Source organism: Erwinia phyllosphaerae (assembly GCF_019132875.1).
GTDB lineage: Bacteria > Pseudomonadota > Gammaproteobacteria > Enterobacterales > Enterobacteriaceae > Erwinia > Erwinia phyllosphaerae.
Genome location: NZ_JAHSPF010000001.1, coordinates 690,921 through 748,206, shown reverse-complemented (window position 1 = coordinate 748,206; position 57,286 = coordinate 690,921). Strand labels below are relative to the sequence as shown.

54 protein-coding genes (2 of these 54 only partly in view) are annotated in these 57,286 nt (G+C 55.0%); 43 read left to right on the top strand and 11 right to left on the bottom strand.

Annotated features, from left to right (window positions below):
- Window positions 1–847, top strand: the 3' portion of a protein-coding gene (ccmI, locus tag KUE00_RS03165) for a c-type cytochrome biogenesis protein CcmI (protein WP_246758029.1). Its footprint begins 365 nt before the window's first position; the window shows 847 of its 1,212 coding nt (coding positions 366–1,212); its start codon lies off the left edge, out of view; the stop codon is at window positions 845–847.
- A 28-nt stretch (window positions 848–875) separates the two neighbouring features.
- Window positions 876–1,637, top strand: coding sequence for a phospholipid-binding lipoprotein MlaA (gene mlaA / locus KUE00_RS03160; RefSeq protein ID WP_246758028.1), 762 nt, complete (start codon window positions 876–878; stop codon window positions 1,635–1,637).
- A 60-nt stretch (window positions 1,638–1,697) separates the two neighbouring features.
- Here mlaA and fadL read toward each other — a convergent pair whose 3' ends face one another.
- Window positions 1,698–2,981, bottom strand: a complete 1,284-nt coding sequence (gene fadL, locus KUE00_RS03155) for a long-chain fatty acid transporter FadL (RefSeq protein WP_246758027.1) — start codon at window positions 2,979–2,981, stop codon at window positions 1,698–1,700.
- A 363-nt stretch (window positions 2,982–3,344) separates the two neighbouring features.
- Here fadL and KUE00_RS03150 point away from each other — a divergent pair, with 363 nt between their 5' ends.
- The 4 genes from KUE00_RS03150 (at window position 3,345) to sixA (ending at window position 7,916) form a co-directional block, all read left to right on the top strand.
- Window positions 3,345–3,641: a YfcZ/YiiS family protein gene (locus KUE00_RS03150; RefSeq protein WP_246758026.1), complete on the top strand. Its 297-nt coding sequence runs from the start codon at window positions 3,345–3,347 to the stop codon at window positions 3,639–3,641.
- Between the two features lie 166 nt (window positions 3,642–3,807).
- Window positions 3,808–5,118: an acetyl-CoA C-acyltransferase FadI gene (gene fadI, locus KUE00_RS03145; RefSeq protein WP_246758025.1), complete on the top strand. Its 1,311-nt coding sequence runs from the start codon at window positions 3,808–3,810 to the stop codon at window positions 5,116–5,118.
- Complete coding sequence (gene fadJ / locus KUE00_RS03140) at window positions 5,115–7,262, top strand: fatty acid oxidation complex subunit alpha FadJ (protein WP_246758024.1); 2,148 nt, start codon at window positions 5,115–5,117, stop codon at window positions 7,260–7,262. Before fadI ends, fadJ begins: the two co-directional genes overlap by 4 nt.
- Before the next feature lie 171 nt (window positions 7,263–7,433).
- Window positions 7,434–7,916 (top strand): phosphohistidine phosphatase SixA, encoded by a 483-nt coding sequence (sixA, locus tag KUE00_RS03135; RefSeq protein WP_246758023.1) that lies wholly within the window; start codon window positions 7,434–7,436, stop codon window positions 7,914–7,916.
- A gap of 29 nt (window positions 7,917–7,945) precedes the next feature.
- Here the strand turns inward: sixA and smrB are convergent, their stop codons facing one another.
- Complete coding sequence (gene smrB / locus KUE00_RS03130; protein ID WP_246758022.1) at window positions 7,946–8,497, bottom strand: endonuclease SmrB; 552 nt, start codon at window positions 8,495–8,497, stop codon at window positions 7,946–7,948.
- A 173-nt stretch (window positions 8,498–8,670) separates the two neighbouring features.
- Here smrB and prmB point away from each other — a divergent pair, with 173 nt between their 5' ends.
- The 6 genes from prmB to KUE00_RS03100 all read left to right on the top strand — a co-directional run bounded on the left by prmB (window position 8,671) and on the right by KUE00_RS03100 (window position 13,255).
- Window positions 8,671–9,603 (top strand): 50S ribosomal protein L3 N(5)-glutamine methyltransferase, encoded by a 933-nt coding sequence (prmB, locus tag KUE00_RS03125; RefSeq protein ID WP_246758021.1) that lies wholly within the window; start codon window positions 8,671–8,673, stop codon window positions 9,601–9,603.
- Window positions 9,604–9,615: 12 nt separating this feature from the next.
- Window positions 9,616–10,701, top strand: coding sequence for a chorismate synthase (gene aroC, locus KUE00_RS03120; protein WP_246758020.1), 1,086 nt, complete (start codon window positions 9,616–9,618; stop codon window positions 10,699–10,701).
- Between the two features lie 4 nt (window positions 10,702–10,705).
- Complete coding sequence (gene mepA / locus KUE00_RS03115) at window positions 10,706–11,527, top strand: penicillin-insensitive murein endopeptidase (RefSeq protein ID WP_246758019.1); 822 nt, start codon at window positions 10,706–10,708, stop codon at window positions 11,525–11,527.
- Window positions 11,528–11,535: 8 nt separating this feature from the next.
- Entirely contained in the window at window positions 11,536–12,342 is an 807-nt protein-coding gene (locus tag KUE00_RS03110; RefSeq protein ID WP_246758018.1) for a sulfite exporter TauE/SafE family protein, read from the top strand.
- Between the two features lie 70 nt (window positions 12,343–12,412).
- Window positions 12,413–12,955 carry an elongation factor P hydroxylase gene (locus KUE00_RS03105; protein ID WP_246758017.1) on the top strand — a complete coding sequence of 181 codons (543 nt, stop codon included), beginning with the start codon at window positions 12,413–12,415 and terminating at the stop codon, window positions 12,953–12,955.
- A gap of 18 nt (window positions 12,956–12,973) precedes the next feature.
- Window positions 12,974–13,255, top strand: a complete 282-nt coding sequence (locus KUE00_RS03100) for a YfcL family protein (protein WP_246758016.1) — start codon at window positions 12,974–12,976, stop codon at window positions 13,253–13,255.
- Window positions 13,256–13,449: 194 nt separating this feature from the next.
- Here KUE00_RS03100 and mnmC read toward each other — a convergent pair whose 3' ends face one another.
- The gene (mnmC, locus tag KUE00_RS03095; protein ID WP_246758015.1) at window positions 13,450–15,459 is read right to left on the bottom strand and encodes a bifunctional tRNA (5-methylaminomethyl-2-thiouridine)(34)-methyltransferase MnmC2/FAD-dependent 5-carboxymethylaminomethyl-2-thiouridine(34) oxidoreductase MnmC1; all 2,010 of its coding nucleotides are present in this window, start codon (window positions 15,457–15,459) and stop codon (window positions 13,450–13,452) included.
- 157 nt (window positions 15,460–15,616) lie between these two features.
- Here mnmC and fabB point away from each other — a divergent pair, with 157 nt between their 5' ends.
- The 6 genes from fabB (at window position 15,617) to KUE00_RS03065 (ending at window position 24,068) form a co-directional block, all read left to right on the top strand.
- Window positions 15,617–16,837, top strand: coding sequence for a beta-ketoacyl-ACP synthase I (gene fabB / locus KUE00_RS03090; RefSeq protein WP_246758014.1), 1,221 nt, complete (start codon window positions 15,617–15,619; stop codon window positions 16,835–16,837).
- A gap of 328 nt (window positions 16,838–17,165) precedes the next feature.
- Window positions 17,166–18,341, top strand: a complete 1,176-nt coding sequence (locus KUE00_RS03085) for an MFS transporter (protein WP_246758013.1) — start codon at window positions 17,166–17,168, stop codon at window positions 18,339–18,341.
- Window positions 18,342–18,456: 115 nt separating this feature from the next.
- On the top strand, window positions 18,457–19,404 hold the full coding sequence (treR, locus tag KUE00_RS03080) for a trehalose operon repressor TreR (protein WP_246758012.1): 948 nt from the start codon (window positions 18,457–18,459) through the stop codon (window positions 19,402–19,404).
- A 250-nt stretch (window positions 19,405–19,654) separates the two neighbouring features.
- Complete coding sequence (gene treB, locus KUE00_RS03075) at window positions 19,655–21,070, top strand: PTS trehalose transporter subunit IIBC (RefSeq protein WP_246758011.1); 1,416 nt, start codon at window positions 19,655–19,657, stop codon at window positions 21,068–21,070.
- A gap of 14 nt (window positions 21,071–21,084) precedes the next feature.
- The gene (treC, locus tag KUE00_RS03070) at window positions 21,085–22,743 is read left to right on the top strand and encodes an alpha,alpha-phosphotrehalase (RefSeq protein WP_246758010.1); all 1,659 of its coding nucleotides are present in this window, start codon (window positions 21,085–21,087) and stop codon (window positions 22,741–22,743) included.
- Between the two features lie 29 nt (window positions 22,744–22,772).
- Window positions 22,773–24,068 (top strand): maltoporin, encoded by a 1,296-nt coding sequence (locus tag KUE00_RS03065; protein ID WP_281434442.1) that lies wholly within the window; start codon window positions 22,773–22,775, stop codon window positions 24,066–24,068.
- An 8-nt stretch (window positions 24,069–24,076) separates the two neighbouring features.
- Here KUE00_RS03065 and pdxR read toward each other — a convergent pair whose 3' ends face one another.
- Complete coding sequence (gene pdxR / locus KUE00_RS03060; protein WP_246758009.1) at window positions 24,077–25,507, bottom strand: MocR-like pyridoxine biosynthesis transcription factor PdxR; 1,431 nt, start codon at window positions 25,505–25,507, stop codon at window positions 24,077–24,079.
- Window positions 25,508–25,597: 90 nt separating this feature from the next.
- Here pdxR and KUE00_RS03055 point away from each other — a divergent pair, with 90 nt between their 5' ends.
- Window positions 25,598–26,044 carry a rhodanese-like domain-containing protein gene (locus tag KUE00_RS03055; RefSeq protein ID WP_246758008.1) on the top strand — a complete coding sequence of 149 codons (447 nt, stop codon included), beginning with the start codon at window positions 25,598–25,600 and terminating at the stop codon, window positions 26,042–26,044.
- A 2-nt stretch (window positions 26,045–26,046) separates the two neighbouring features.
- Here the strand turns inward: KUE00_RS03055 and flk are convergent, their stop codons facing one another.
- Together flk and KUE00_RS03045 are read right to left on the bottom strand one after the other, a co-directional pair.
- On the bottom strand, window positions 26,047–27,081 hold the full coding sequence (gene flk / locus KUE00_RS03050) for a flagella biosynthesis regulator Flk (protein WP_246758007.1): 1,035 nt from the start codon (window positions 27,079–27,081) through the stop codon (window positions 26,047–26,049).
- Between the two features lie 107 nt (window positions 27,082–27,188).
- The gene (locus KUE00_RS03045; protein WP_246758006.1) at window positions 27,189–28,097 is read right to left on the bottom strand and encodes a DMT family transporter; all 909 of its coding nucleotides are present in this window, start codon (window positions 28,095–28,097) and stop codon (window positions 27,189–27,191) included.
- Window positions 28,098–28,498: 401 nt separating this feature from the next.
- On the opposite strand from KUE00_RS03045, the gene KUE00_RS03040 reads away from it, so the two are divergent.
- Together KUE00_RS03040 and KUE00_RS03035 are read left to right on the top strand one after the other, a co-directional pair.
- A complete protein-coding gene (locus KUE00_RS03040; RefSeq protein ID WP_246758005.1) occupies window positions 28,499–29,923 on the top strand; it encodes an amino acid permease in 1,425 nt (474 codons plus the stop codon).
- A 435-nt stretch (window positions 29,924–30,358) separates the two neighbouring features.
- Window positions 30,359–31,111, top strand: coding sequence for a glycosyltransferase family 25 protein (locus KUE00_RS03035; RefSeq protein WP_246758004.1), 753 nt, complete (start codon window positions 30,359–30,361; stop codon window positions 31,109–31,111).
- Window positions 31,112–31,224: 113 nt separating this feature from the next.
- Here the strand turns inward: KUE00_RS03035 and amaA are convergent, their stop codons facing one another.
- Window positions 31,225–32,505, bottom strand: a complete 1,281-nt coding sequence (gene amaA, locus KUE00_RS03030) for an L-pipecolate oxidase (protein WP_246758003.1) — start codon at window positions 32,503–32,505, stop codon at window positions 31,225–31,227.
- Between the two features lie 97 nt (window positions 32,506–32,602).
- The gene (amaB, locus tag KUE00_RS03025) at window positions 32,603–34,096 is read right to left on the bottom strand and encodes an L-piperidine-6-carboxylate dehydrogenase (RefSeq protein WP_246758002.1); all 1,494 of its coding nucleotides are present in this window, start codon (window positions 34,094–34,096) and stop codon (window positions 32,603–32,605) included.
- Between the two features lie 115 nt (window positions 34,097–34,211).
- Here amaB and gcvA point away from each other — a divergent pair, with 115 nt between their 5' ends.
- The 19 genes from gcvA to hisP all read left to right on the top strand — a co-directional run bounded on the left by gcvA (window position 34,212) and on the right by hisP (window position 52,334).
- On the top strand, window positions 34,212–35,120 hold the full coding sequence (gene gcvA / locus KUE00_RS03020; RefSeq protein ID WP_246758001.1) for a transcriptional regulator GcvA: 909 nt from the start codon (window positions 34,212–34,214) through the stop codon (window positions 35,118–35,120).
- Between the two features lie 104 nt (window positions 35,121–35,224).
- Complete coding sequence (locus KUE00_RS03015) at window positions 35,225–36,475, top strand: 2-aminoadipate transaminase (RefSeq protein ID WP_246758000.1); 1,251 nt, start codon at window positions 35,225–35,227, stop codon at window positions 36,473–36,475.
- Between the two features lie 22 nt (window positions 36,476–36,497).
- A complete protein-coding gene (gene hglS, locus KUE00_RS03010; protein WP_246757999.1) occupies window positions 36,498–37,820 on the top strand; it encodes a 2-oxoadipate dioxygenase/decarboxylase HglS in 1,323 nt (440 codons plus the stop codon).
- Window positions 37,821–37,915: 95 nt separating this feature from the next.
- Window positions 37,916–38,359 carry a hypothetical protein gene (locus KUE00_RS03005; protein WP_246757998.1) on the top strand — a complete coding sequence of 148 codons (444 nt, stop codon included), beginning with the start codon at window positions 37,916–37,918 and terminating at the stop codon, window positions 38,357–38,359.
- 46 nt (window positions 38,360–38,405) lie between these two features.
- Complete coding sequence (gene fos, locus KUE00_RS03000; RefSeq protein WP_246757997.1) at window positions 38,406–38,819, top strand: fosfomycin resistance glutathione transferase; 414 nt, start codon at window positions 38,406–38,408, stop codon at window positions 38,817–38,819.
- A gap of 146 nt (window positions 38,820–38,965) precedes the next feature.
- Window positions 38,966–40,102, top strand: a complete 1,137-nt coding sequence (gene pdxB, locus KUE00_RS02995) for a 4-phosphoerythronate dehydrogenase PdxB (RefSeq protein WP_246757996.1) — start codon at window positions 38,966–38,968, stop codon at window positions 40,100–40,102.
- Between the two features lie 112 nt (window positions 40,103–40,214).
- Window positions 40,215–41,225 (top strand): aspartate-semialdehyde dehydrogenase, encoded by a 1,011-nt coding sequence (locus KUE00_RS02990; protein ID WP_246757995.1) that lies wholly within the window; start codon window positions 40,215–40,217, stop codon window positions 41,223–41,225.
- Window positions 41,225–42,040 (top strand): tRNA pseudouridine(38-40) synthase TruA, encoded by an 816-nt coding sequence (truA, locus tag KUE00_RS02985; RefSeq protein WP_246757994.1) that lies wholly within the window; start codon window positions 41,225–41,227, stop codon window positions 42,038–42,040. Before KUE00_RS02990 ends, truA begins: the two co-directional genes overlap by 1 nt.
- Window positions 42,041–42,058: 18 nt before the next feature.
- Window positions 42,059–42,721 (top strand): DedA family protein, encoded by a 663-nt coding sequence (locus KUE00_RS02980; protein WP_246757993.1) that lies wholly within the window; start codon window positions 42,059–42,061, stop codon window positions 42,719–42,721.
- 368 nt (window positions 42,722–43,089) lie between these two features.
- Window positions 43,090–43,995: an acetyl-CoA carboxylase, carboxyltransferase subunit beta gene (accD, locus tag KUE00_RS02975; RefSeq protein WP_246757992.1), complete on the top strand. Its 906-nt coding sequence runs from the start codon at window positions 43,090–43,092 to the stop codon at window positions 43,993–43,995.
- Window positions 43,996–44,059: 64 nt separating this feature from the next.
- Window positions 44,060–45,322, top strand: a complete 1,263-nt coding sequence (gene folC / locus KUE00_RS02970; protein ID WP_246757991.1) for a bifunctional tetrahydrofolate synthase/dihydrofolate synthase — start codon at window positions 44,060–44,062, stop codon at window positions 45,320–45,322.
- A complete protein-coding gene (gene dedD / locus KUE00_RS02965; protein ID WP_246757990.1) occupies window positions 45,312–46,025 on the top strand; it encodes a cell division protein DedD in 714 nt (237 codons plus the stop codon). Before folC ends, dedD begins: the two co-directional genes overlap by 11 nt.
- A 328-nt stretch (window positions 46,026–46,353) precedes the next feature.
- Window positions 46,354–46,839, top strand: a complete 486-nt coding sequence (gene cvpA, locus KUE00_RS02960) for a colicin V production protein (protein WP_246757989.1) — start codon at window positions 46,354–46,356, stop codon at window positions 46,837–46,839.
- Between the two features lie 36 nt (window positions 46,840–46,875).
- Entirely contained in the window at window positions 46,876–48,393 is a 1,518-nt protein-coding gene (gene purF / locus KUE00_RS02955; RefSeq protein ID WP_246757988.1) for an amidophosphoribosyltransferase, read from the top strand.
- 86 nt (window positions 48,394–48,479) lie between these two features.
- Window positions 48,480–49,049, top strand: coding sequence for a UbiX family flavin prenyltransferase (locus KUE00_RS02950; protein ID WP_246757987.1), 570 nt, complete (start codon window positions 48,480–48,482; stop codon window positions 49,047–49,049).
- A 244-nt stretch (window positions 49,050–49,293) separates the two neighbouring features.
- A complete protein-coding gene (argT, locus tag KUE00_RS02945; protein WP_246757986.1) occupies window positions 49,294–50,076 on the top strand; it encodes a lysine/arginine/ornithine ABC transporter substrate-binding protein ArgT in 783 nt (260 codons plus the stop codon).
- An 82-nt stretch (window positions 50,077–50,158) separates the two neighbouring features.
- Window positions 50,159–50,845 (top strand): histidine ABC transporter permease HisQ, encoded by a 687-nt coding sequence (hisQ, locus tag KUE00_RS02940; protein ID WP_246757985.1) that lies wholly within the window; start codon window positions 50,159–50,161, stop codon window positions 50,843–50,845.
- Entirely contained in the window at window positions 50,842–51,558 is a 717-nt protein-coding gene (locus KUE00_RS02935) for an ABC transporter permease (protein WP_246757984.1), read from the top strand. The genes hisQ and KUE00_RS02935 overlap by 4 nt, the downstream gene beginning before the upstream one ends.
- Before the next feature lie 8 nt (window positions 51,559–51,566).
- Entirely contained in the window at window positions 51,567–52,334 is a 768-nt protein-coding gene (gene hisP, locus KUE00_RS02930) for a histidine ABC transporter ATP-binding protein HisP (protein ID WP_246757983.1), read from the top strand.
- A gap of 36 nt (window positions 52,335–52,370) precedes the next feature.
- Here the strand turns inward: hisP and KUE00_RS02925 are convergent, their stop codons facing one another.
- On the bottom strand, window positions 52,371–53,264 hold the full coding sequence (locus KUE00_RS02925) for a TIGR01777 family oxidoreductase (RefSeq protein ID WP_246757982.1): 894 nt from the start codon (window positions 53,262–53,264) through the stop codon (window positions 52,371–52,373).
- Window positions 53,265–53,477: 213 nt separating this feature from the next.
- Here KUE00_RS02925 and yfcF point away from each other — a divergent pair, with 213 nt between their 5' ends.
- The 3 genes from yfcF (at window position 53,478) to KUE00_RS02910 (ending at window position 55,442) form a co-directional block, all read left to right on the top strand.
- The gene (gene yfcF, locus KUE00_RS02920) at window positions 53,478–54,119 is read left to right on the top strand and encodes a glutathione transferase (protein WP_246757981.1); all 642 of its coding nucleotides are present in this window, start codon (window positions 53,478–53,480) and stop codon (window positions 54,117–54,119) included.
- Window positions 54,120–54,211: 92 nt separating this feature from the next.
- Window positions 54,212–54,727, top strand: a complete 516-nt coding sequence (gene yfcD / locus KUE00_RS02915) for an NUDIX hydrolase YfcD (RefSeq protein WP_246757980.1) — start codon at window positions 54,212–54,214, stop codon at window positions 54,725–54,727.
- A 187-nt stretch (window positions 54,728–54,914) separates the two neighbouring features.
- Window positions 54,915–55,442, top strand: a complete 528-nt coding sequence (locus tag KUE00_RS02910; RefSeq protein WP_246757979.1) for a DUF2778 domain-containing protein — start codon at window positions 54,915–54,917, stop codon at window positions 55,440–55,442.
- A 365-nt stretch (window positions 55,443–55,807) separates the two neighbouring features.
- Here KUE00_RS02910 and KUE00_RS02905 read toward each other — a convergent pair whose 3' ends face one another.
- Together KUE00_RS02905 and pta are read right to left on the bottom strand one after the other, a co-directional pair.
- Window positions 55,808–56,806, bottom strand: a complete 999-nt coding sequence (locus KUE00_RS02905; RefSeq protein ID WP_246757978.1) for a hypothetical protein — start codon at window positions 56,804–56,806, stop codon at window positions 55,808–55,810.
- A gap of 295 nt (window positions 56,807–57,101) precedes the next feature.
- Window positions 57,102–57,286, bottom strand: the end of a protein-coding gene (pta, locus tag KUE00_RS02900) for a phosphate acetyltransferase (RefSeq protein ID WP_246757977.1). Its footprint extends 1,960 nt past the window's final position; 185 of the gene's 2,145 nt are visible here — the last part of the coding sequence; the start codon falls outside the window, past its right edge — the gene reads right to left on this strand; its stop codon occupies window positions 57,102–57,104.

Genomic DNA, 57,286 nt, shown 5'->3' with positions numbered 1-57,286 from the left:
CAAAAACGAGCTTCCTGAACTGCGTGCGCAGCTAATGGATCCCAACGCCAAACCGCTCACGATAGAGCAGCTGTCGCGGCTTGGCCTGGGCATTCGTTCATCGCTGCAGGACGATCCGCGTAACGTTAATGACTGGCTGATGCTGGGACGTATCGGCATGGTATTGAACAATGCCTCTACCGCAACACAATCTTTCCGCCGCGCTATGCAGCTGGCGCCAGAAAATCCTGAGGTGAAGCTAAGCTATGCCGATGCGCTAACCCGTTCGCAGGATCCGCAGGATAATCGCCAGGCAACGGCGATGCTTAACGATATGGTGAAGGCCGACGGCAGCAACCTGCGCATCCTCAGCCTGTTGGCATTTAATGCTTTTAGCCAGCAGCGCTATGCAGAAGCCATAACGACCTGGCAAAAGATGTTACAATTGTTACCAGCCGACGATCCGCGCGTAACGATGATCCAGCGCAGCATCGAGCAGGCTAAAACCGAATCGGGCGGGCAAAGCAGTCATCTGACGCTGGCTATTAGCCTGGCCGCCGGGGCAGAAAAAGCGCTGCCTGCAGGCGGTATGCTCTATATTTCCGTCACTGACGGCGTTTCAAAAGTACCGGTAGCGGTAAAACGAGTGCCGCTGAGCCATTTTCCGCTCTCGCTGACGCTTGACGACAGCAACGCTATGATGCCGCAACGTTTGCTTTCGGCGCAGCATCAGGTTCAGGTGCGCGCCCGCATTTCGCGTGATGGCAGCGCCAACCCACAGAGCGGCGACTGGTTCGGCGTCAGCGCGGTCGCGCCTTTTGATGGTAAGGCGCAGCTGGCCGTTGAGATTAACCAACAGCAGCCGTAGCCGGCTTTTATTTAACAGGGAGAAAGAGATGAACTACCGCGTGATGGGCGTTGCGCTGGCCAGCGTACTGCTTTTCGGCTGCGCCAGTTCGCAGACGGCGGACGAACCTCAGGGAAGGTCCGATCCGCTGGAAGGCTTCAACCGTTCAATGTTTAATTTTAATTACAACGTGCTGGATCCTTATGTCGTTCGCCCTGTTGCCGTTGCCTGGCGTGATTATGTGCCGATGCCCGCGCGTAGCGGACTAAGCAATTTTCTGGGGAACCTTAGCGAACCGTCCACCATGGTGAACTACTTCATTGAAGGGAAGCCTTATAAAGCGATGATCCACTTTAACCGCTTTTTCCTGAACACCATTCTGGGGATGGGCGGCTTTATCGACGTGGCCGGCATGGCTAATCCGGCGCTGGCAAAAGAGGAGCCGCGTCGTTTCGGCAGCACGCTGGGTAACTATGGCGTAGGTTATGGTACTTACGTCACGCTTCCGGGCTACGGCAGCTTTACGCCGCGTGAAGACGTTGGCGGCATGGTGGACGATCTCTACGCACCGCTCAGCTGGCTAACCTGGTGGATGACCGCCGGTAAGTGGGCGCTGGAAGGCGTGGAAACCCGCGCCCAGCTGCTGGATTCCGACGCTATCCTGAAAAACTCGAAAGATCCTTACGCCTTTGTGCGTGCGGCCTACTTCCAGCGGCATGATTTCCTTGCCAGCGATGGCAAGCTGCTTCCCCAGGAAAACCCGAACGCCGCCGCGATTCAGGGCGATCTTGACGACATCGACGCGAATTAAGCCGTTAATAAAAAACACCGCCCCGGCGGTGTTTTTTTATAGTCTCAAAATAGCTTACCGTCAGAACTTATAGTTAAAGTTCGCGCCGTAAAGCCAGGCTTTACCGGTTGAATGGAAAGTATAAGGGCCTTCTTCAATAGTCACGTGCTGACCATGCATATAAGAGAGGCCAACGTCCACCGAGGCGTCCTGATTAAAGGCGTAAGAGGCACCGGTGCTTAGCCACAGGCGGTCCTGGTCAGGAATGGAAATCGAGCGTTTATCGGCTGGAACCGGGCTGTCATCAAAGGCGATACCGGCGCGGAAGGTCCAGTTATCGTCATAGAAATAAGAGGTGCCCAGCGCGATACGGTAAGCATCTTTATAGCTTTCGTCTTTGTAAAACAGCGTCTGGCCGCTGCTGCCGGTCGCTTTCAGCTGTTGGAACTGGCTCCAGCTGGTATAGGTCATGCTGTAGTGCACGGCCCACTGCGGCGCGACTTTGTGATAGCCGGAGATTTCCCACATTTCAGGCAGATCCAGCGTCAGCGCGCCCGGAATAGTTGAACCGCCGGTGCCGTACGGTAATCCCAGGTTAAGCGCCTGATTCAGCGGGTTGATATAGCCCGGAATACTGCTCTTATAATCGCCGTCAAAATCAACTTTCACTTCTGAACGATAGGTAAAGCCGAAGCGGTTGTTCTTATCCACTTCATACAGAATGCCGGCGTTCCAGCCGTAGCCCCACTCATCGCCTTTCAGATGGGCAATTTGCGTGTCGGCAGGAAAGCCCAGCGCGCTGCCCGCTTCGCCTGCATAGCGCTCAATTTTCGCGCGCGCGTAGACGGCGTCAAAACCCAGGCCAAAGCTAAAGTTCTGGTTAAGCCGATATGCCGTACTTAAGTTAAAATTAACGGTCTGCAAATCTGTTTTACCGGCATAGGGCCCGGCAGTGTAGTCATCACTAAATTCCGTCGCCAGCCCATAATTGGAGGTAGCAGAAGCGCCAAGCCACCACTGGTCGTTAAGCGGCTGTACATAATGAATATTAGGCACCCACTGGGTCGGCGCAATGTTATTGGCATTCAGGCTCTGGCCCGTGCTGCTGGTGCCGTCAATATTCACGCCGGGATCGATAAACACGGCACCGACGGAAAACATAGGGCGGTCCATCAATGCCATGGTAGCCGGATTGCGGCTGGCTGATGCGGCGGTATCGCCCATCGCGCCTTCGCCGGAATAGGCACGGCCCAGGCCAGCGGCGGAAAATTCATTAAGTTGAAAGCCGGCTGCGAAAGCGTGAGAAGAAACAATGGCCACTGCGACTGCGAGGGAAGACTTCGCAAACAGGTTTTTATGGTTCATGACCACAACCTCTTTATCTGATTTTTATTAAGGCCGTTACCTTGGCAACGGCTCACAAAGGGCTGAAAGACGGCTAACTAATCAGACCAGTGGCCCCAGTATAGGTCCGTCCCGCACTGATGTTGCAATATTGTTTAATAAATATTTCTGAATTGATCTACAAAAAGCGATCTGCTTAACAAAAACCTGACGGTAACGGCAGCGCGCAGTGAGTCTAGCCTGTTTTAGATCAAATTTAACGCCGATTTTCGTTAGTTAAGCGCGCTTATTCACTCAATTGCCAGACAGGGAAAAAAGGCAGCGGTAAAATAAGCCGTCTGATTTTAAGCCAGCGCATAACGCTGAAGCCAACCGGAGAATCTTATGACCCACGCCATAAATAAATGTAGCGCCAGCGAAACCGCGGCCTGCTGCTGTGTTGATGTTGGCACCATTATGGATAACACCGACTGTACGGCTTCCTGGAGCCGGGTATATGAAAATCGCCAGCAGGCGGAAGCCGGTTTACAGCAGCTGAGCGACAAAGCCCGCCAGGTCGAATCAGAGCCGTGCGACATCAGCGCGCGCTTTGAAACATTGCCGGAAGGGGTGCGGCTTGACGCTGATTTTACCTTTAGCTGTCAGGCAGAAACGATGATCTTTCAGCTGGGTTTGCGCTAGCCTGCTGCTAGGCAATGAGTGGGCTAAGGCCCGCTCATTGTTCCCCAAACCGTGGTTCCCCTCGCACTTTTCCCGCCTCTTTTTAGGCAAAATGTAAAAATATGGTTAACAATAAGCAGGTCTGACCTCTTTTGGCAGTGATGCCGCCGATTTTTACAGGTGATCAATGAAAGCGCTCCCTTTGCCAGCGCGTCAGGGCCAACGCATAGCGATAACGCATGGTTTACGCACGCCTTTCGCTCGTCAGGCTACGGCGTTGCAAACTCTTCCCGCCGTCGAACTCGGCCGGATGGTGGTCAATGAACTGCTGATACGCAGCGAGATACCGCCTGAAATCATAGAACAGCTGGTGTTTGGTCAGGTTGTGCAAACGCCAGAAGCGCCGAATATCGCGCGCGAAATCGTGCTGGGCAGCGCTTTAAGCGTGCACACCGACGCCTATAGCGTCAGCCGCGCCTGCGCCACCAGCTTTCAGGCCGTCGCCAACGTCGCCGAAAGCCTGCTGGCGGGTACGATTCAGGCCGGTATCGCTGGCGGTGCCGACTCCTGCTCCATTCTGCCCATTGGCGTCAATAAAAATTTGAGCCGCGTGCTGGTGGATCTTAATAAAGCTAAAAAGTGGCCGCAAAAGCTCAGGTTATTCAGCCAGCTTCGCCCGCGCGACCTGTTGCCCGTGCCGCCTGCCGTGGCGGAGTATTCAACCGGCTTACGAATGGGCGATACGGCGGAGCAGATGGCAAAAAGCCATCATATTACCCGCGAGCAGCAGGATGCGCTGGCGCACCGTTCGCATCTGCGTGCCGCTAAAGCCTGGGAGGAGGGCAAACTGACGCGGGAAGTGATGACCGCTTATGCGCCGCCGTGGCGTAATCCGCTCCAGCAGGATAACAACGTTCGCCTGCATTCCAGCCTGAAAGATTACAGCAGGCTGCGTCCCGCTTTTGACCGCCAACACGGTACGGTCACCGCCGCCAACAGTACGCCGCTGACCGACGGTGCGGCTGCCGTTATCCTGATGACCGAAGCCAGAGCCAAAGAGCTGGGCATCGTGCCGCTTGGCTATCTGCGCAGCTACGCTTTTACCGCTATTGATGTCTGGCAGGACATGCTGCTTGGCCCGGCATGGGCATCGCCGCTGGCGCTCGATCGTGCGGGCATTACCTTACAGGATTTGACGCTTATCGATATGCATGAAGCTTTTGCAGCCCAGACGCTGGCAAACCTGAAAATGTTTGCCGATGAGAGGTTTGCCCGCGAGGTGCTGAACCGGCCACGCGCGCTGGGCGAAGTAGATGACGAGAAATTTAACGTACTGGGTGGTTCTATCGCTTATGGCCATCCTTTTGCTGCTACCGGTGCCCGCATGATTACTCAAACGCTCCATGAACTGCGCCGTCGCGGCGGCGGTCTGGGGCTGGTCACCGCCTGCGCGGCGGGGGGATTAGGCGCGGCTATGGTTCTGGAGGTGGAAGAGTGACGGCATTTACCTTCAGCCTGCGGCCAGACAACGTAGGCGTTATTACCCTGGACGTGCCGGGCGAAAAAGTGAATACGCTGAAGGCGGAATTTGTCGAAGAGATCCGCAAAATTCTCGTCGAGGCCCGTAGTCATACACAACTGCTTGGGCTGGTGTTGATTTCCGGTAAGCCGGACTCTTTTATCGCCGGTGCGGATATTACGATGATTGCCGCCTGCCGCTCGGCCGAAGAGGCGGCAGCGCTGGCGCGCCAGGGACAGAAAGTGATGGCGGAGATTGCCGCGCTGCCGATTCCCGTTATCGCCGCCATTCATGGAGCCTGCCTGGGCGGCGGACTAGAGCTGGCGCTGGCCTGCCATCAGCGCATCTGCTCGCTGGACGACAAAACCCGCCTCGGCCTGCCGGAAGTGCAGCTGGGGCTATTGCCAGGCTCAGGCGGCACGCAGCGGCTGCCTCGTCTGATTGGTGCTTCACGCGCGCTGGATATGATCCTGACCGGCAAAACGCTACGTGCAAAGCAGGCTGTAAAGCTTGGTCTGGTGGAAGCGGCCGTGCCGGAAACCATTTTGCTGGAAACGGCAGTGAAAATGGTGCTGAAAGGCCGGCGACCGCGTAAAACGCTGCCGCTGGGTGAACGTCTGCTTAACGGGCGCGCCGGAAGATCGCTGTTATTTAAGCTGGCGACCAGGCGGACAGAGGCAAAATCCCACGGCAACTATCCCGCTGTCCGTAAGATCCTTTCGGTAATTCATATCGGTTTGCAGCAGGGACGCAGCGCGGGCTATGCCGCAGAGGCGAAAGCCTTTGGCGAACTGGCGATGTCGCCGGAATCCGTGGCGCTGCGCGGCATCTTTTTTGCTACCACCGAAATGAAGAAAGATCGCGGCGCAGAAGCCGAACCGCGTCGGCTAAGCTCTGTAGGCGTACTGGGAGGTGGGCTGATGGGCGGCGGTATCGCTTACGTGACCGCCAGCCGCGCCGGATTGCCGGTGCGTATTAAAGATATCAGGCCGGAGGGGATTAACCATGCGATGAAATACAGCTGGGATCTCCTTAACAGGAAGGTCGTGCGCCGTCATATCACCACAGCGGAACGGCAGCGTAAAATGGCCCTGATTAGCGGCAGCCTGGACTATCAGGGCTTCCGCCGGCGCGACGTTGTCATTGAGGCGGTATTTGAAGATCTTTTCCTCAAGCAAAAGATGGTGGCAGAAGTTGAAGCCAACTGCCTTCCCGAGACGATTTTCGCTTCCAACACCTCTTCTCTGCCGATTAGCGACATCGCAGCGCATGCCCGTCGGCCGGAAAATATTATCGGCCTGCATTTTTTCAGCCCGGTCGATAAAATGCCGCTGGTGGAAGTCATTCCTCATGCAAAAACCAGCGCGCAAACTATCGCCACGACGGTTGAGCTGGCAAAAAAACAGGGTAAAACGCCGATTGTGGTGGCCGACCGCGCCGGATTCTACGTTAACCGCATTCTGACACCTTACATTAACGAAGCGCTACGCTGCCTGCTGGAAGGCGAGCCGATAGAGAATATCGACGGCGCGCTGGTTGGCTTTGGCTTTCCGGTTGGGCCGGTGCAGCTACTGGATGAGGTTGGCATCGATACGGGCGCGCATATTATTCCCGTTCTGGAACAAGCCTGGGGCGAACGCTTTAAAGCACCCGCCGCGCTGGATGCTATCCTGAACGACAACCGCAAAGGACGTAAAAACGAACGGGGCTTTTACCTTTACCGCAAAAAATCAGGGGGTAAAAAGCAGCCAGATGCTACGATCTATAAACTCCTGAACGTTCACCCAAAAGCGCAGCGAAGCGCAGAAATTATCGCTCAGCGCTGCGTGATGATGCTGCTGAACGAAGCGGCGAGAACTTTCGATGAAGGAGTTATTCGTTGCGCGCGCGACGGCGATATTGGCGCGGTATTTGGCATAGGCTTTCCCCCGTTTTTGGGCGGCCCGTTCCGCTATATGGATGCACTGGGCGCAGGGAAAATGGTGGCGCAGCTAGAGCAGCTGGCCCACGTCTGCGGCCCGCGTTTTTTACCTTGCGAACGCTTACAAAAAATGGCGGAAACAGGAGAAACCTTTTACAAATCGGTAGCTAAAGTGGATAACCATCCTGATTCAACGGGTTAGATTGGCAGTAAGTAAAACGGCTATTTAATGTCCGGTCAACGGTCGGTTATTTAGTAAACAATCGGTTGACTTGTCTTCCGGCATTAAGGTACAACACAGCGTTCATTCACAGAGTGAAGAGTCGGAGAAGCTCGTTTTTCCGGCGTTTATCGTTAATAACAGCGGTGCAATATGCAAGTTTTCATTATGCGTCACGGCGATGCGGCACTGGATGCAGCCAGTGATGCGGTACGACCTTTGACCCATTGCGGCTGCGATGAGTCACGCCAGATGGCTGGCTGGCTGAATGGCCAGACGGTAGATATCGAAAGGGTATTGGTCAGTCCTTATTTGCGGGCTGAACAGACGCTGACCACGGTGCGGGAAGCGCTGATCCTGCCTGCGGAGCAGGAAGTGTTGCCGGAGCTAACGCCGGGTGGCGATCCTGGCCTGGTTGCCTGTTATTTGCAGGCGCTGGCGAAGGAAGGGGTGAAATCCGTGCTGGTGATCTCCCATCTGCCTCTGGTGGGGTATCTGGTGTCGGAACTCTGTCCGCAGGAAGCGCCGCCGATGTTTGCCACCTCCGCCATTGCCAGCGTTACGCTGGACAGTGAAAGCGGCTGCGGCAAGCTACAGTGGCAGATCAGTCCTTCACGTCTCGCGAAAGCCATGTAGTGCGCCCGGGCCGGTTTTTCCGGCCTCGTCTATGGCAGCTCAGGCGGCTGCCACTCTTCTACCTCAATCAGCACCAGCAGCGCGGCATCGCCGCCGAATAGCTTTGGTGCCTGATGGAAAGCCATCACCACGGGATGCTGTGCCAGCCACAGCGGCGTCTGCTGCTTTAAAATATGCTTGCCGTGACCGTGCATCACGCTGGCGCAAAAAATATGCTCGCGCCGACAGGCCGCGATCAGCGCGCCCAGCTCCTCTTTCGCCTGCTTTTGCGTCAGGCCGTGCAAATCCAGAAAAATTTCCGGCGTATAGTCGCCTCGTCTGAGTTTTTTCAGCTCGTAGTGGCTGACGTCGCTTCTGACGTAGCGTACCGGGCCATCCTCTGCCAGAAGTGGCTGAAACTCATCGGAAAAATAGTGGCTGTTGTCCATCTGCTCTGACAGCAGGCGTTTTTGCGGCACCTGCGACAGCTTTTTTCTGATCGGCTTATGGACGATAGTATCCTGATTCAGCTGGCGCGTGCCGCTCATCAATCCGCGAAACAGCGCTTCATCTTCGGCGCTCAGGGGCTGTTTTTTACTCATCTGATCCTCAGGCGGCGCGAAACGGCCGGAATTTTTAACAATATTTATGCCAGTTTACCCGGTCTGTTCCCTGCAAATAAACAAATGTCAGCTTTTTCATGCCTGCGCGCTGGATTCTCGTCAGCTTCATGGCAAACTAGCTGCCGAGTTGAGTTTGGCCTGTGGAGGGCACTTTGGACAAAATTTTCGTTGATGAGGCAGTCAGTGAGCTGCACACCATCCAGGATATGCTTCGCTGGTCGGTCAGCCGTTTTGCGGCCGCCGACATCTGGTACGGTCACGGCACCGATAACCCCTGGGACGAAGCCGTTCAGCTGGTGCTGCCGACGCTGTACCTGCCGCTGGATATTCCGGAAGATATGCGCAACGCGCGTCTGACCTCCAGCGAGCGCCATCGCATTGTTGAGCGTGTGATCCGCCGTATCAACGAACGCCTTCCCGTTGCCTATATGACCAATAAAGCCTGGTTCTGCGGCCATGAATTTTACGTGGACGAGCGCGTGCTGGTGCCGCGCTCGCCCGTTGGTGAACTGATTAACGAACGCTTTGCCGGTTTAATCCCGCACGAGCCAAAACATATCCTGGATATGTGCACCGGCAGCGGCTGCATCGCTATCGCCTGCGCTTACGCCTTCCCGGAAGCGGAAGTTGACGCGGTGGATATCTCTACGGATGCGCTGGCCGTTGCCGAACAGAATATTGCCGCGCACGGTATGGAGCACAACGTGACGCCAATCCGCGCTGACCTGTTCCGCGAGCTGCCGGCAACGCCTTACGATCTTATCGTCACCAACCCGCCTTACGTTGATGAAGAGGATATGGGCGACCTGCCTGACGAATATCACCACGAGCCCGAGCTGGGTCTGGCTGCTGGCCGTGATGGCCTGAAGCTGGCGCGCCGCATTCTGGCCTGCGCGCCGGACTACCTGAGCGAAGAGGGCGTGCTGGTGTGCGAAGTAGGCAACAGCATGGTGCACATGATGGAACAGTATCCTGACGTACCTTTTACCTGGCTGGAGTTCGATAACGGCGGCGACGGCGTATTTATGCTGACTCGTCAGCAGATCGTCGACGCGCAGCACCACTTTTCGATTTATAAAGACTAACCAGGAGTTTTGATGGCTGGTAATACTATTGGACAACTGTTTCGCGTCACCACCTTTGGCGAATCGCACGGGCTGGCGTTAGGCTGCATCGTTGACGGCGTGCCGCCGGGCATTCCGCTGACGGAGGCTGATTTGCAGCACGATCTGGATCGCCGCCGCCCGGGCACGTCGCGCTACACCACGCAGCGCCGCGAACCGGATCAGGTAAAAATTCTGTCCGGCGTATTTGAAGGCGTAACGACCGGCACCAGCATTGGTTTGCTGATTGAAAACACCGACCAGCGTTCACAGGATTACGGTGCCATCAAAGATGTGTTCCGCCCTGGCCACGCTGACTACACCTATGAGCAAAAATATGGCCTGCGCGACTATCGTGGTGGCGGCCGTTCTTCCGCGCGCGAAACCGCCATGCGCGTGGCCGCTGGCGCCATCGCCAAAAAGTATCTGGCGTTGAAGCACGGCGTAAAAATTCGCGGCTATCTGGCGCAGATTGGCGACGTGGCCTGCGAACTGAAAGACTGGGATCAGGTTGAGCAGAACCCATTTTTCTGTCCCGATCCCGCAAAAATTGAGGCGCTGGACGAACTGATGCGCGCGCTGAAAAAAGAGGGCGACTCCATCGGCGCGAAGGTTTCCGTCATGGCGGAAAACGTGCCGGTTGGCCTGGGCGAGCCGGTTTTCGATCGTCTGGACGCCGATCTGGCGCATGCTTTAATGAGCATCAATGCGGTGAAAGGCGTGGAAATTGGCGATGGCTTTGCCGTCGTCAACCAGCGCGGCAGTGAACACCGTGATGAAATTCGCGCGGATGGTTTTCAGAGCAACCACGCGGGCGGCATTCTGGGCGGCATCAGCAGCGGCCAGCCGATTCTGGCCACGCTGGCGATGAAGCCAACCTCCAGCATCACCGTGCCGGGCAAAACCATTACCCGTACGGGCGAAGAGACGGAAATGATCACCAAAGGCCGTCACGATCCTTGCGTAGGGATCCGCGCAGTGCCGATCGCGGAAGCGATGATGGCGATCGTTTTAATGGATCATTTACTGCGTCATCGCGGTCAGAACGCGGACGTCAACACGGCTATTCCTCGCTGGTAACGCTATGAAAAAGACGCTGTTCGCATTTTGCGGCCTGCTGCTCAGCTTTTCCTCGCTGGCCGCAACGCCCTGGCAATCCATCCGGCAGCCGGTTAGCGGCGCGCCACAGTCGATCGGTTCTTTCGCCAACGGCTGTATTGTTGGCGCACATGAGCTGCCGCTTAACGATGCCGCTTATCAGGTGATGCGCCAGGATCAGCGTCGTTTTTACGGCCATCCCGATCTCATCCTCTTTATCCAGCGTCTCAGCACTCAGGTACATAATTTACAGCTGGGCGAAGTACTGATTGGCGATATGGGCATGGCGGCGGGCGGACGCTTCAGCAGCGGCCACGCCAGCCATCAAACCGGGCTGGATGTGGATATCTGGCTGCAGTTGCCAAAAACGCGCTGGAGCTCGCAAATGCTGTTAAAGCCGCAGCCGCTGGATCTGGTGGCCGCGGACGGTAAAAGCGTGGTGGCGCGTCACTGGCAGCCGGAAATCGACAGCCTGATTAAGCTGGCGGCGAAAGATGATGACGTCACGCGCATCTTCGTCAATCCGGCAATTAAAAAGCAGCTTTGCGCCGACGCCGGTAGTGATCGCGACTGGTTACGTAAAGTGCGTCCCTGGTTTGGCCATCGCGCGCATATGCATGTTCGCCTGCGCTGTCCTGCTAACAGCATGGAGTGTCAGGATCAGCCTGCGCCACCGCCGGGCGACGGCTGCGGCGCAGAGCTGCAAAGCTGGTTTGCGCCGCCGAAACCTTCCGGCGCGCCGGTTAAACGTGAACCGCCGCCGCTGCCGCCTTCCTGCCAGGCGCTGCTGGATAAACATCTGCTTTAGGGACAAGAATGGACCACTGGTTTGCTGTTAGCCCGCTTCTGCTTGGGGTGCTGTTTTGCGTTGCCGTGCTGGCCGCGTTTATCGACTCTATCGCCGGGGGCGGCGGCCTGTTGACCGTTCCCGCGCTGCTGGCTGCCGGGCTTTCTCCGGCGCAGGTGCTGGCCACGAATAAGCTACAGTCGGTAGGGGGCTCGTTCTCCGCCAGCCTCTATTTTATTCGCCGCAAAGCAGTGGATTTAAAAGCGCAGCGGCTGAATATTGCGATGGCTTTTATCGGCTCGATTACGGGGGCGATAGCTATCCAGCATATCCAGCCCGGCGTGCTGCGTCAGATCCTGCCGCTGCTGATCATCTCCATTGGCCTCTACTTTCTGCTGATGCCAAAGATTGGCGAAGAGGACAGGCATCGCCGCCTTTACGGCCTGCCGTTTGCGCTGGTCGCTGGTGGCTGCGTCGGTTTTTATGACGGCTTTTTTGGCCCGGGGGCCGGTTCGTTTTACGCGCTGGCCTTTGTGACGCTGTGCGGTTTTAACCTGGCGAAATCAACCGCGCATGCCAAGGTACTGAACTTCACCTCAAACCTCGGCGGCCTGCTGTTTTTTATTTTTGGCGGCAAAGTGGTGTGGGGCACGGGCCTGGTTATGCTGATTGGCGCTATCTGCGGCGCACGGCTGGGCGCGCGGCTGGTGCTTAGCCGGGGACAAAAGCTGATTCGTCCGATGGTGGTTACGGTTTCCATCGTGATGAGCGCAAAATTGCTGTATGACAGCCACGGCGCGGAGATCGCCGCGTGGTTTCGCCATCTGCTGGGCTGAGCGGCATAAAGGCTGCTCTTTAGGGAACCTGACGCGCCGTACGGCGTAATATTTTTGCAGAAGATAAACAATGAGTGCTCACGATTACACGCAGCTGATTGAGATTTTCGACCGCTGCTTTTTTGCCGATTTTCAGACGCGCCTGGTCAAGGGAGACGATGAACCGATCTACCTGCCCGCCGATGGCGAAGTGCCTTATCACCGCATCGTCTTCGCCCATGGCTATTACGCCAGCGCGCTGCATGAAATTTCCCACTGGTGCATCGCTGGCGCAGAGCGGCGCAAGCTGGTGGATTTTGGCTACTGGTACTGTCCGGACGGACGGGACGCCATGACGCAAGGCCAGTTTGAAGCGGTGGAGGTCAGGCCGCAGGCGCTGGAATGGATGTTTTGTATGGCGGCGGGCTTTCCCTTCAACGTAAGTTGTGACAATCTCAATGGCGACTTCGAGCCGGATCGCATTGCGTTCCAGCGCAAGGTACACGCGCAGGTCATGGTTCATCTGGAAAAGGGAATTCCGCCACGGCCAGCCCGTTTTATCGCTGAACTGGGCCGTTATTATTCAACACCGCCGCTGACCGCAGCGCAGTTTCCCTGGCCGGACGATCTCTGACCAGCAAAAGAGGATTTTATGATTGACGAATTTGAAGCGCGCATTCTGGCCCTGATCGATAACATGGTAGAGAGCGCCAGCGACGATGAACTTTTTGCCAGCGGCTATTTGCGCGGGCACCTGACGCTGGCCGTGGCGGAAATTGAACAGAAAGGCGAGCACACGCCGGAAGCGCTGCAAATCCAGGTATTAAACAGTCTGGAAACGGCCATTCACGCCGGTGAGCTTTCGCCACGCGATCAGGCGCTGGTGCTGGGCATGTGGGACAACCTTTTTATGACGGCGCGTCATCCTTCCTGATTAAGTGCGGGCTACGGGCTACGGGCTACGGGCTACAGGCTACGGGCTACAGGCTGAAGCGGGTAGACTAAGCTGTTAGCGGTTTGAATGGGCGCATCGCAGGGTGCACCCATTTTCATTACCGGCAATTTAATTACAACATACTAAAAGCGGCAGGGAAGATATCTGGCGGACAGCTATCGTCAACCGGCCGGTTAGTCCGTTTTTTTTACCGCCTTACCCTTCAACAGCTTTCTTACCCAGTAGCGATTAGGGTGCGTGGCCGCCAGCGTTTCCCTGTCCAGCGGAACGGGTTCGCCACACAACTGCGCCGCCAGCGCTTCTGCCGCCAGCGGGCCGCTGCATAATCCTCGGGAGCCTAGCGCCCCCAGCACAAAAAGGCCGTTGTGGAGCGGCGCATCTTTTGCATTGGCTTTGTTCTGCGACAGGGTTGCGTACTGCTCCAGCGTCTGCTGGTAGTCCGGCAGCGGCCCAATCATCGGCAGATGGTCGCGCGTGGCACAGCGTACGCCGCTACGGGCGCTTCCTTCACTGACGTCTACTTCCCGCGGCCAGTCGGCATCGGGCAGACAGCGGATCAGCCGCTCGCGGTTTTCCTGCTGATCTTCTTCGCGATAGGCCGTATTGCTGTCGGTACGATGGTAGCTGGCGCCAATGCAGTGATGCTGGTTTTGCGGATTAACCGGCGTCAGGTAGCCGTCATAGCAAAGCACCTGTTTAAGCTGGCTCAGCGCTGGCGTCGTGGGGATATGGCTGACCTGGCCGCTAACGGCGTACGCGGGTAGCTTTTCACTTTGCGCAAAGTCCGTCAGCGCATGGCCGGTCGCCAGCACCACGTTGCGGTGAGTTTGCGCCGGTTTCTCAACAAAATTCAGCTGCCAGCCCGCTTCTGTGGCAGTCAGTTCCGTTAGCTTATGCTGCCAGTGAACGACCAGCCCTTGCCGCTGCGCCAGCGCAAATAATGCGGGTGTTAGCTGCGCGGGAGAGAGCCAGCCGCCAGCCGGATAAGTTATCCCTGCGCAGCCGGTTTCTACGCCGCACAGTGCTTCCGCTTCCTGAACCTCTACGGCATAAGCAATCTCGTCCGGCAGGTTCATCGTCAGCATTTTAGCGATTTTTTCCGCGCTTTTTTCATCCCAGCCAAGCTGCATAACGCCGCACCAGTCACGATCGAAACTGACCGGCAAGCTGTCATAGACGCGGCGGGCAAAGGTAAAAGCGGCAGGGAAAAAGCGGCCCAGCGCCGGATCGTGATGGTTCAATAGCGGATAAAGCGCGCCCTGACGATTGCCGGATGCGCCCTGAGCCGACTCGGCGTCTGCGCTGTAAAGCGTCACTTTTTTACCGCGCCGCAGAAGGGCGAGCGCCAGCAGCGCGCTGGCGATACCGCCACCGATTAACGCAATATCCTCACCTTGCGCTGGCGGACGGCAATACCATGGCGCGGCGGCGGGTGTGGCGATTGCCTGCTCAAGCACTCCGCAAAGCATGTGGCGTTTAGGGCCAAAACCTTTGCGCTTGCTGACGGTAAATCCCGCTTCCTGTAGACCACGACGGACAAATCCTGCACAGGTAAACGTCGCCAGCGTGCCGCCCTGACGTGCCGTTTTTGCCATACAGGCAAACAGTTCTGGCGTCCACATATCGGGATTCTTAGACGGGGCAAACCCATCCAGAAACCACGCGTCAACCTGCTGGTTAAGGCTGTCGTCAAAGGTATGGATCAGCTGGTTGATATCGCCGAACCACAGGTCGAGGGTGACACGCCCGTTGTCCAGCAGCAGGCGATGGCAGCCGGGCAGGGCGGCGGGCCACTGCTCGCGCAGCGCGACGGCGTAGTCGGCGAGTTCTGGCCAGCGCTGCTGCGCGCTGGCCAGATCTTCCTTGCTGAGCGGATACTTTTCACAGCTGATAAAGTGCAGGCGTTGCAGGCTGGCCTGTGGCTGTTCGGCGCGGAACCGGTCGAAGGTCTGCCAGAGCGTCAAAAAATTCAGGCCGGTGCCAAAACCGGTTTCCGCCGCGATAAACAGCGCCCGGGAATGCTGTGCAAAACGCTCGGGCAGCCGGTTGCCGCCCAGGAAGACGTAACGCGTTTCTTCCAGGCCATTTTCATTGGAAAAATAGACGTCGCCGAAGGTTCGGGATACAGGTGTACCCTGTTCGTTCCAGCTTAGTTTTGCATGCTCAATCGGGGCGTTGTTCAAGGCAAAAGCTCTATTATCTTACGGTGTTGCGATTGTAACCGCCGGGGTGCGACCACGCAAATTTACAAAAGTTAAAAGCAGATCGGACTTGTTCGGCTTACAACTGTACGCTAAAGTGCGTGTCGAATCCTAATATAAGTAGTTAACGAGGTATTGAATGAAACGTGCAGTGATTACTGGCCTGGGTATCGTTTCCAGCATTGGTAATAACCAACAGGAAGTCCTTGCGTCTCTGCGTGAAGGCCGTTCCGGCATTACCTTCTCTCAGGAGCTGAAAGATTCCGGCATGCGTAGTCACGTCTGGGGCAACGTCAAGCTCTCTAAAGACGAGATCGCCGGTCTGATCGACCGTAAATCCCTGCGTTTCATGAGCGATGCGTCCATTTATGCCTATATTTCCATGCTGGAAGCGGTAAAAGATTCCGGTTTGACCGTTGAACAGTACCAGAACAACCCGCGTGTGGGTCTGGTTGCCGGTTCCGGCGGCGGTTCGCCGTACAACCAGGCGGCAAGCGTTGACGGCATGCGTGCTAAAGGTTTGCGCGGCGTGGGTCCTTATATGGTGACCAAGGCGATGGCTTCCGGCGTTTCTGCCTGCCTCGCGACCCCGTTTAAAATTCACGGCGTAAACTACTCCATCAGCTCCGCCTGTGCGACTTCTGCACACTGTATCGGCAACGCCGTTGAGCAGATCCAGCTGGGCAAACAGGACGTAGTTTTTGCGGGCGGCGGCGAAGAGCTGTGCTGGGAAATGTCCTGCGAGTTCGATGCAATGGGCGCACTCTCTACCAAATATAACGAAACGCCAGAAAAAGCGTCTCGCACCTACGACACCAGCCGCGACGGTTTCGTCATCGCTGGCGGCGGCGGCATGGTAGTGGTGGAAGAGCTGGAGCACGCGCTGGCGCGCGGTGCACATATCTATGCGGAAGTTGTTGGCTATGGCGCAACCTCTGACGGCGCGGACATGGTTGCCCCATCAGGCGAAGGCGCAATGCGCTGTATGCGTCTGGCGATGCAGGGTGTGGATACGCCAATCGACTACCTGAACACGCACGGCACCTCTACGCCGGTTGGTGATGTGAAAGAGCTGGGCGCGATCCGCGAAGTATTCAGCGACAACACGCCAGCGATGTCCGCTACCAAAGCCATGACCGGTCACTCTCTGGGTGCGGCGGGCGTGCAGGAAGCTATCTACTCGCTGCTGATGCTGGAGCACGGTTTTATCGCGCCAAGCATCAACATTGACGAGCTGGACGCGGCGGCGGAAGGTCTGAACATCGTGACCAAACCAACCGAGCAGAAGCTGACTACCGTAATGTCTAACAGCTTTGGCTTTGGCGGCACCAACGCCACGCTGGTGATGCGCAAGCTGTAACGGCTCGGCTTTACGCTGTAAAAAAGGATGCTCCGCAAGGGCATCCTTTTTTTATCTCTCCGCTTTTTACTCCGCTAAAAACAGTGTTTTCCTGCATAAATAGTGCATCGGTTTTAATCAGTTATACTGCCTGTCTGGAGCTATTGCGCACCTTACTGCTTGACAATCGGAAAGTTTTTCGTCACGCTGCGGCTATCTTTTCCCCAATATCTTAACGATGTTGCGTAAGCGTTTAACGTAAATCAACGCACCCGGCCTGTCGCTATAGCGGCAGCTTTTTGGGTGTGTCTGACGCCACGCCCTTCATCTTTAAGGAGCAGCGGGATTAATGTCTTCCCTTACTCATGAAAGTTCTTCTCGATCGACCGTCTCTCTGGCCTCGATCTCCTTTGCCGTTTTCTTAACTTATCTGACCGCTGGCCTGGCGTTGCCGGTGATCCCGCTGTTCGTCCATCAGCAGCTGGGGCTGAATAACGTAATGGTTGGCGTCGCGGTGGGCATCCAGTTCTTCGCGACCTTGCTGACGCGTGGCTATGCCGGCAGGCTGGCCGACCAGCGCGGGGCGAAACGCTCGGTGCTACAGGGGATGGTAGCCTGTACGCTAGTTGGCGTCGCTTATGTACTGGCGGCGATATTACCGGTGCCGGTGATGGCAAAGTTTGCGCTGCTGGTGGCGGGGCGACTGCTGCTCGGCTTTGGCGAAAGCCAGCTGTTGACGGGCAATCTTACCTGGGGAATGGGGCTGGTCGGGCCAAAACGTTCGGGCCAGGTGATGTCGTGGAACGGCATGGCGATTTATGGCGCGCTGGCTGTCGGTGCGCCTCTTGGCCTGTGGCTGCATAACCGCTGGGGTTTTGAGGCGATGGGCATTGCCACGGTGGTGCTGCCTGTTTTCGCGCTGCTGTTTAACTTTTGGGTTAAACCCGTGCCGACGCACGACGGCGAACGGCCTTCACTGTGGAAAGTGGTGGGGCAGATACTTTCACCCGGTTTTGCGCTCGCGCTTCAGGGAACGGGTTTTGCCGTTATCGGCACTTTTACCACGCTCTATTTTGCCAGTCAGCACTGGGGCAATGCGGGCTTCGCGCTGACCGCCTTCGGCATGGCTTTTGTCCTGATGCGTATTCTGTTTGGCTGGATGCCGGATCGGCTGGGCGGCGTGCGCGTGGCGCTGATTTCGCTGGCGATCGAGGCACTCGGCTTACTGCTGCTAGGCCTGGCGACCAACGGCGGGATGGCGCTGGCCGGTGCGGCATTAACCGGCTGCGGCTGTTCGCTGGTCTTTCCCGCGCTGGGTGTCGAAGTGGTCAAACGGGTTGCGCCACAGGTGCGTGGCACGGCGCTCGGTGGCTTTTCGGCTTTTCAGGATATCGCCTACGGTGCCAGCGGCCCGCTAACCGGCATTCTGGCAACGTCGCTGGGCTACGGCTCCGTCTATCTGGCTGGCGCTGTCTGCGCGGCGTTGGGTATTGCCGTCACGCTTAACTTCGCCCGTACGCAATAGCCTGTGGGCTACTAGCAGGTCGGCTGTGTAGCAATGGCCGACCTTTCCGCACGGCTGATTATTGCCGTTAAATACGCTAGTCTGGCAGCCTGTCTTATTAACTCTCAACAGATGTATGAATAATCGCCTGACCATTAAGGATATTGCTCGTCTGAGCGGCGTAGGGAAATCTACCGTTTCACGCGTGCTCAATGCAGAAAGCGGCGTCAGCCAGAAAACGCGTGAAAAAGTTGAAGCGATAATTCGCCAGCAGAGTTTTACTCCCTCCAGATCGGCCCGTGCCATGCGTGAACAAAGCGACAAGGTAATAGGTATTATCGTGTCGCGCCTCGACTCTCCGGCTGAAAATCAGGCGGTCAGGGAAATGCTGCCGCTGTTTTATCAGCAGGGTTTCGATCCCATCGTGATGGAAAGCCAGTTCGATCCGCAACTGGTACAAGGGCAGTTACAGATGCTGGCCCAGCGTCATGTGGATGGCGTCATCCTGTTTGGCTTCAGCGGGCTGAGCGCAGAAATGTTCAGCAAGTGGCAGGATAAAATGGTGATTATGGTGCGCCAGTACGCCGGTTTTTCCTCGGTCTGCTATGACGATAGGGGCGCGGTCAACCTGCTGATGGACCATCTTTATCAGCATGGGCATCGGCATATCAGCTATCTCGGCGTTGATCAGCGCGACGCCACCACCGGAGCCTCGCGCTATCAGGCTTATCTTGCTGGCTGTCAGCGCCTGCAGCTCAGCCCGCTTAGCGAGCTGGGCGAGCTGACATATCAGTACGGCTTTGAGCGTGCCGCCAGCGTTCTGGGGCCAGAAACTACCGCGCTTATCTGTGCCTCAGACAGCATTGCGCTGGGCGCTAACAAATATTTGCAGCAGCCTCAGTTCGGTCACGTGCAGGTTTGCGCTATCGGTAATACCCAGCTGGCTAAATTTTTATTCCCTGAGACCCTGTCGGTAGAGTTTGGCTACGGTGAAGCAGGTCTACTGGCGGCCACACAGCTGCTTGCTCAGCTAAACGGCGAATCCGGTATTCAGCACGCTGTTGTTGCCTGCAAAATTTCCTGAATCCACCTGCCGGTAAAACCACGGGTTTTGTGATCTTTGCTTCAGAATGGGAACGTTCCCTTTCCTGGCGGGAATATTAATAGTTACACTCGGGAAACTAAAAAAACGCGCTATTTTCCGGACGCGGAGCGGTAAATAGTGTGAGTGTAAAGTTAAAGGATTATTAAATTATCAGGACTTCAGGTTATTTAAATGGGCTTTCATTTTTCCTGGTATTTTCATATTAATATAAATTAATAAAGGGATTTTTATGAAAAATATAAAAGAGCAGGATATCGATCGCCTGATCGAACTGGTAGGCGGTCGCGAAAATATTGCTGCCGTCAGCCACTGTATTACCCGATTACGTTTTGTGCTTGCCGATCCCGAACTTGCTCAACCGAAAGCTATCGAAGCGTTATCTGCGGTTAAAGGCTGTTTTACCAATGCCGGCCAGTTCCAGGTTGTAATCGGAACAGAGGTGGAAAGTTATTATCAGGCGCTACAGGCTAAAATCGGTTCTGGTTCGGTGGATAAAGAACAGTTAAAAATGGCCGCGCGACAGAATATGAAAGCACATGAGCGAGCGCTTTCTCATCTCGCTGAAATTTTCTTCCCCCTGTTACCCGCGTTAATCTGCGGCGGTTTAATCTTAGGCTTCCGCAATATTATCGGCGACCTGCCTTTTCCCAACGGGCAGACGCTGGCGCAGCAGCATCCAGCCTGGCAAAATATCTATGACTTCCTGTGGCTGCCGGGCGAAGCGATATTTATGTTTTTGCCGGTAGCCGTTTGCTGGTCAACGGTAAAAAAGATGGGCGGTACGCCAGTGCTGGGTCTGGTTCTGGGTATCACCCTTGTTTCACCACAGCTGATGAATTCCTATCTGCTCGGGCAGCAAACGCCGGCTTTCTGGGATTTCGGCTGGTTTGTGATTGCAAAGGTAGGCTACCAGGCGCAGGTGATCCCGTCAGTGCTGGCCGGTATGGCGCTGGCCTGGATTGAGCTCCGCTTGAAAAAATGGGTGCCGGAGTATCTCTGGCTGGTCGTGGTGCCGATTTTCACCATTTTGCTGGGCGTATTTCTTGCGCATGCGCTTATCGGGCCTTTTGGCAGGCTGATTGGCGACGGCGTGGCATGGGGCGTCACCGCGTTAATGACCGGCAGCTTTGCGCCGATTGGCGCTGCGCTGTTTGGTTTTCTTTATGCGCCGCTGGTGATTACCGGCATACACCAGACCACGCTGGCGATTGATTTGCAGATGATTAACAGCTCGGGCGGCACGCCGCTGTGGCCGCTGATTGCGCTATCGAATATCGCCCAGGCTTCCGCCGTGGTTGGCATTATTATTATTAGCCGTAAAGTTAACGAAAGAGAAATATCCGTTCCTGCCGCTATTTCCGCTTATTTAGGCGTAACGGAACCTGCCATGTACGGCATTAACCTGAAATATCGCTTTCCCATGTTATGCGCCATGATCGGCTCTTCTGTCGCAGGACTGCTTTGCGGATTAAACGGCGTGCTGGCTAACAGTATTGGCGTCGGCGGCCTGCCGGGAATTTTATCTATTCAGCCTCAGTTCTGGCTGGTATTTCTGACGGCGATGCTGGTGGCAATTATTGTCCCTCTATTATTAACGCTGTTGGTTTACCGCTATAAGGCCAGACGTGGCGAAATTCCGGCATAATTAAAGGATTATTTATGAGTAAGACAGTTGCCTGGTGGCAGAACGGCGTTATTTATCAAATTTACCCAAAAAGTTTTCAGGACAGCAGCGGCAACGGCTACGGCGATTTAAACGGCGTTATTTCCCGACTGGATTATTTGCATCTGCTGGGCGTGGATGCCGTCTGGTTAACGCCTGTGTATATTTCGCCGCAGGTTGATAACGGTTATGACGTGGCCGACTACTGCGCTATCGATCCTCTTTACGGCACCATGGAGGATTTTGAGCGGCTGGTAGCCGAAGCGCACCGGCGCAATATTCGTATCGTGATGGATATGGTGTTCAACCACACCTCGACGCAGCATCCCTGGTTTGTGGCCGCACAGGATGCGGATAGCCCATATCGGCCATTTTATATCTGGCGGGACGGTAAGGATGGCCAGCCGCCGAACAGCTGGCGTTCTAAATTTGGCGGTTCAGCCTGGCAATGGCATCAGGCCAGCGGGCAATATTATCTGCATCTGTATGCTGTTGAGCAGGCCGATCTTAACTGGGAACATCCGCCGGTACGGGATGAACTGAAGCAAATCTGTCGGTTTTGGGCGGCAAAAGGCGTTGATGGACTTCGTCTGGACGTGATTAACCTGGTGGCCAAGCATCCGGCGCTGCCTGAAGACAGGGAGGGCGATGGACGGTGCTTCTATACCGATGGCTCGCTGATTCACGACTATCTGCGGGAAATGAGCCGTGAGGTGTTTCAGCCGCTCGGACTGATGACGGTAGGCGAAATGTCCTCTACCACGCTGGCAAACTGTCAGCAATATGCGGCCAGTGATGGCAGCGAGCTTTCCATGACCTTTAATTTTCATCATCTGAAGGTCGACTATCCCGGCGGCGACAAGTGGTCGCTGGCCGCGCCCGATTTTATTGAGCTTAAGCGCATTTTCAACCACTGGCAGCGCGGTATGCATGGACGGGCCTGGAACGCGCTGTTCTGGTGCAACCACGATCAGCCGCGCATCGTTTCTCGCTTCGGGGATGACGGCAGGTTACGCGTTCCTGCGGCAAAAATGCTGGCAATGGTGCTGCACGGTATGCAGGGCACGCCCTATATCTATCAGGGTGAAGAGATTGGGATGACTAATCCGGGCTTCAGCCATATCGGGCAGTACCGTGATGTCGAAAGCCTGACTATGTATGCCGAACTGCGCGCCGAAGGCCGCAGCGAAGCCGATTTACTCTCCGTACTGGCCAGCAAATCACGTGATAACAGCCGTACGCCGATGCAGTGGAGCGCAGAAGCTAACGCAGGCTTCACTACCGGCCAGCCCTGGCTGAGCTGCGCGCAAAACTACTTAACGGTAAATGTGGAAGACGCGGTTGCCGATCCTGATTCAGTTTTTCATACCTATCGCCAGCTTATCGCCCTGCGCAAACAGCTCCCGCTGCTGACGTCTGGCGATTATAACGATCTTGCGCCGCTGCATCCGGCGCTGTGGAGCTACCTGCGATGCTGGAACGGACAGCGGCTTCTGGTAGTGGCCAATTTGCGCCGCGAGCCGCTTCACTGGCAAAACACTGATATTGCCGTCGCCGGCTGGCGCAGGGTGATCAGTAACTATGACGACGCGCCCCATCAGCCGCAGCCCTGCATTCTGCGGCCCTTTGAGGCGATATGGTGGCTACAGGAATAACGCGTTCTATCAATTAAGGGAATAATATGATGAAAGACAAGACACTTGCAGGAAAAACGCTTCTCGCCGCACTGATTACCGCCGCAATGTCCTTACCGGCAACGGCGGTGGATTTTCACGGCTATGCCCGTTCCGGTATCGGCTGGACCGGCAGCGGCGGCGAACAGCAATGCTTTAAGGCCACCGGCGCGCAAACCAAATATCGACTGGGCAACGAATGCGAAACCTACGCGGAATTAAAACTGGGCCAGGAGGCATGGAAGGAGGGCAATAAAAGCTTCTATTTCGACACTACACTGGCCTATGCCGTTTCTCAGCGCGCCGATTTTGAAGCGGTATCGCCGGGTTTTCGCGAAGTGAACATTACGGGCGTCAATCTGATCGACGCGCTGCCCGGCTCGACGATTTGGGCCGGTAAGCGTTTCTATCAGCGCCACGATGTATTCATGACCGACTTCTTTTACTGGGATATTTCCGGGCCGGGAGCCGGGCTGGAAAATGTCGATCTGGGTTTTGGCAAGCTTTCACTGGCGGTCACCCGCAACAGCGAATCGGGCGGTTCGCAGGGTTATATTGATACTCAGCAGGATGAGCGTCCAACCGTCAATGATGTTTTCGACGTGCGCCTTGCTGGCCTGCAAACCAATTCCGGCGGCAGCGTAGAGCTGGGGTTCGATTATGGCCGCGCCAACGTGCAGGAGGGCTACCGACTGGCGGACGATGCCAGTCGGGCAGGCTGGATGCTGACGGCCATCCATACGCAGGATTTAGCAGGAGGAAACAATAAGTTTGTGGCGCAGTATGCGACGGATTCAATGACCTCGCTGGGAAACGGTCGCAACGAAGGCGCATCGGTTGATAACAATGGGCGGATGATCCGCATGCTCGACCACGGTTCGATTGATTTCAACAATCGCTGGGGAATGATGTATGTGGCGATGTACCAGAATATCGATCGTGACAATAACAACGGCACCGAATGGTACAGCGCGGGTATAAGTCCAATGTATAAGTGGACGCCGATTATGAGTACCGTGCTGGAAGCCGGTTACGATAACGTCAAATCGCAGCGCACCCGCGAGCGCAACAGCCAGTATAAAGTGACGCTGGCGCAGCAGTGGCAGGCGGGTGACAGCGTCTGGTCGCGTCCGGCGCTGCGTTTGTTTGCTAGCTGGGCTAAATGGCATGAAAAATGGGGCTATGCCACGGCAAGCGACGACGGCTTCAGTTCCGGCACGGCTTACAGCGATACCGGCCTGCATACGTTCAGCCGCGGAAACAGCGATGAAGTCAGCTTTGGCGCGCAGATGGAAGTGATGTGGTAAACCGGTAACTAAAACAGGCGCGCAAGCTTGTCGACCGCGCTAATAATCTCCGCTCGCTGCAGGGCGGAGAATCCCAGCAGCCAGCCTTCCTGGCGCGCCGTTCCCTGATATAACGGCGACAGCCGCGGCAGCAGCAAACCCGTCTGCAAAGCCTGGCGCGTTAATCTCTCTTCTCCGCCATCCGGCAGCGTAACCGTTAACTGTAAACCGTGCTGGTGGCTCAGCGGCTTGAGCTTATCGTCCAGCCTCGCTGAAAGCTGCGTCAGAAGCAGATCGCGGCGGCTGGCATACAGCTTACGCATCAGCCGTAAATGCGCCTGAAAGTGACCGTTATTGATAAAATCTGCCGTCACTGCCTGTAGAAGCTGTGCGCTATGCCCGTCCATGACGCTGCGCAGGCGGCAAAAAGGACTGACCAGGGCGGAAGGGACAACCAGATAAGCCAGCCGCAGGGAAGGGAACAGCGTTTTGGAAAACGTGCCCAGATAGAGCACGCGTCCGGCGCTATCCAGCCCTTGCATGGCGGGCGCAGGCTGGCTGTCGTAATAAAATTCGCTGTCGTAGTCATCTTCAATCAGCCAGGCATTTTGCGTACGGGCGAAATGCAGCCATTGCAGACGACGCGCCAGGCTCATCGCCACGCCCGTTGGATACTGATGGGAAGGCGTCAGGTAGACCAGTTTGGCCGCTGGCCGCTCGGGAATTCTGGCACCCTGATCGTCCAGCGCCACCGTACTGACTGCGGCACCCGCGCTGACAAAAGCATGATGAGCGCCACTATAGCCCGGCTCTTCCAGCCAGATCTGCTCGCCCGGATCGCACAGCAGCATTGCCAGCATCTGTAACGCCTGCTGAGAACTGGTCAGAATGATGACCTGCTCCGCTTTACAGCGCACGCCGCGCGACAAGTGGAGATAACGGGCCACCGCCTGACGCAGTTCCGGCAACCCTTGCGGGCTACCATAGCCCATCATTTTTTCCGGCTCGTGGCGCAAACGCTGTACGGTCAGCCGTCGCCAGATATCGTGAGGAAAAGCACGCAGATCCGGCGAACCGGCGGCGAAAGCCTGAGGGAAAAGAGGATCGCTACAGCCGCCGGTCGCTACAATGCGCGCTCCCCGTGCGGAAAACGCGGGTTTTTCTGTCCGGCCTGGTTTTCTGACGCGCTGCATCTCTGGCAGCCCAACGGCAACAAAAGTCCCTTTGCCGGTTTGACGAAACAGATAGCCTTCGCTTTCCAGCTGCGCATAGGCTGCTTCTACCGTTACTCTCGACAATGACAAATCGCCAGCCAGCAGGCGCGAGGAGGGAAGTCGTTCGCCCTGCGGCAGCGTGCCGCTGGTGATGAGCTGGCGCAGAGCGGCGCACAGTTTTTCCCGTAGCGTTCTGCCGTGCTGCGAAGCAAATATCTGAATAAAAGAAGCGCGGGCCAGCGGCATAATGGTCTTACTCTTCGGTTAAAATGGGTCTTATTATTAAGACCCATTGACCTTATCATTGCGGGGACATTAAGCAAAGGAGCTACCCCGATGACCGTTTCCGCTGTTTTACAATTTCCACCGCCGTCAGCCGTGCAAAGCGAAGCCTGGCTACGCGAGAAGCTGGCTTACTATACCGACGCGTGGGATTTAGCGCAGGATCTTGCTAACGCCATTACCGCTATCGTTGTTATCGATACCCGTTCAACGGAACATTACCTGGCCGGCCATATTCCCGGCGCGGCAAGCTTTCCGCACGCCACTATGACGGCTGAAACGCTGGCAGCGCTGGATAAAAGTAAGGTTTACATCACCTATTGTGACGGCATCGGCTGTAACGGTTCGACCAAAGGCGCATGGAAGCTGGCGGCGGCAGGATTTCGCGTTAAGGAGCTTATCGGCGGCCTGGATTTCTGGCTGCGCGACCGTCATCCGATCGCGCAGGGAACCGCTAAAGGCGAGTGGCCGCCGCAAAGCTTACAGGCGTGCGGCTGCTGAACTCAGAGGAAAACCCACAGCAGGAAAATAACCAGCAGTAGCGCCATAAAAGCGGTGACGGCTGGTCGGCTAACCAGCGGCTGTAGCGCCGTTGGCAGATAGCTGATGGGCGCGACGATGGGCTGAGGATTGATCTCGCTGTCGGCCAGCGGCAGCTCTTTCAGACGCTCGGCGCGGCGTGAGAACAGCAGATTCATCAAATCCTGCGCCTGTGCCGCGGTCAGTACGGCCTGCGGCGGCAGCTGGAACCGCTGCTGGCTGGCATCTTCCAGCATGCTTTGCTCAGCATGATCGGATGGCACCTTTAGCGTGGCAAGCAGTGAATGCAGCGTGGGCGCAGGCTGCTGGCTGAGCGTCTGGCTAACCTGTAAATATTGCGTCAGCAGCGGGAACAGGCGGGAAGGAATCGGATCGCCGCTGTGCAGATTGACCACTTTCAGCGCCGACGTCCACAGCTTAACCGGCTGCTCGCCGGTAACGGCAGCCAGGCGCGCCACCTGCTGATTAAGCGCATGGTGTTCTGCGGGCAGCAGCGAACGGTCGGTAACGCGATTCTGCTGCGGCTGCGGGATCGCCATCTGTCCGTTTTGTAACATCGTCAGCACCTGACGCAGCTGGTCGGTATTCAACGAGCTGAGCACGGTATGGCCAAACTGCTGGCGAATAAAGTCGCTGACCGCCTGGCGATTATTACCCTGAGGCAGCAGATCGCTCAGCTGTTGAAACAGCTGACGGGTCGCATGCGTATTCTGCACCTGGGAAAGACGCGTATTCAGAAACTGCTCGGCCGCCGGGAAATGGCGCGACAGCAGTCCCGCGTCATTTTTCACGCCGACCTCATGCCGCAGGCCAGCCCACAGCTCCGGGGATTTCAACGAGCTGAGGGACATGATTTTGACAATCAGCCTTTCCAGCGTGGTGCGCTGAGCGGGCGTCAGCGGCTGGTCTCCCGGGCCGGTTCGGCTGGTATCGGGTCGGTTTTCGACCGTCGTACGTTCGCCAGGTAATGGCGCACCGGGGCCACTAAGAGGTTGCATGGCAAAATCCTTAACTCAAAATTATCCGGGGCGCACCGGAAAAAGGGGATTGGCTATGATAACAATCCCGCTTTGCGATAGGTAGTGGCGAGGGGCCGCAGAGCCGATTATTTTTCAGCAATTTTCTGGCGTCCGGCCGTTTTTTTCAGGCGTAAAGGCGTACGCAGCCGCTGAGCCAGAATCACGCCGCACAGAGTAATGCCGCCGCCGATAAAATGGTAGCTGTGCAGCTTTTCATGCAGAAACAGTACGGCGATAACGGCGGTAAAAACGGGCGTCAGATTCATAAAGATCGATGCGGTGCTGGCACCCATTCGCATCACGCCCTGGATCCACAAAAAAGGCGAGATAATTGAAGCCGGAATAGCGGCAAACAGCACCAGCGGCAGGTTATGCGCGTTTAGCGAAACGTCTTTTGCCAGCAGGAAACCGGGCAGCAATAGCAGGACGCCAAACACAATCTGCACGTAAAGACTTTGCCAGTTCGGCAGTGGAATTGCCCAGCGGCGGGTCAGCACGCCATACAGCGCATAAGAAGTGGAGGCGGCAAACAGCATCAGTTCGCCAGTACCCATGCCCTGCGTTAACAGCTGCGCAGGATTGCCCTGGCTAATCAGCCACACCAGACCGCTGAACGACAGCACGCTGCCGATCAGAATGCCCACCGTCGGCGCAACTTTTAACAGCACGATACTGATTAGCACGGTCAGTAGCGGGATCAGCGAAACCAGAATACCCATCGACAGCGCGCTCACGCTGTGCGCGGCGTAGTAGGCCAGGCTCTGATAAAGCACCATGCCAAGCAGGCCGAGCGTCAATAATTGCCAGAGATGTGGCCCGATCGGACGCCGATTACGCCACACGGCAGGCAGCACAAAAGGCGTCAGTGCAAGCAGCGCAATTAACCAGCGATAGAAAGAGATAGCGGCCGGATCGATAGCGCCAGCGGAAATTTTGCTGACGATAGCGTTGAACGACCAGATCAACACCGCCATCAGCGGATAAAGGAAATTCATTCTTATGCTCAAATCAATAATCAGGCAGGAGAGTGTACCTTTGTCCTGCTACAAATTAACAACGATTATCACATTACTGCCACAGTCACCGCAGCATCCGCCGCCATTTTTCTGCATCCAGCCCGTTCGGTGAAAAAAAGTTGCCAGTTCATTCCCAATTGTCGTTTGTGTATTTTTTGTTACGTCAAGATACTCATGCTGATGAGACGGGAAATTAATGCTGTATATCAGCAACATAAGAAAAGGCTATGACTCACCAACCTGAAAGCTTTTACTCCTTTTTCGGTAAAGTACAGAATTAATTCAGGAAATGACAGTTGTGTGACAGCGCAACGAAGAAAGGGAATTTGCACAGGAGAAAAGCACTAACGCCACTAACTCTATGCTATGCAGGAATAACTATGAACCCACCTAAACTGCACTCCGCGCTTGGCGACGGATTATCCAGTCGTCAGGTCACGATGATTTCAATTGCCGGTATTATTGGCGCTGGTCTGTTTATCGGTTCTGCCAGCGCGATTGCTACTGCCGGCCCGGCCATATTAATTTCTTATGCTTTGACCGGTTTTCTGGTTTTACTGGTTATGCGAATGTTAGGCGAAATGGCGGTAATACAGCCAGATTCGGGTTCTTTTTCCACCTATGCCGCCCGAGCGCTCGGCCCCTGGGCTGGCTTCACTATCGGCTGGCTGTACTGGTGGTTCTGGGTACTGATTGTGCCGGTCGAGGCGATAGCCGGAGCCAATATCCTTCACTCCGCTTTGCCTGCCGTTCCCGCCTGGGTTTATACGCTTTCCATCATGACTCTGCTGACCATCACCAACCTCTTCAATGTGAAAAACTTCGGTGAATTTGAATTCTGGTTTTCCATTATCAAAGTGGTGGCAATTATCGCTTTTATCGTCGTCGGCATTGTGGCGGTAAGCGGCTACTGGCCTCTGGCAAAAGTAAGCGGCGTGTCGCGCTTATGGGATCATGGTGGCTTTATGCCGCACGGTAGCGGCGCAATCCTTTCCGGCGTGCTGATTACCATCTTCTCTTTCTTCGGCGCGGAAATTGTGACCATTGCCGCCGCCGAGTCAAAAAATCCGGGCGAGCAAATCCGCCGCTCAACCAACCTGGTGGTGTACCGTATTGCCTTGTTCTATCTGCTGTCGATTTTTCTGGTGGTCTCGCTGGTAGGCTGGAACGATCCACAACTGAAAGAACAGGGAAGTTTTCAATACGTGCTGAACGTGCTCAATCTGCCGGGCGCAAATATTTTGGTCAGCACTGTAGTGTTTATCGCCGTTTGTAGCTGCATGAACTCCGGACTTTATACGGCTTCAAGAATGTTTTATTCGCTGGCACAGCGTGGCGACGCGCCAAAAGCCGGCACCCGCGTTTCCGCAGGCGGCGTGCCGCGCGTGGCCGTGCTTTCTTCCACGCTGGCCGGTTTTGCTGGCTGCTTCGCAAACTATGCTTTCCCCGGTAAGGTTTTTGATTTTCTGCTTTCCACAACGGGCGCCATTGCGCTGCTGGTCTATCTGGTCATTGCCGTTTCCCAACTGATTATGCGGCGGAAACTGGAGCGCAGCGGCCAGACGCCAGAATTTAAAATGTGGCTGTTCCCGTGGCTGACGCTGTTTACTATTGCCATCATCCTGATGGTGCTGGGCTATATGTTTATCTCACCCGACTATCGTTATGAAACGTTGATGACGCTGGCCGTGGCGGTGATTATGCTGATGCTGAGCTTCTACGTAACGCGTAAGCGAGCGGTGCAGAAAGTGACCGTCAGCAGCAAGATGCAGCCTCAGCGCCGCGCCGTTCAGGCAACTAAATAAAGGTGAGCTGATGACAAGGGCTGTCCGTGTTTCGGGCAGCCCTTGCTGCCTTACACCATACCTGTAGCACCCTTAACAGTGACTCAATTGCTCAGCCCTTGAGGCCGGTTCACCAGTAACCTGCTGGGCCAAAAGTAAAAGCCGCTCCTGCCGCCTGACCCCCATGCCACAGCCCCTTACGCAGGTAATAGCAAAATCCAACCCTGCTGCCGATGTGTCTGTCCAACAGCACCCGCTTAATGAAAAACACTATCCATAGCCCGTTTCAATTGCCCGATTAATTTATATAATTGCGTCGCGCGATGTTAAAGATCGATACAGGAGTATCGAGCTGGGGAATAAGTAGAAATGAAAGCCAAAATAATCGCGAATATCTCTGGTTTAATTTCGGTATGGAAAACTATTTCTCCAGTTTAAATAATGGATGTTAGTAGAATGAAAGTTTTTATTATTAATTTGAAACGCTCGGTATTGCGTAGAGAAAGTATTGAAAGCGAATGTGCTAAATATAATCTGGATTATGAATTTATTGATGCTATAGATGGGCGGCTGTTAACCTCTGCTGAAATACAGCAACATACGCGTAAACTTAATTATGCTTATAAACCTGGCGAAATCGGCTGCTCGCTTAGCCATATCAAGATTTATCGCCTTATGTGCGCGCAAAAGATTAATACCGCACTGATTCTGGAAGACGACGCAAAGCTGATGCCGGATATAACGACCGTGCTGAACGCGCTCAATAAGGCCGAATACAGCGAAAAACCGACCATCACGCTTTTGACCAAAACGTTTCAATATCAGGATAAATGCCTTTTTCATCTCGACCAGACCCACCGGGTTTATCCCGTCATTGAGGCCTGCATGTCGCATGGCTATGTTATTAACCAGGCCGCCGCACAAAAGGTATTGGCAGCTTTTTATCCCGTATGGATGGTTGCAGACCGCTGGAGCCTTTTTAAAGAATATGCTGACTGTGATATCAATGCTGTTATTCCCCCGGTCATCGTTCATTCTGACCTTGCCAGCGCATCGACAATAAAGATGCCAGCAGATGAGGAAGATCATCAGTCCAAAAAGAAACAAATCTGGAAGGAGCTGCGCAAAAAGCGCCCGCTATCGGTCAGGTTAAAAAGAATGGTATGGCTGATGGGTAAGCGGAATTTTATAAAAATTGTTAAGTGCTGAATCTTTCAACGGCGCCAGTGGCGCCGCTCCGGCCACAACGCTTACGACGGCTTTAATATTGCGGCCAGTCCGCTCCGGCAACACCATTCGCCGCGGCTCCTTTTGCCGCACGCTCAGGAGAAAATGCGTAGCGCCTGGCCAGTATGGTAGAGCGTAAAGCCATTTTCAAAGGCAGCGGAACGCAAAGTGGAGTGGGTCACCGGCTTATACTGCTGTAGCGGCAAAGGCAGCAGCGATTGCTCACCCGTGGTCAGATAGTGCGCAAATCCTTTTCCTACGGCGGTGCCTGTCGTGACGCCGCGTCCGTTATAGCCCGTCACGGCCAGCATGCCGGGCAGTGGCTCAAAAATACGAAAGGTATGATTTGGCGTAAAGCCTATCGTGCCCGTCCAGAAGCATTCCCACTTTACATTACGCAGAAAAGGAAAATAAAACTTCAGCTGGCTGTTTACCCAGCCGCGAATATAGGCCGCCGGTTTTCCCTGCGCCGACCCCATACTGCCAAACAGCAAACGATTGTGTGCATCGCGACGAATACTGCTGAGAACCGTTTTGGTATCCCATGAACCCTGACGCTCAGGGAAAATAGCCTGCGCATCGGCACACTCCAGCGGCGCAGAAGCGACCTGAAAATACCAGGCTTTAAAGAAGTTCTGCTTCACCGTATACCAGTCTTCCTCGGTATAGGCATTGGTGGCCAACACTACGCGCGACGCTTTAACTTCGCCTTCTGCCGTGGTGATAGTCCACTGCGTGCCGCTCCGGCTGACGCCTTTCACCGCGCTCTGTTCATAAATTGCCGCGCCGTTGATTTTGGCCGCTCGCGCCAGGCCTCGCGTGTAGGCTGTCGGGTTTAGCGTACCGGCGCGCTTATCCAGCAGGGCCGCCGGAACGTTGCTGCTGCCGACCAGCTGCTGTGCCTGCGTCTGGCTAAGCATTTCAACAGGTGCGCCACGACTGCTGAGCTGTTCATAACGACGCGCCAAATCCTTCATGCCGTTGTCGTTGTGTGCCAGATGCAGCGTGCCGCTACGGGTAGCGTCACACGCAATGCCATACTTATCGACCAGCGAAAACACCAGCGCGGGCGCTTCGCCCATCATGCGCGTCACGCGTTCGCCGTTCTCATTGCCCAGGACCTTTAAAATATCGTTCGGCGGGATCCAGGCACCCGCATTGACCAGGCCGACGTTACGTCCCGAACCGCCGCTGGCGACGCTGCCAGATTCCAGTACGGTCACCGAAATATTATTTTCGGCAAGATGTAGCGCGGTCGAAAGACCGGTAATGCCGCCGCCAATAATAACGACGTCGCTTTCTACCGTTGACTGCAAACAGGGGAAAGAAAGGGGAAGTTCAGACGAGGTGTTTTCCCACAAACATTTCTGCTCCATACTGACTCCGGGCAATAGACTGCAATGATTGACAGAATTTTTATCGTGAAGCCGGAAAAAAAAAGAGCCGCTGATAAAGTCAGCGGCTACAGCCAAACTAATTGAATTTAATACCCTGAGCCAGCGGTAATTCGCGCGAATAGTTAACGGTATTGGTCTGGCGACGCATATAGCTTTTCCAGACGTCCGAACCCGATTCGCGACCGCCGCCGGTTTCTTTCTCACCGCCGAAAGCACCGCCAATTTCCGCGCCGCTTGGGCCAATATTAATATTCGCGATGCCGCAGTCGCTGCCGGTAGCGGAAATAAAGGTTTCGGCTTCGCGGATATCGGTCGTGAAGATACAGGAGGAAAGCCCTTGCGGCACATCGTTATTTAAGGCAATGGCTTCATCCAGCGTATCGTAAGGCAGTACGTAAAGAACCGGCGCAAAAGTCTCTTTGCGGACAAATTCCGTCTGTGCCTCCAGCTCGACAATTGCCGGAGAAACGTAATAGCCCTGCGAATATTTATTATCCAGCACGCGCTCGCCGCCAAATGTTTTCGCACCGTGGGTTTTAGCCTGGGCCAGCACGTTTTGCATTGCCTTAAAGGCTTGTTCATCAATCAGCGGCCCAATTAATGAACCCTTAAGCGGATTGCCGATGCTGATATTGCTATAAGACTGCTTCAGGCGCTGCACAAGGTCGTCTTTTATTGAGCGGTGCACAATCAGGCGACGCAGTGAGGTACAGCGCTGGCCCGCCGTGCCGACAGCCGAAAACAATATAGCGCGCAGTGCCATATCCAGATCGGCAGCAGGCGTAACCACCATCGCGTTATTACCGCCCAGCTCCAGAATGCTTCGGCCAAAGCGTGCCGCAACCGCTGGCCCAATATCGTGGCCCATTCGCGTGCTGCCGGTGGCGCTGATTAGCGGAATTCGCGCATCGCTGGTTAACACTTCACCCGCTTCCCGCTCGCCTAAAATTACCTGGCTTAATCCTTCCGGTGCATCGTCGCCAAATTGCGCGATAGCCTTGTTCAGCAGTGCCTGGGTAGCCAGTGCGCACAGCGGCGTTTTCTCTGACGGCTTCCATAAAAGGCTGTTGCCGCAAACCAGTGCCAGCGCCGCATTCCAGGCCCAGGGCGCGGTGGGGAAATTAAAGGCGGTGATAATGCCGATAACGCCCAGCGGATGCCAGGTTTCGCGCATGTGGTGGCCGGGGCGCTCCGAGGCGATAGTCAGGCCGTAAAGCTGACGTGACTGACCCACGGCCAGATCGCAAATATCGATCATCTCCTGCACTTCGCCCAGGCCTTCCTGCAGGATCTTGCCGCATTCCCAGGTAATTAACGCGCCCAGTTCTTCTTTGTGCTGGCGCAGCTGTTCAGCAAACAAACGTACCAGTTCGCCACGGCGCGGAGCCGGAATTTTGCGCCATTGAATAAAGGCGGAGTGGGCAAGCTCAATGCGTTGGGCTACTTCCTCTTTATTTTGCAAAGTAATTCGTCCAATTACGCTGCCATCAATTGGCGACGTAACGGGATAATTTCCTGCAAGATAATCATTTTCAGCGACGCCCATTCGCAGCATTAGCTCTTTAATCATTCCATCACCTGTTATTTATTGACAAAAAAATTGCGTAATTCAGTATTGATGGGAGTGACAGATGGAAACAAACGACATTTTTTATTCAATTCATTCCGGAAAGTTGTGACCTCATATGAATCGCCGATACATGCCCTCATTGATCTCTATGCAGTGTTTTGAAGCGGCCGCCAGGCATTTAAGCTTTACCAAAGCGGCGGAAGAACTGAATATCACCCAAAGCGCGGTCAGCAAGCAGGTTGGCCAGCTGGAAGCTATTCTTGCCACGCCTCTTTTCCAGCGCGTGCGCAAGCGCCTTCAGCTGACGCCAGAAGGATCGGTTTACCTGACAGAAGTGCGTAAGGTATTGACCCAGGTAGAAATGTCGACGCGCTACATGCTTTCCTACGGTAGCCGCAATGAAGTACTGAACGTCAATACGCTGCCGACTTTTGGCGTGCGCTGGCTGATGCCGCGCCTGAACGGCTTTCGCTTTAAGCACGCCAATCTTTATTTAAATATTTCGAGCCGCATCGATCTTTTTGACTTTGATAAAGAAAACATCGATATCGCTTTTTATTATGGTCGCGGCAACTGGCCCAGGGCGCACTGTACAAAATTGCTGGATGAAGTCGTGGTGCCGGTCTGTTCGCCCGATATCCTTCCCGCCGTGCCTTTGACCTCGCCGCTTGAGCTGACCCGGATGGTTCTGCTGCAAAGTTCTACGCGGCCTGAAGCCTGGCACGACTGGTATGAACAGCAGGGGTTTCATACGGAACACAGCTATCACGGCCCGCGCTTTGAGACGTTTATGCTATCTATTCAGGCCGCGCGGATTGGCTGCGGCGTGGCGCTGGTGCCGCGTATGTTTGTCGAAGAAGAGCTGGCGGAGGGGAAACTGGTTATTCCCTGGCACTACGCGATGACGGACAGCCACAACGCTTACTATATTGCCGTGCCTGAGCACGCACACCAGGCACCCAAGGTGACCGCTTTTATGGCGTGGATCCAGGAAAAAGCGCCGTCGCTGAACGCGGCACCCTGAGCGATACCGGAAAAAAAGGAATGGATACCGCCTTTTTTTTCGTTTGAAGCAGCAGGGCAACTTTGTTTTTATCTTCCTTATCTTTTCCCCAGCAGGAATAAATAATGGAGCTGCCCTTCGTTAGCCAGTCAATAAATATTGTTCATCCCGTTTGTATTGAGCGTGGCGAAAATGCCGAGGTCTGGGATATTGCCGGTCGCCGCTATATCGATTTTATTGGCGGTATCGGCGTACTCAATTTAGGTCACTGCCATCCTGAAGTGGTTGAACAGGCTGCCGGGCAAATTCGCGCCTTAATGCATTCGGCATTTAATGCCGTGCCGCATAATAAATATTTGCAGCTAACCGAGGCGCTCAACGATTTTATTCCCCTGCACTACGATAAAGCTTTTATGCTGACCAACAGCGGTACGGAAGCGACGGAAAATGCCCTTAAAATCGCGCGAGCCTGCACGGGTCGCCAGGCCGTTATCGCGTTCGATGATGCTTTTCATGGCCGAACCCTCGCGGCGCTGGCGCTCAACGGCAAGGTTAAGCCTTATAAAAACCGCATCGGCACGCTGCCGGGAACGGTATTTCATGCGCCTTTTCCCGGCAAAGATTCTGGCGTGTCGGCTGAAGAAGCCAAAGCGGCTATCTTGCGTCTGTTCGACGTTGAGGTCGACGTCGAAGACGTTGCCGCGATTATTGTCGAGCCCGTGCAGGGCGAAGGCGGTTTTCGCTGTCTGGATGCTGCTTTTGCCAGCTGGCTGCGCAGGCTGTGTAACGAATCCGGCATCGTGCTGATTATGGATGAGATCCAGTCGGGCTTTGGCCGCACCGGCAGAAAGTTTGCCTTCGAGGCGTTGGGCACGGAGCCGGATCTGCTGCTGATGGGAAAAAGCATGGCAAACGGCCTGCCGCTGGCGGCGATTGCCGGACGAAAAGAGATTATGGACGCCTTACCGCGTGGCGGTCTGGGTGGGACTTATTCCGGCAACGTTGTCGCCTGCGCCGCCAGCCTGGCCGTGATTAAAACGATGACCGATGCACGCCTGGCTGAATGGGGCTGTGCAATGGATAAGGCGATTGTCGAAGCCCACCAGCGCTGGCACGGCAGCGACTTACCGATGGTTGGTGAACTGACCGGTACGGGCGCAATGCGCGGCATCGTCTTTAAGGATACGGCAAATGCCTGTGGCGCCGACCACCTTAGCGCACTGCTCGCCAGCGCACGTGAGGCAGGCGTGCTGCTTATGCCAAGCGGCCGACATCGCAATATCCTGCGGCTGTTAGCACCGCTGACCACGCCGCCAGCTATTCTTAAAGAAGGGTTGTTACTTATCGAACAGGCTCTTTTTACCCTGCGCGCGTAAACCATCATCATAAGGCCAGATTATGACCCAGCTTGTTTCGCCCGATCTTATTCGCGACAAATTCTCTAAGGCGATGTCGCTGATGTATCAACAGGAAGTTCCCCAGTACCGCACGCTGTTGCACATTGTGAAAGAAGTGAACGAGCGCTACCTCCTTGCGCATCCACAGACTTTTGCCACGCTGGACAAGGAGCAGGAGCTAAACCGGCTGGACGTAGAGCGTCACGGCGCTATCCGCCTGGGGACGGCGGAAGAACTGGCAACGATGCGCAGGCTGTTTGCCGTGATGGGGATGCTGCCGGTGAGCTATTACGATCTTTCTGCGGCGGGCGTTCCGGTACACGCGACCGCTTTCCGCGCCGTTGAGGAAAGCTCGTTGCAATACAATCCATTCCGCGTTTTCACTTCGCTGCTGCGGCTGGATTTGATCGAGGATGCGAAGCTCAGGGAGCAGGTAGAACAGATCCTCGCCAGACGGGCTATTTTTACGCCTCGCGTGCTGGAGCTGATGGCAACAAATGATAAGCAGCAAGGTTTGACGGCGGATCAGGCGGAAGAGTTTGTTGCCGAAGCGCTGAAAACCTTTCAGTGGCACAGCGAAGCGCAGGTCGATGTTGCTACCTATCAGTCGCTGCTGGAGCAGCACCGCCTGATTGCCGACGTCGTCTCTTTTAAAGGGCCGCATATTAACCATCTGACGCCGCGCACACTGGATATCGACAGCGTACAGCAGCGGATGCCGGATTACCAAATCGTACCGAAAGAGAGTATTGAAGGGCCGCCGCGACGTCGGGTGCCGATCCTGCTGCGCCAGACCAGTTTTAAGGCGTTAAGCGAAAAGATTGTGTTTACCGACAGCATCGAAGGCAGGCATACCGCGCGGTTTGGCGAAATCGAACAGCGCGGTCTGGCGCTGACGCCGCAGGGCCGCGCGCTGTATGACCAGCTTTTACAGCAGCCCGCCGAGGGTGACAGCGATGCCGCCGCGCGCTTTGCCGCTTTCCCGGACGATGAAGAAACGCTGCGTCAGCAAAAGCTGGGCTATTTTCGCTATCGGCTGGTGGCTGAACGGCTGCCTGTTGAAACAGCGTCGCGTGAACATCTCAACACTTTACTACAGCAAGGCATTATCGAGGCCAGGCCAATTATTTATGAGGATTTTTTACCGGTCAGCGCGGCGGGGATTTTCCAGTCAAACCTGGGCAGTGAAAGAGGCGCGGTAAGCAAAGGTAATCCTAATAAGGCCGCTTTTGAGCAGGCGCTGGGCCGTCAGGTTATCGACGAGTTTTCGCTGTATCAGCAGCTGGAAGATAACTCGCTGGCGGAGATTTTCGACGGGCGCTAATGCTTTTTGACTCAGGCCATAACTTAAGCCTAAAGTTAGCAGCATAAAATTCAGGCAGAATAGCGGGCGTTAGCCGATCATTAAGGAAATTCACGATGAAAACCAGACTGGTTGTTTTGCTGTTAACGTTATTTATTGGCTCAGGCAGCGCCTTCTCCGCGACGGAACAGGAGGTCGACCAACGGCTCGACGTTCTTTTCGGTTCGCATCAGGATTACCACGATTTTTTCGACAATTTGCAGAGGGCGGTAGCATCACAAAACCAGGTGAAAGTGGCCGCAATGGTCTCTTATCCACTGAAGGTAGGATTACGCGGTAAGGAAAAAACCTTCCGCAATCAGGATGCATTGCAAAAAAGCTATGACGCCGTGTTTACGCCAGCCTTGAGCCAGGTCATCGTTAACCAAAAATATGAAAATCTGTTTGCGCGGGATCAGGGCGTGATGGTCGGCGACAGCGGGCAGCTCTGGTTCGGCGAGGTTTGCCAGGATAAAGCCTGTAAGCAAAAGCAAATCATGATTACCCGTATAAACCAGTGAATTTCTGTCAGGCCAGATTGCTTTCATTTATGAGGCATCGATAAATATGTTATCAGGACTCAACCATTTAACGCTGGCGGTCAGCGATCTCAACACAAGCGTGGCGTTTTATCAGCGGCTGCTGCAAATGGATCTGCATGCCGTTTGGGAAAGCGGTGCTTATCTGAACTGCGGGCCGCTATGGTTGTGTCTCTCTTACGATGCGATGCGGCAATATGTTGCACCCGAAAGCAGCGACTATACGCACTATGCTTTTACCATCGAACAGCAAAACTTCGCCGATTTTGTGATGCGTCTTCAGCAGGCTGGGGTGACAAGCTGGAAAGAAAACCGTAGCGAAGGCGAATCATTCTACTTTCTCGATCCCGACGGTCATAAGCTGGAAGTCCATGTCGGTGATTTACAGCAGCGGCTGGCGGCCTGCCGGAAAAATCCTTATCACAGGATGATTTTTAGCTAACTATTTTCTTCTCCCCGTTTTCCCGAATCCGGCAGAGCAGCCTTGTTCTGCCGGACCACCGCTGGCTGCCGCATCTCTTGCTTATCCCTGTCGGTAATTTATGGCAGAATACCGCCCCTCGCCGTGAGTAAACAGGAATCCTGATTGTGAAAATTCTCGTTGATGAAAATATGCCTTACGCCCGCGAACTGTTTGGCCGTACTGGCGATGTTGTCGCCGTGCCGGGACGGCCGGTGCCGCAGGCCGAGCTGGACAATGCCGACGGCCTGATGGTGCGATCCGTCACCAAAGTCAACGCGGCGCTCTTAGACGGCAAGCCGGTGAAGTTTGTCGGCACGGCCACGGCGGGCACCGACCACATCGATGAGACCTATCTGCAACAGCAGGGCATCGCCTTTTCAGCCGCGCCCGGCTGTAACGCCATCGCCGTGGTGGAATATGTTTTCTCTTCGCTGCTGCTGCTGGCAGAGCGTGACGGTTTTGCACTGAAAGATCGTACCGTCGGCATCGTGGGCGTCGGCAACGTTGGCGGTCGTTTGCAGGCTCGTCTGGAAGCGCTGGGCATTCGCACGCTACTTTGCGATCCGCCTCGTGCCGATCGGGGTGACGCAGGCGATTTCCTGCCGCTGTCCCGGCTGGTGGAGGAAGCCGATATCCTGACTTTCCATACGCCGCTGTTCAAACAGGGCGAGTACAAAACGCTGCATCTGGCCGATGAAGCTTTACTTATGGCGCTGAAACCAAACGCCATCCTGATTAACGCCTGCCGTGGCCCAGTAGTGGACAATCAGGCGCTGTTGAAAGTACTGGAAACGCGTAGCGATCTTAGCGTGGTGCTGGATGTTTGGGAGCCGGAGCCGGAACTTTCCCTGCCGCTGCTGGATAAAGTAGATATTGCCACCGCGCATATCGCGGGCTATACGCTGGAAGGCAAGGCGCGCGGCACCACGCAGGTTTTTGAAGCCTGGACGCGCTTTTTAGGCCAGCCACAGCAGGTAGCGCTGGATACGCTGCTGCCCGCGCCGGAGTTTGGCCAGATAACGCTGCACGGCGAGCTGGATCAGCCAACGCTAAAAAGACTGGTGCATCTGGTGTATGATGTGCGCCGCGACGATGCGCCGCTGCGAAAAGTAGCCGCGATCCCGGGCGAATTTGACCGCCTGCGCAAAAATTATCTGGAACGCCGCGAGTGGTCTTCTCTGCGTGTCGAGTGCGACTCTGCGCAAACCGCTGCGCTGCTGCTGAAGCTGGGCTTTAACGCAGTTTATCAGGGCGCTTCCTGACTCCCGTTTATCTGCCTGTTGTGGTTGACGTGGACTACGAAAAAATCTGAATCCCTGGGCGGTGGTGTCACCGCCTTCTGTTTTTTATGTACATTATCTGGAGTAAACCAACATGTCTGACGGCTGGAACATTGCGCTACTGGGCGCGACAGGCGCAGTAGGCGGAGCAGTACTGGAACTACTGGCCGAGCGCCAGTTCCCGGTTGGTGAGCTGCACTTGCTGGCGAGCGAACGCAGCGCGGGTGAAAACCTGCGTTTTGAAGGCAAAACGCTGCTGGTGACCAGCGCGCAGGAATTTGACTGGTCGCAGGTACAGCTGGCCTTTTTTGCCGCCGGACGTGAAGCCTCCGCGCGCTATGCGGAAGAAGCCGCCAGCGCGGGCTGCCTGGTGATTGATACCAGCGATCTGTTTGCGCTGGAGCCGGATGTGCCTCTGGTGGTGCCGGACGTGAATTCTCAGGTGCTGGCGGACTACCGCAATCGCAATATCGTCAGCGTGGCCGACAGCGTGACCAGCCAGCTGCTGTGCGCGATCAAACCGCTGGTCGATCAGGCCGGGCTGGGTCGTTTGCAGGTGACCAGCCTGATTGCCGCTTCGGCACATGGCAAAGCGGCGGTGGATTCACTGGCGGGCGAAAGCGCGCGCCTGCTGAACGGCCTGCCTGCGGAAGAGACGTTCTTTGGCCGCCAGCTGGCTTTCAACATGCTGCCGCTGCTGCCGGATGCGGAAGGGAGCGTGCTGCAGGAACGTCGCCTGATCGATCAGGTGCGTAAAGTGCTACAGGACGAAGGCCTGCCGATTACCGTCACTACCGTTCAGGCACCGGTTTTCTATGGCAACGCGCAGATTGTCCATATAGAAAATTTACGCCCGATGTCGGCGGAAGAAGCGCGTGAAGCCCTGATGCAGGCGGAAGATATCGCGCTTTCTGATGAAGATGACTATCCGACGCAGGTGGGCGACGCCTCTGGAAACGTGCAGCTAAGCCTGGGCTGTATTCGTAACGATTACGGTATCCCGGAAATGCTGCAGTTCTGGTCAGTGGCGGATAACGTGCGCTTCGGCGGCGCGCTGATGGCGGTGAAAACGGCTGAGAAGCTGGTACAGGAGTACTTCTGGTAATGTCAGCAGGAGATTTGCCGCCACCCACGTACAAGCTGGCGCTGGGGATTGAATATGACGGCAGCCGTTACTATGGCTGGCAACGGCAGCAGGAAGTCAGAAGCGTTCAGGAAAAGCTGGAGAAGGCGCTCTCAAAAGTGGCCAATCATCCGGTCGTGGTTTTCTGCGCGGGACGAACGGACGCTGGCGTACACGGTACGGGGCAGGTGGTGCATTTTGAAACCACTTCGCTACGCAAAGATGCGGCCTGGACACTGGGCGTTAACGCTAATCTGCCGGACGATATCGCAGTGCGCTGGGTGAAATCCGTCGCGGATGATTTTCACGCCCGCTTTAGCGCGACGGCAAGACGTTATCGCTATGTGATCTACAACCGCCGTTTGCGTCCGGCGATCCTTCACGGTGGCGTTACGCATTTTTATCATCCGCTGGACGCCGAAAAGATGCAGCGCGCCGGCCAGGCATTACTGGGTGAAAACGACTTCACTTCTTTTCGCGCCGTACAGTGTCAGTCGCGTACGCCGTGGCGCAACGTTATCCATTTAAACGTTAGCCGTCATGGCGCCTATGTCGTAGTGGATATTAAAGCCAATGCTTTTGTGCATCACATGGTGCGCAATATTGTCGGTAGCCTGATGGAAATAGGCTGTGGAAATCAGCAGGAGAGCTGGATGGCCGAACTGCTGGCGGCGAAAGATCGCACGCTGGCAGCGGCAACCGCGCGGGCCGAAGGGCTCTATCTGGTCGCGGTTGATTACCCTGAACATTATGATTTACCACGTCCGCCGATGGGACCGCTGTTCCTCGAGGATTAACGCATTAAGGAACCCTGTATGGAAGTGATTCACAGCGTTATCGACTTTATTTTGCACATTGATGTTCATTTACAGGCGATGGTGGCGCAGTACGGCGTCTGGATCTACGCCATTCTGTTTTTGATTCTGTTTTGTGAAACAGGGCTGGTGGTCACGCCTTTTCTGCCCGGCGACTCGCTGTTATTCGTGGCGGGCGCGCTGGCGGCTATCCCGGACAGTGCGCTGAATGTGCACATGATGGCGCTGCTGCTCTGCGTGGCGGCAATTGCAGGCGATGCGGTGAATTACACTATCGGTCGGCTGTTTGGCAACAAGCTGTTCAGCAATCCGAACTCAAAGGTTTTCCGTCGCAGCTATCTGGATAAAACCCATCAGTTTTACGAGCGCCACGGTGGCAAGACGATTATCCTGGCACGCTTTGTCCCCATCGTCCGTACCTTTGCGCCGTTTGTTGCCGGTATGGGCAAGATGTCCTATCGTCATTTTGCCTTGTTTAACGTGGCTGGCGGCCTGCTGTGGGTGCTGCTGTTCTCCTATGCCGGTTACTTCTTTGGTAATCTGCCGGCGATTCAGAAAAACCTGCACTATCTGATCGTCGTCATCATTCTGGTTTCGGTCCTGCCCGGCATTGTGGAAGTGCTGCGCCATCGCCGTTCGGCGGCTCGTCAGCAGAAGCTGTAGCTGTCCCGGTAACGATAAACAGCGTGAAAGCCTGGCGAAAGCCGGGCTTTTTGCTTCAGGCAGAAAGACCGCGGCCAGCCGCAAGGCGTTGCGGCACCGGGATGGTTAGCCAGCGGGTAAACTCTCTGTCGGCACTGAATGAAATAGCAGCAGAACGCAAGTTTTAACGCGGGCATCGGCCTGAATGAATAAAAGCGCGAACGGCTACAAGGTAATCATTGTGAAAAATCCGTGTGAAAAGCCACGATAACCCGTTGATGATTATGTAGCGCGGGCAAGCGTTTTATGATGTAATACCGCCTAATTCTCAGGCGATAATCTGTGTTAAGTATCTGATTTAGCACAACAAACAACATAACAGGTCATCAATGAGCTGGATTGAAAGAATTCTCAACAAGAGCACAATTACTCCTTCGCGCAAAGCCAGCATCCCTGAAGGGGTGTGGACCAAATGCGACAGCTGCGGTCAGGTTTTGTACCGTGCCGAGCTGGAACGTAATCTGGAAGTTTGCCCGAAATGCGATCACCACATGCGTATGCACGGTCGTGACCGCCTGCACAGCTTGCTGGATGAAGGCTCTTTAGTTGAGCTGGGCAGCGAACTGGAGCCAAAAGACGTGCTCAAGTTCCGGGATTCCAAGAAATATAAAGATCGTCTGGTCGCGGCACAGAAAGATACCGGAGAGAAAGACGCGCTGATCGTAATGAAAGGCACGCTGCACGGTATGCCAATTGTCGCGGCGGCCTTCGAGTTCTCCTTTATGGGCGGCTCAATGGGCTCCGTGGTCGGTGCGCGCTTTGTTCGTGCCGTTGAGCAGGCGCTGGAAGATAACTGCCCGCTGATCTGCTTCTCCGCTTCCGGCGGCGCGCGTATGCAGGAAGCGCTGATGTCGCTGATGCAGATGGCGAAAACCAGCGCCGCGCTGGCGAAAATGCAGGCGCGTGGTCTGCCGTACATCTCCGTGCTGACCGACCCAACTATGGGCGGCGTTTCCGCCAGTTTCGCTATGCTGGGCGATCTGAACATTGCTGAACCTAAGGCGCTGATTGGCTTTGCCGGCCCGCGCGTTATCGAGCAAACCGTGCGTGAAAAACTGCCGCCGGGCTTCCAGCGCAGCGAGTTCCTGATCGAGAAGGGCGCTATCGACATGATCGTGCGCCGTCCGGTAATGCGCTACAAGCTGGCCAGCGTGCTGGCAAAAATGATGAACCTGCCGCAGCCGCAGGAAGAGCAGCCGGAAGCAGAAGAGGCCACGCAAAGTCCAGAGGCGTGACCGATGGCCGAAAGGGCGCGCGTCGCCCTTTCTCCTATGAACCGTAACGTTGTGAACGGGATACATGGATAATCTTCCTCAAGCCACGTCGCCTCTGGCCACGTGGCTTCATTATCTTGAGAATCTTCATACTCAAGCTATCGAACTCGGGCTGGCGCGCGTTCAGCGCGTGGCGACACGCCTTGACCTGTTAACGCCAGCGCCCGTTGTTTTCACCGTAGCCGGGACTAACGGCAAAGGCACCACCTGCCGCACGCTGGAAACGCTGCTGATGGCGGCGGGTTATCGCGTGGGCGTCTACAGTTCGCCGCACCTGCTGCGCTATACCGAGCGCGTACGTATTCAGGGCGCAGAGCTGCCGGAAGCCGATCACACCGCTTCTTTTGCCGATATTGAGCAAGGGCGTGGCGACACGTCGCTGACCTATTTTGAATACGGCACGCTGTCTGCGCTGTGGCTGTTCAAGCGCGCGCAGCTGGACGTGGTGATCCTTGAAGTGGGGCTTGGTGGCCGCCTGGACGCGACCAATATTGTGGATGCCGACGTCGCGGTTATCACCAGTATCGCGCTCGACCATACCGACTGGCTTGGCCCCGATCGCGAAAGCATTGGCCGTGAAAAAGCGGGCGTGTTTCGTGGCGGCAAACCCGCCATCGTTGGCGAACCGGATATGCCGCATACCATCGCCGAAGTCGCCGCTACGCTGGGCGCGCAGCTGCACAAGCGCGATCGCGACTGGTCATTTAGCGTGGGTGAACATGACTGGTCGTTTACGGACCAGCTGGGCACGCTGAGCGGCCTGCCTTTGCCGCAGGTGCCGCTGCCAAATGCCGCTACGGCGCTGGCCGCGCTGCGCGCGTCACCGCTCAAGGTGGATGATGCGGTGCTCTACGGCCTGGATAAAGCCGTTTTGCCGGGCCGTTTTCAAACCGTTGCACAATCACCCCGCATTATTCTGGACGTCGCGCACAACCCTCACGCGGCGGCTTATCTGGCCGGACGCCTGAGCGAACTGCCAAAAACCGGTAAGGTGCATGCGGTAGTAGGGATGCTGCACGACAAAGACATTATCGGCACGCTGGCCTGCCTGAAGCCCCAGGTTGATAGCTGGTACTGCGCGCCGCTGGAAGGGCCGCGTGGCGCAACGGCGCAGCAGCTGGCGGCGCATTTGCCGACCACGGCGCAAACCTTTTCCAGCGTGGCGGAAGCATTTAAGCATGCGTTACAGCAGGCGCATGAACAGGATATCGTGCTGGTGTGCGGATCTTTCCACACCGTAGCGCACGTAATGGAAACGATGGAAACGGAGAGTGGCAGTGGCAAGTAAGTTTCAAAATCGTTTAGTAGGGACCATTATCATCGTGGCGCTGGGCGTTATCGCGTTGCCGGGGCTGCTGGATGGCAAGAAAAAGCATTATAAAGAAGAGTTTGCCGCTATCCCACTGGTGCCTAAACCCGGCGACCAGCAGGATTCAGAAATGGTGCCGCCGGTGACGCAATCGCTGCCGGCACAGCCGCCGGAGGGCGCAGGCACGGCGGTGAAGGGCCAGACCAGCGAAAACACCTCGCAGGCGGAAAGCGGTTCTACCGCGCCGCAGTCCGGCAATCAGCCAACCGTGGTTGCGCCGCCACCTGTGCAGCACGTTAAGCCTGCTGAGAAACCGGTCGAGAAGCCGGTCGAAAAACCGAAGACCGTACCAAAACCCGTCCAGAAGACAGAGCCTAAACCTGAATCCAGGCCCGTGCAGAAAGCCGAACCGAAACCGGCGCAGGAAAGCGCACCGTCTGGTCAGGCCTGGGTTGTGCAGCTGGGCGCGTTGAAAAATGCTGCGAAGGTCAATGAAATCGTGGCGTCGCTCCGTCTTTCCGGCTATCGCGCCTTTACCGTGCCTTCAACGCCGGTGCAGGGCGAAATCACGCGCGTTTACGTAGGGCCAGATGCCTCTAAAGCAAAAATGCAGGCGTCCATTGGCGAGCTGAAGGGCATTACCGGCCTGGGCGGCGTCATTAAGCCTTACAGCGTTCGTTAGCCTGTTGCTATTGCTGAAAGAGCCTGTGCCTTTCAGCGCCTAAAAACCCGCTGCCGCCGCGCCGAATCTGGCGAGGCGGCAGCAGGTAAAAACTGCTAAATCAATTGGTTGCCGAGGCACGTCAGCCAACCTGTTTTTTCCTTTTTCTTGCAGGTTTCAGGTGGATTTTTTTCGCGCCCGGTTTTCATCAGGACGGTTAAGGAAAAGCTACGCAAACGTTTTCTTTTTCTGTTAGAATTCGCCCCGAACTCAGGTTACGCCGCTCTGTTGCCCACTATGGCTACAGAGAACGTGGCCTGATACAGGGGCACAGTCGCTGGAAGAGTTCATGGTCTGGATAGATTACGTCATTATTGCGGTTGTTGGTTTTTCGGCTCTTGTCAGCCTGATCCGCGGGTTCGTTCGGGAAGCTTTATCACTCGTCACCTGGGGTTGCGCATTTTTTGTCGCCAGTCATTATTACTCCTTCCTTGCTGTCTGGTTCACAGGTTTTCAGGACGAACTGGTTCGAAATGGAATCGCCATTGCGGTGTTGTTCGTCGCCACGCTGATAGTCGGGGCGATCGTCAACTTCGTGATTGGCTCGCTGGTTGAAAAAACTGGCCTGTCGGGGACCGACAGAGTGCTGGGAGTCTGTTTCGGGGCATTACGCGGCGTACTGATTGTGGCGGCCATGCTGTTTTTCCTTGATACCTTCACCGGCTTTTCCAAAAGCCCGGACTGGCAACAGTCCCAGCTGATTCCCCAGTTTAGCTATATTATCAGGTGGTTTTTTGACTACCTGAAAGGCACGTCGAGTTTTTTGCCCCGGTAATTGAGCCGGGGTTGCGGCTTATGAGGAAATGACCACATGTGCGGTATTGTCGGGATCGCCGGTTTTATGCCGGTCAACCAGTCGATTTATGATGCGTTAACGGTGCTGCAGCACCGTGGCCAGGATGCCGCAGGCATCGTTACCATTGATGCCTTACACTGCTTCCGCCTGCGTAAAGCAAACGGCCTGGTGAGCGATGTTTTTGAAGCTCGCCATATGCAGCGTTTGCAGGGCAATATGGGTATCGGCCACGTCCGCTACCCGACTGCGGGAAGCTCCAGCGCTTCTGAAGCGCAGCCCTTTTACGTCAACTCGCCTTACGGCATTACGCTCGCGCACAACGGTAACCTGACCAACGCCCACGAACTGCGCAAGCAGCTGTTCGAAAGCGGCCGCCGTCACGTTAACACCACCTCAGATTCTGAGATCCTGCTCAATATCTTTGCTCAGGAACTGGATCGTTTTCAGCATTACCCGCTGGAAGCAGAAAACATTTTTGCAGCGGTTGCGGCGGTGCATCAGCACGTTCGCGGCGCTTACGCCTGCGTAGCAATGATTATCGGCCACGGCCTGGTTGCCTTCCGCGATCCTAACGGCATTCGTCCGCTGGTTATCGGCAAACGCGCTATGGCTGACGGCCGTAACGAATATATGGTGGCTTCCGAGAGCGTGGCGCTGGATACGCTGGGCTTTGAGTTCCTGCGCGACGTTGCGCCGGGCGAAGCGGTCTACGTCACTGAAAAAGGGCAGCTGTTTACCCGTCAGTGCGCAGAGAACCCGAAATTCAACCCGTGCCTGTTTGAATACGTCTATTTTGCCCGCCCGGATTCCTTCCTGGACAAAATTTCCGTTTACAGCGCGCGCGTGCGTATGGGCACCAAGCTGGGTGAGAAAATCGCTCGTGAGTGGGAAGATCTGGATATCGACGTGGTTATCCCGATTCCGGAAACCTCCTGCGATATCGCGCTGGAAATGGCCCGCATTCTGAATAAGCCTTACCGTCAGGGTTTTGTGAAAAACCGCTACGTAGGCCGTACCTTCATTATGCCAGGCCAGCACCTGCGCCGCAGCGCGGTACGCCGCAAGCTCAACGCTAACCGTGCCGAGTTCCGCGGTAAGAACGTGCTGCTGGTGGATGACTCCATTGTGCGCGGCACCACTTCTGAACAAATTATTGAAATGGCGCGCGAAGCGGGAGCGAAAAAGGTTTATCTGGCTTCTGCCGCTCCGGAAATCCGCTTCCCGAACGTTTACGGCATCGATATGCCAAGCGCCACCGAGCTGATTGCGCACGGTCGTGAAGTAGATGAGATTTGCAAGCTGATCAAAGCGGATGCGCTGATTTTCCAGGATCTGGACGATCTTATCGATGCGGTACGTGAAGAAAACCCGGATATCATTCAGTTTGAATGCTCGGTTTTCAACGGCGTTTACGTCACCAAAGATGTCGACCAGCGTTACCTGGAGCATATCCAGTCGCTGCGCAACGATGATGCCAAAGCGCTGGCGCGTCAGAATGAAGTCGAAAACCTGGAAATGCACAACGAAGGCTAATGCCCTCGGGTGTCACAGCAGGTATGATGGGCCGGAAGCAATTCCGGCCCATTTTTTTTGGCGCGGCGGACTCAATAAGGACTCTTATGAAACGACTTATCATCGGTATCTCAGGCGCCAGCGGCGTAATTTACGGCGTGCGCGCGCTGCAGGTATTGCAGCAGGTCAGCGACGTGGAAACCCATCTGGTGATGAGCCAGGCCGCCCGGCAGACGCTGGCCCTGGAAAGCGACTATTCCGTGCGCGACGTGCAGGCGATGGCGGACGTGGTGCATGACGTGCGCGATATTGCCGCCAGCATCTCTTCCGGTTCGTTTAAAACCGATGGTATGGCTATTTTACCCTGCTCGATGAAGACGCTTTCCGGCATCGTTCACAGCTACAGCGATGGCCTGCTGACGCGTGCGGCGGACGTTATCCTGAAGGAAAGGCGTCGGCTGGTACTTTGCGTTCGCGAAACGCCGCTGCACCTTGGGCATTTGCGAATGATGACCACCGCCGCAGAAATGGGCGTGGTGATCATGCCGCCCGTGCCCGCGTTTTACCACCGTCCACAAACGGTAATGGATATTGTCGATCAGACGGTTAACCGCGTGCTGGATCAGTTTGATATCCAGCTTGATAAAGATCTTTTTACGCGCTGGCAAGGTGCATAGACGGCAGTCTTGTGCGCTCTGCTGGTGCATTTTTCCCGTTGTAAACGCTTTGCGTGCAGGTTTTTCACCAAAGCGAAGCATTTTTAGCGCTACGCTGCCTTCTTCCTTTGCGCGCAGTCGGCACATCCGTGCCGTCTGTCAGACCTCCGTCATCTTCCTGAACGCCTGCCGGTAAAAATGGCACGGAACCTGCACATCTCAAAGCGGGTAGACCCATAATAAAAACGCACTTTGAGGATAATCTATGAAAAAGCAGGCTGTGGCTCTTTCTCTGCTGCTGGCGCTCTCTGCCGCTGGCAGTGCTTTTGCTGCCGTACCAAAAGCGTTGCGCATCGGCACCGATCCCACCTACGCCCCGTTTGAATCTAAAAACGCGCAGGGCCAGCTGGTGGGATTTGATATCGATCTGGCCACGGAAATCTGCAAGCGTATGGAAACCAAATGTACCTTCGTGGAAAGCGATTTTGATGCGCTGATCCCCTCACTGAAAGCGAAAAAAATCGACGCCATTATCTCTTCACTTTCCATCACCGAAAAGCGCCAGCAGGAAATCGCCTTCTCTGAAAAGCTGTATGCGGCTAACGCGCGGCTGATTGCGCCGAAAGGCTCAAAGCTGGAGCCAACCGTAGCTTCGCTGAAAGGTAAAAACATCGGTCTGCTGCAGGGCACCACCCAGGAAACTTACGCTAACCAGTACTGGCGCACCCAGGGCGTAACCATTACGCCATACGCCAATCAGGATCTGGTTTATCAGGACCTGACCGCAGGCCGCATTGACGCCGCTTTCCAGGATGAAGTTGCCGCCAGCGAAGGCTTTCTCAAGCAGCCCGTCGGTAAGGATTACGCCTTTGCCGGTCCGGCGGTAAAAGATGAAAAAATCTTTGGCGTGGGAACCGGCATCGGCTTGCCGAAAGAGGATCCCGAGCTGAAAGCCGCTATCGACAAAGCTTTCGACTCCATGCGTAAAGATGGCACCTACGACAAGCTGGCGAAAAAATACTTCGATTTTAACGTCTACGGCGATTAAGAAAATCTGTCAGGGGGCGCTTGCTCTCGTTCTGCCCTGCGTTGCGCGGGGCAGACATATTTAATCGGCCAGGAAACTACCTATGCTGGATGGCTATTCTACAGTAATTTTTAAAGGGGCGATGGTAACGCTGGAGCTGGCCCTGAGTTCCGTCGTGCTTGCGGTACTGCTGGGCTTGCTTGGCGCGGGCGCTAAGCTTTCCGGCCGCCGCTCACTGGCAATGATTTTTGAAGGTTACACCACGCTTATTCGCGGCGTGCCCGACCTGGTTTTGATGCTGCTGATCTTTTACGGGCTGCAAATAGCCCTTAACCAGCTGACCGACCTGCTTGGCCTGGCCCAGTTTGATATCGATCCTATGGTGGCGGGTATCCTTACCCTGGGCTTTATTTACGGCGCCTATTTTACCGAAACTTTTCGCGGCGCTTTTATGGCGGTGCCGAAAGGGCAGATTGAGGCGGCTACTGCTTTCGGTTTTTCCGGTTCGCAAACTTTCCGCCGCATTCTGTTTCCGGCCATGATGCGCTATGCGCTGCCCGGCATTGGCAATAACTGGCAGGTTATCCTGAAAGCGACCGCGCTGGTGTCGCTGCTGGGGCTGGAAGACGTGGTAAAAGCCACGCAGCTGGCGGGAAAAAGCACCTGGCAACCGTTTTACTTCGCCATCGTAGCCGGGGTGATTTATTTGATTTTCACCACGCTTTCCAACGGCGTGCTGTGGTGGCTGACGCGTCGTTATTCCGTAGGCGTAAGAAGGGCAGACTTATGATCGATATCGTGCAGGAATACTGGAAAGCCCTGCTGTGGAGCGACGGCTATCGTTTTTCCGGCGTGGCCATCACGCTCTGGCTGCTGATTATTTCCGTTGTGGTTGGCGGCTGCCTGGCCGTATTGCTGGCCATCGCCCGCGTTTCGAGCGTCAAAGCCGTGCGTTTTCCCGTGTGGCTGTTTACCTATATCTTCCGCGGCACGCCGCTCTATGTGCAGCTGCTGGTCTTTTATTCCGGCATGTATACGCTGGAAATCGTTAAGGGCAACGAGCTGCTGAATGCCTTTTTCCGCAGCGGCCTTAACTGTACGCTGCTGGCGCTGACGTTAAATACCTGCGCCTATACCACCGAGATCTTTGCCGGAGCCATTCGCGCCGTGCCGCACGGTGAAATCGAGGCGGCACGCGCCTACGGTTTTTCCACCTTTAAACTCTATCGCTGCATTATTTTGCCATCGGCGTTGCGCATTGCCTTGCCCGCTTACAGTAATGAGGTGATTTTGATGCTGCACTCTACGGCGCTGGCGTTTACCGCGACCGTTCCCGATTTGCTGAAGGTGGCGCGCGATATCAACTCTGCAACCTATCAGCCTTTTTACGCTTTCGGTATTGCGGCGCTGCTCTATCTGATTATTTCTTATGCGTTAATTAGCCTGTTTCGTAAAGCGGAGCGGCGCTGGCTGGCGCACATAAAACCTTCATCGAGCCACTGAGTAGATCTATGTCCAAATTAAACGTAATCGAACTGCACAAGCGCTACGGCGAGCATGAAGTATTAAAAGGCGTGTCGCTCCAGGCGCAGGCGGGCGACGTTATTACCATTATCGGTTCTTCCGGTTCGGGTAAAAGTACTTTTCTGCGCTGCATTAATTTTCTGGAGAAGCCCAGCGAAGGCAGCATTATGGTGAATAACCAGCAGATTAACCTGGTGCGCGATACCGACGGTCAGCTGAAAGTTGCCAACAAGGAACAGCTGCGCGCGCTACGCACCAGCCTGACGATGGTGTTTCAGCACTTTAATCTGTGGAGCCACATGACGGTGCTGCAAAACGTGATGGAAGCACCCGTGCAGATCCTGGGCCTGAGTAAAGCCGAAGCGCAGAAGCGCGCTATTCACTATCTGGATAAAGTGGGCATTGACGAACGGGCGCGGGCAAAATACCCGGTTAATCTTTCCGGCGGCCAGCAGCAGCGCGTTTCTATTGCACGTGCGCTGGCGATGGAGCCAGAAGTGCTGCTGTTTGATGAGCCAACATCCGCACTTGATCCGGAGCTGGTCGGCGAAGTGCTGAAAATTATGCAGAAGCTGGCGGAGGAGGGCAAAACGATGGTGGTGGTAACCCACGAAATGGAGTTTGCCCGTCACGTTTCCAGCCAGGTGATCTTTCTGCATCAGGGTAAAATTGAAGAGCAAGGGCCGCCAGACGCGGTATTTAATAATCCGCAAAGCCCACGGCTACAGCAGTTCTTATCGGGCGCATTAAAATAAAAGGCCGTTCAGGCGACACCCTGCGCCGTCAGGCGTCTACAGCACGTCCGCCAGCGCTTCATCCAGCTGATACCAGCGAAAGCTGAAGCCGGACTCTTCCAGCCGTTTTGGCAGCACGTGCTGGCCGCCCAGCACCAGCACCGCAGATTCGCCCATCATCAGTTTGATGGCGCTGGCTGGCGTGCGCATAAAGGCCGGACGGTGCATCGCCTTACCCAGCGTGGCGGCAAACTGTTCATTGCGCACGGCATAGGGCGACACCATATTAAACGGCCCGCGCAGCTCGGGACTATCCAGCAGCCAGAGGATGGCGTTCAGCATATCCTCCAGATGGATCCACGGCATATATTGCTGGCCGCTGCCAATGGGGCCGCCGATCCCTAACTTAAAGGGAAGCTTCATCTTGCTGAGCGCGCCGCCTTCTTTGGCAAGCACGACGCCGGTACGCAACAGGCAGACGCGCGTGCGGTCACTATCGGCTGCTTTCGCCAGGGACTCCCAGTGCGCGCAAAGCTTGTGGGTAAACTCCTGATGGCCGGGATCGTCTTCGGTCAGCACCAGATCGCCGGTGTCGCCGTAGAAGCCGGTCGCGGAACCGGAAATAAATACCTTTGGCGGCGTGCTGCTGGCGTTAATCAGCGTCGCGAGTTTTTCCGTTATCTGCCAGCGGCTTTCGCACAGGTGCTGTTTTTGCTGCTCGCTCCAGCGCTTGTCGGCAATCGGCTCGCCGGCCAGATTAATCACGGCGTCGACGCCGTTAAGATCGCGCTGCTGATCCAGTCCTGACCACAGGCTAACCTTTTCGCCCAGCTTAGCGCGTGCGTTGACCACATCGCGGGTGACCACGCTTACGCTGTCGCCTCGTGATAAAAGGCGAGGAATCAGATGGCTGCCAATCAGGCCGGTGCCGCCCGTCAGTAAAATGTGCATGCTGCTCTCCTCAAAATGGTGAAGTAAAAAACCAACGGCCCGTCATAATCTTAGGCGAAGATAACGGGAAAGGGATCGGCAGCGGCAAGGCATAAATTAAAAACGAGAACGTCGTTTGAATAATGAATATTTCTGGCAATATTGTTGAGATATTGCCTTCTGTTAAAAAAATGGGTAAACAGGTTGCAGACGCCGCCTTGTGAGGAACTCAGGATGAATTATCCCAATGTCATTTTGTGGTCAGATGCCTGTTTTTTCAGTCCCTATGTGATGTCTACCTTTGTAGCACTTAGCGAGAAAGGTATTCCGTTTTCGTTGAAGCGTATCGATCTTGCCAGCAACGAGCAGCTGCAGGAAAATTACGGCCAGATTTCTATAACGCGCCGTGTGCCCACTTTGCAGATTGATGATTTTCAACTTTCTGAATCTTCAGCTATTGCCGAATATCTGGAGGAGCGTTTTCCCGCGCCTGAATTTGAACGCCTTTATCCAAAAAACCTGGAAAAAAGAGCCAGGGCGCGTGAAATTCAGGCCTGGCTGCGCAGTGACTTTTTGCCGCTACGCGAGGAAAGGCCGACGGAAGTGCTGTTTGCTGGCGAAACTTTTGCGCCATTGTCGCCAGAGGCGCAGCGATCGGCTGACAAACTTGTCACCGCCGTTACGCAGCTGGTGCCAACAGGTCAGCAAAATCTTTTTGGCGAATGGTCGATAGCGGATACCGATTTGGCCATTATGATTAATCGGCTGGCGCTACATGGTGACAACCTGCCGCCAGCCGTCGCAGAATATGCCCATTTTCAGTGGCAGCGCGCATCGGTACAGCTGTGGTTATCTGAATCCTCCAAAGGCCAATAACACGGCAGGATCATAATTTCAGGGCAGTCCGTGGCAAACTGCGCGGGCAGGCATAAATAAGCGCGAAGGCGCCAGACAAATAAGGGTTAGGGATGGTGGAGCAAGACAGCGGCACGGAGTGGGTGGATATCGTTAACGAAGACAACGATGTCATTGCACAGGCCAGCCGTGCGCAGATGCGGGCACAGTGCTTGCGTCACAGGGCAACTTACATCGTCGTGCATAACGGGATGGGCAAAATTCTGGTGCAGCGCCGGACGCAAAACAAAGATTTTATGCCGGGTATGCTGGACGCTACCGCTGGTGGCGTAGTGCAAAGCGGCGAAGAGATGCTGGAATCGGCGCGTCGTGAAGCAGAAGAAGAACTGGGCATTGCGGCCGTGCCGTTTGCGGAGCACGGTCTGTTCTATTACGAAGATGAACATTGCCGCGTCTGGGGAGGCCTGTTTAGCTGTGTTTCGCACGGGCCTTTCGCCATGCAGGAAGAAGAAGTAGATGAAGTCTTCTGGATGACGCCGGAAGAGATTACCGCGCGCTGTGACGAGTTTACGGACGATTCGTTAAAAGCGCTTTCGCTGTGGCTGAGCCGCAACGGTGAGCAAAGCTAAGCGCTACAGATAAAAAAGGCCGCGTGAGCGGCCTGACTATTTCCTTTAACGCAGTTATATGTCAGAACGATGTTTACATATTGCTCACTCTTCGAAAAAATCTCTTTAATGGCAGTTTTTTTGTCTGTATAAGCTAATTAAAAATACACAAGGATGATGGGTTATTAGTACCAATAAAGGAGCCACTATGGCACGACAAGGAAAGTTTATTATTAATGATGCTGATTTTTCTCCACTAATTATTTATGGTACAGGAACTTTCCTGGCTTATTCAGGTAAAGATAAATACCGTAACCGTAGCGGGTGTGGTGGTATACCAAATCTGGGACCAATTCCAGCAGGCCGTTATCACATCGTGAACCGCCCTTCTGGTGGCTGGAAAGATGTTATTCGCAATATAGGTAAATATGCATGGACCTGGGTTACTCCTACACCCATCATAAAAGCCGAGTGGTTCGCTCTATACCGTGATGATAATAGAATCGACGATCGCACATGGATTAACGGTGTAGAACGTGGCCATTTCCGGTGGCATCCACCTGGTCCTTTGGGTGTCTCGTTGGGCTGCATAACATTGCAACATCGCTCGGATTTCCTTGCTATTCGCCAGTCCTTACTTGCAACCCAGAGTGTACGTTTGCGTAATGGTCTTGAGTCTTACGGTATTATTGAGGTGAGTTTAAATGGAAGCGCGACATGTGCCAGCGGGGATTAGAATATTTATCGGAATCGGCATTTTTGTTCTGGTCATTTTTCTCCTCCACCCATCTTCCCCGGTGGGATTGACGGGGTATGTTTTCTGGAGCAAAACAGCGGGCTACTTCAATAACCCGGATATCGAAGGTTTTACAGGAGTTTCGCTTTTGATTATATGCCCTTGTATTACGCTGATTATTTACCGGATTACTATTAACCTGATCAAGCGCCATTTAAGCGCCTCTGTATAGCAGAAAAGTGTGCCAGAAACGGCGCGCCTGTAATCTCTGTTCCGTTCAACTTTATACTGAATATTTCTGGTAAAGGGACCATTAGTCCAGACGTAAAAAAGGCCGCGTAAGCGGCCTTTGTACACACTGGTGTTTAGCGGGTTTCGCGTACGGCCAGGCGAGGCTGCGTTCTGCGGCCTAACATTCCCAGCCAGCCTGCGATGGCGGCTTCAACCAGCAGTATAATCAGTGTTACCCAGCTGGCTTTTGCAGTTGCAGCAGCGGCTTTGTCTCCGGCTTCACGTGCTTTCTGTGCCGCCTCGGTTTTCAGCTGCTGATATTTCTGGTAAGCCTGCTGATAGCTCTGCTGAGTCTGAGCAACGATCTGATCGACTTCCTGATCGCTTTTACCCGTGCGGGCCTTGATGATGTTTTTCAGCGCGTCAACGTCTGCTGCCTGCAGAGTTGCCTGATTGCGCTGCATGACGCCTTTAAACCAGTTTGCTAAATCAGTATCTGCGTTCTGCTGATCTTTAGCGGTATTTTCAGCCTGGTTCTGGGCGTTATTTTTTTCTTTGTTGGCATCCTGCTGCAGTTTTTCCGGCTGCAGTTCTGGCTTACCGGTCTGACGCAGGGTAGTTTCCAGCTCGTTCTGCACGTTGTTCAGATCGATATTGTTTTCCTGCAGCTTCTGCTTGATGTTCTGACCAACAGTAGGCGCAATGGAGGAGATGCCGTTACCCAGCATGCTGAAGCCTGAGCCAATCACGCTGGCCGTACCGCTAACCGCGCTGCTCAGTACTACAACCACCAGCCAGACGCACACCAGCGTATTGACTGCCCACATCAGCAGACCGTGTAGCGCGCCTTCACGCTGCGCCAGACGACCGGTGATATAAGCACCGGCACCCACAGAGATCAGCATGCTTAACCCGGTCCAGATAGTGGCACCGGTGCCCAGACCATCAAGAGGGTTCTGTTCTTTTAAAGGATCGATCGTGGTTGCGCCTATTGCCGTCCCTAAAATCGTTAACAGCAAATAAATAACCACGGATAAAATGACACCTGCGAAAATAGCGCTCCATGAAATACGCTTTAGCGGAATACCGCTATTAACCTCATTGTAAACCGGATGAATTTGATTATCGCTCATGAGAGAACTCCCTTGCCTGATATAGGTGTGTTTCCTGATTACATTATTATCGAAAAGACTCAATTTCTTGCCAAGGTAAGCCTGGCACCGGAAGCGGGATTCTACCAGGAATTATTTTTTACATTTAAAATCAATATGTTGAGGTGTTTGATTCGGGTGAAAGCTTAATGGGAGAAGAAAAGAAGGATAACGGCAATAGTAAGGATATGGTTATTTTTGCCTGCAAAGAAGAGGCGAGCTTATATTGCTATAGCATAAGGCGGCTCTTGCAAGCCGCCTTAATTTAACGTGGCCGTCAGGCGTCAGCCTGCTGTGCCTGAATAGCGGTCAGCGCAATGGTATAAACGATATCGTCGACCAGCGCGCCGCGCGACAAATCGTTAACCGGCTTGCGCATACCCTGTAGCATTGGCCCAATTGAAATAAGATCGGCGGAACGCTGTACGGCCTTATAGGTTGTGTTGCCCGTATTGAGATCCG

Coding starts and splice junctions, on each gene's coding strand:
- mlaA (WP_246758028.1), top strand. CDS start 876: ATGAACTACCGCGTGATGGGCGTTGCGCTGGCCAGCGTACTGCTTTTC.
- fadL (WP_246758027.1), bottom strand. CDS start 2,981: ATGAACCATAAAAACCTGTTTGCGAAGTCTTCCCTCGCAGTCGCAGTG.
- KUE00_RS03150 (WP_246758026.1), top strand. CDS start 3,345: ATGACCCACGCCATAAATAAATGTAGCGCCAGCGAAACCGCGGCCTGC.
- fadI (WP_246758025.1), top strand. CDS start 3,808: ATGAAAGCGCTCCCTTTGCCAGCGCGTCAGGGCCAACGCATAGCGATA.
- sixA (WP_246758023.1), top strand. CDS start 7,434: ATGCAAGTTTTCATTATGCGTCACGGCGATGCGGCACTGGATGCAGCC.
- smrB (WP_246758022.1), bottom strand. CDS start 8,497: ATGAGTAAAAAACAGCCCCTGAGCGCCGAAGATGAAGCGCTGTTTCGC.
- aroC (WP_246758020.1), top strand. CDS start 9,616: ATGGCTGGTAATACTATTGGACAACTGTTTCGCGTCACCACCTTTGGC.
- mepA (WP_246758019.1), top strand. CDS start 10,706: ATGAAAAAGACGCTGTTCGCATTTTGCGGCCTGCTGCTCAGCTTTTCC.
- KUE00_RS03110 (WP_246758018.1), top strand. CDS start 11,536: ATGGACCACTGGTTTGCTGTTAGCCCGCTTCTGCTTGGGGTGCTGTTT.
- KUE00_RS03105 (WP_246758017.1), top strand. CDS start 12,413: ATGAGTGCTCACGATTACACGCAGCTGATTGAGATTTTCGACCGCTGC.
- KUE00_RS03100 (WP_246758016.1), top strand. CDS start 12,974: ATGATTGACGAATTTGAAGCGCGCATTCTGGCCCTGATCGATAACATG.
- fabB (WP_246758014.1), top strand. CDS start 15,617: ATGAAACGTGCAGTGATTACTGGCCTGGGTATCGTTTCCAGCATTGGT.
- KUE00_RS03085 (WP_246758013.1), top strand. CDS start 17,166: ATGTCTTCCCTTACTCATGAAAGTTCTTCTCGATCGACCGTCTCTCTG.
- treR (WP_246758012.1), top strand. CDS start 18,457: ATGAATAATCGCCTGACCATTAAGGATATTGCTCGTCTGAGCGGCGTA.
- treB (WP_246758011.1), top strand. CDS start 19,655: ATGAAAAATATAAAAGAGCAGGATATCGATCGCCTGATCGAACTGGTA.
- treC (WP_246758010.1), top strand. CDS start 21,085: ATGAGTAAGACAGTTGCCTGGTGGCAGAACGGCGTTATTTATCAAATT.
- KUE00_RS03065 (WP_281434442.1), top strand. CDS start 22,773: ATGAAAGACAAGACACTTGCAGGAAAAACGCTTCTCGCCGCACTGATT.
- pdxR (WP_246758009.1), bottom strand. CDS start 25,507: ATGCCGCTGGCCCGCGCTTCTTTTATTCAGATATTTGCTTCGCAGCAC.
- KUE00_RS03055 (WP_246758008.1), top strand. CDS start 25,598: ATGACCGTTTCCGCTGTTTTACAATTTCCACCGCCGTCAGCCGTGCAA.
- flk (WP_246758007.1), bottom strand. CDS start 27,081: ATGCAACCTCTTAGTGGCCCCGGTGCGCCATTACCTGGCGAACGTACG.
- KUE00_RS03045 (WP_246758006.1), bottom strand. CDS start 28,097: ATGAATTTCCTTTATCCGCTGATGGCGGTGTTGATCTGGTCGTTCAAC.
- KUE00_RS03040 (WP_246758005.1), top strand. CDS start 28,499: ATGAACCCACCTAAACTGCACTCCGCGCTTGGCGACGGATTATCCAGT.
- KUE00_RS03035 (WP_246758004.1), top strand. CDS start 30,359: ATGAAAGTTTTTATTATTAATTTGAAACGCTCGGTATTGCGTAGAGAA.
- amaA (WP_246758003.1), bottom strand. CDS start 32,505: ATGGAGCAGAAATGTTTGTGGGAAAACACCTCGTCTGAACTTCCCCTT.
- amaB (WP_246758002.1), bottom strand. CDS start 34,096: ATGATTAAAGAGCTAATGCTGCGAATGGGCGTCGCTGAAAATGATTAT.
- gcvA (WP_246758001.1), top strand. CDS start 34,212: ATGAATCGCCGATACATGCCCTCATTGATCTCTATGCAGTGTTTTGAA.
- KUE00_RS03015 (WP_246758000.1), top strand. CDS start 35,225: ATGGAGCTGCCCTTCGTTAGCCAGTCAATAAATATTGTTCATCCCGTT.
- hglS (WP_246757999.1), top strand. CDS start 36,498: ATGACCCAGCTTGTTTCGCCCGATCTTATTCGCGACAAATTCTCTAAG.
- KUE00_RS03005 (WP_246757998.1), top strand. CDS start 37,916: ATGAAAACCAGACTGGTTGTTTTGCTGTTAACGTTATTTATTGGCTCA.
- fos (WP_246757997.1), top strand. CDS start 38,406: ATGTTATCAGGACTCAACCATTTAACGCTGGCGGTCAGCGATCTCAAC.
- KUE00_RS02990 (WP_246757995.1), top strand. CDS start 40,215: ATGTCTGACGGCTGGAACATTGCGCTACTGGGCGCGACAGGCGCAGTA.
- truA (WP_246757994.1), top strand. CDS start 41,225: ATGTCAGCAGGAGATTTGCCGCCACCCACGTACAAGCTGGCGCTGGGG.
- KUE00_RS02980 (WP_246757993.1), top strand. CDS start 42,059: ATGGAAGTGATTCACAGCGTTATCGACTTTATTTTGCACATTGATGTT.
- accD (WP_246757992.1), top strand. CDS start 43,090: ATGAGCTGGATTGAAAGAATTCTCAACAAGAGCACAATTACTCCTTCG.
- folC (WP_246757991.1), top strand. CDS start 44,060: ATGGATAATCTTCCTCAAGCCACGTCGCCTCTGGCCACGTGGCTTCAT.
- cvpA (WP_246757989.1), top strand. CDS start 46,354: ATGGTCTGGATAGATTACGTCATTATTGCGGTTGTTGGTTTTTCGGCT.
- purF (WP_246757988.1), top strand. CDS start 46,876: ATGTGCGGTATTGTCGGGATCGCCGGTTTTATGCCGGTCAACCAGTCG.
- KUE00_RS02950 (WP_246757987.1), top strand. CDS start 48,480: ATGAAACGACTTATCATCGGTATCTCAGGCGCCAGCGGCGTAATTTAC.
- argT (WP_246757986.1), top strand. CDS start 49,294: ATGAAAAAGCAGGCTGTGGCTCTTTCTCTGCTGCTGGCGCTCTCTGCC.
- hisQ (WP_246757985.1), top strand. CDS start 50,159: ATGCTGGATGGCTATTCTACAGTAATTTTTAAAGGGGCGATGGTAACG.
- KUE00_RS02935 (WP_246757984.1), top strand. CDS start 50,842: ATGATCGATATCGTGCAGGAATACTGGAAAGCCCTGCTGTGGAGCGAC.
- hisP (WP_246757983.1), top strand. CDS start 51,567: ATGTCCAAATTAAACGTAATCGAACTGCACAAGCGCTACGGCGAGCAT.
- KUE00_RS02925 (WP_246757982.1), bottom strand. CDS start 53,264: ATGCACATTTTACTGACGGGCGGCACCGGCCTGATTGGCAGCCATCTG.
- yfcF (WP_246757981.1), top strand. CDS start 53,478: ATGAATTATCCCAATGTCATTTTGTGGTCAGATGCCTGTTTTTTCAGT.
- yfcD (WP_246757980.1), top strand. CDS start 54,212: ATGGTGGAGCAAGACAGCGGCACGGAGTGGGTGGATATCGTTAACGAA.
- KUE00_RS02910 (WP_246757979.1), top strand. CDS start 54,915: ATGGCACGACAAGGAAAGTTTATTATTAATGATGCTGATTTTTCTCCA.
- KUE00_RS02905 (WP_246757978.1), bottom strand. CDS start 56,806: ATGAGCGATAATCAAATTCATCCGGTTTACAATGAGGTTAATAGCGGT.